Source organism: Enterobacter sp. RIT418, assembly GCF_003057745.1.
Taxonomy (GTDB): Bacteria; Pseudomonadota; Gammaproteobacteria; order Enterobacterales; family Enterobacteriaceae; genus Enterobacter.
The window spans coordinates 115343-171985 of sequence record NZ_QBJD02000010.1 but is presented as its reverse complement, the minus strand read 5'-3'; the positions used below and the strand labels follow the sequence as shown (position 1 = coordinate 171985).

The 56643-nt window shown below is 56.4% G+C and carries 56 protein-coding genes, 1 pseudogene and 1 other annotated feature (2 of these 58 only partly in view); of the genes and pseudogenes, 28 read left to right on the top strand and 29 right to left on the bottom strand.

Going from position 1 to position 56643, the window contains the following annotated elements; genetic code table 11:
* From DBY73_RS13980 to pspA, 12 genes are all read right to left on the bottom strand, one after another.
* Positions 1-1529, bottom strand: partial view of a glycoside hydrolase family 65 protein gene (locus DBY73_RS13980; RefSeq protein WP_112011706.1) — the 5' portion only. It extends 751 nt beyond the left edge of the window; only the first 1529 of its 2280 coding nucleotides appear in the window; it begins with the start codon at positions 1527-1529; its stop codon lies beyond the left edge, outside the window.
* Positions 1523-2581, bottom strand: a complete 1059-nt coding sequence (locus DBY73_RS13975; protein WP_112011728.1) for a Gfo/Idh/MocA family oxidoreductase — start codon at positions 2579-2581, stop codon at positions 1523-1525. The genes DBY73_RS13980 and DBY73_RS13975 overlap by 7 nt, the downstream gene beginning before the upstream one ends.
* A gap of 11 nt (positions 2582-2592) precedes the next feature.
* Positions 2593-3381 carry a sugar phosphate isomerase/epimerase family protein gene (locus DBY73_RS13970; protein WP_112011705.1) on the bottom strand — a complete coding sequence of 263 codons (789 nt, stop codon included), beginning with the start codon at positions 3379-3381 and terminating at the stop codon, positions 2593-2595.
* Positions 3382-3398: 17 nt separating this feature from the next.
* A complete protein-coding gene (locus tag DBY73_RS13965; protein ID WP_112011704.1) occupies positions 3399-4451 on the bottom strand; it encodes a zinc-binding alcohol dehydrogenase in 1053 nt (350 codons plus the stop codon).
* A 27-nt stretch (positions 4452-4478) separates the two neighbouring features.
* Entirely contained in the window at positions 4479-5321 is an 843-nt protein-coding gene (locus tag DBY73_RS13960) for a carbohydrate ABC transporter permease (protein ID WP_112011703.1), read from the bottom strand.
* The gene (locus DBY73_RS13955; protein WP_112011702.1) at positions 5308-6189 is read right to left on the bottom strand and encodes a sugar ABC transporter permease; all 882 of its coding nucleotides are present in this window, start codon (positions 6187-6189) and stop codon (positions 5308-5310) included. The genes DBY73_RS13960 and DBY73_RS13955 overlap by 14 nt, the downstream gene beginning before the upstream one ends.
* Positions 6190-6211: 22 nt before the next feature.
* A complete protein-coding gene (locus DBY73_RS13950; protein ID WP_112011701.1) occupies positions 6212-7504 on the bottom strand; it encodes an ABC transporter substrate-binding protein in 1293 nt (430 codons plus the stop codon).
* A 14-nt stretch (positions 7505-7518) separates the two neighbouring features.
* The gene (locus DBY73_RS13945; protein WP_112011700.1) at positions 7519-9216 is read right to left on the bottom strand and encodes a sugar phosphorylase; all 1698 of its coding nucleotides are present in this window, start codon (positions 9214-9216) and stop codon (positions 7519-7521) included.
* A gap of 199 nt (positions 9217-9415) precedes the next feature.
* Positions 9416-9637, bottom strand: a complete 222-nt coding sequence (pspD, locus tag DBY73_RS13940; RefSeq protein ID WP_112011699.1) for a phage shock protein PspD — start codon at positions 9635-9637, stop codon at positions 9416-9418.
* A 12-nt stretch (positions 9638-9649) separates the two neighbouring features.
* Positions 9650-10009, bottom strand: a complete 360-nt coding sequence (gene pspC, locus DBY73_RS13935; RefSeq protein WP_112011698.1) for an envelope stress response membrane protein PspC — start codon at positions 10007-10009, stop codon at positions 9650-9652.
* A complete protein-coding gene (gene pspB / locus DBY73_RS13930) occupies positions 10009-10233 on the bottom strand; it encodes an envelope stress response membrane protein PspB (protein WP_112011697.1) in 225 nt (74 codons plus the stop codon). The genes pspC and pspB overlap by 1 nt, the downstream gene beginning before the upstream one ends.
* Positions 10234-10281: 48 nt before the next feature.
* Positions 10282-10950 carry a phage shock protein PspA gene (gene pspA, locus DBY73_RS13925; protein ID WP_112011696.1) on the bottom strand — a complete coding sequence of 223 codons (669 nt, stop codon included), beginning with the start codon at positions 10948-10950 and terminating at the stop codon, positions 10282-10284.
* A gap of 152 nt (positions 10951-11102) precedes the next feature.
* Between pspA and pspF the strand changes: the two genes are divergently transcribed.
* The 10 genes from pspF to pdeR all read left to right on the top strand — a co-directional run bounded on the left by pspF (position 11103) and on the right by pdeR (position 23856).
* Complete coding sequence (pspF, locus tag DBY73_RS13920; RefSeq protein ID WP_181573238.1) at positions 11103-12095, top strand: phage shock protein operon transcriptional activator; 993 nt, start codon at positions 11103-11105, stop codon at positions 12093-12095.
* Positions 12096-12183: 88 nt separating this feature from the next.
* Complete coding sequence (gene sapA / locus DBY73_RS13915) at positions 12184-13824, top strand: ABC transporter substrate-binding protein SapA (protein WP_112011694.1); 1641 nt, start codon at positions 12184-12186, stop codon at positions 13822-13824.
* Complete coding sequence (sapB, locus tag DBY73_RS13910; RefSeq protein WP_112011693.1) at positions 13821-14786, top strand: putrescine export ABC transporter permease SapB; 966 nt, start codon at positions 13821-13823, stop codon at positions 14784-14786. The genes sapA and sapB overlap by 4 nt, the downstream gene beginning before the upstream one ends.
* Positions 14773-15663, top strand: a complete 891-nt coding sequence (gene sapC / locus DBY73_RS13905; protein WP_112011692.1) for a putrescine export ABC transporter permease SapC — start codon at positions 14773-14775, stop codon at positions 15661-15663. The genes sapB and sapC overlap by 14 nt, the downstream gene beginning before the upstream one ends.
* A complete protein-coding gene (sapD, locus tag DBY73_RS13900) occupies positions 15663-16655 on the top strand; it encodes a peptide ABC transporter ATP-binding protein SapD (protein ID WP_112011691.1) in 993 nt (330 codons plus the stop codon). Before sapC ends, sapD begins: the two co-directional genes overlap by 1 nt.
* 1 nt (position 16656) lies before the next feature.
* Entirely contained in the window at positions 16657-17463 is an 807-nt protein-coding gene (gene sapF / locus DBY73_RS13895) for a putrescine export ABC transporter ATP-binding protein SapF (protein ID WP_112011690.1), read from the top strand.
* 124 nt (positions 17464-17587) lie between these two features.
* On the top strand, positions 17588-18376 hold the full coding sequence (gene fabI, locus DBY73_RS13890; RefSeq protein ID WP_112011689.1) for an enoyl-ACP reductase FabI: 789 nt from the start codon (positions 17588-17590) through the stop codon (positions 18374-18376).
* Positions 18377-18531: 155 nt separating this feature from the next.
* Positions 18532-19518 (top strand): CMD domain-containing protein, encoded by a 987-nt coding sequence (locus DBY73_RS13885; protein WP_112011688.1) that lies wholly within the window; start codon positions 18532-18534, stop codon positions 19516-19518.
* 88 nt (positions 19519-19606) lie between these two features.
* Positions 19607-21541, top strand: a complete 1935-nt coding sequence (locus DBY73_RS13880) for an exoribonuclease II (protein ID WP_112011687.1) — start codon at positions 19607-19609, stop codon at positions 21539-21541.
* 323 nt (positions 21542-21864) lie between these two features.
* Entirely contained in the window at positions 21865-23856 is a 1992-nt protein-coding gene (pdeR, locus tag DBY73_RS13875) for a cyclic di-GMP phosphodiesterase (RefSeq protein ID WP_112011727.1), read from the top strand.
* Here pdeR and DBY73_RS13870 read toward each other — a convergent pair.
* Positions 23853-24722: a crotonase/enoyl-CoA hydratase family protein gene (locus DBY73_RS13870; RefSeq protein WP_112011686.1), complete on the bottom strand. Its 870-nt coding sequence runs from the start codon at positions 24720-24722 to the stop codon at positions 23853-23855. The genes pdeR and DBY73_RS13870 overlap by 4 nt on opposite strands.
* A gap of 194 nt (positions 24723-24916) precedes the next feature.
* Between DBY73_RS13870 and DBY73_RS13865 the strand changes: the two genes are divergently transcribed.
* The 3 genes from DBY73_RS13865 to osmB all read left to right on the top strand — a co-directional run bounded on the left by DBY73_RS13865 (position 24917) and on the right by osmB (position 26366).
* Positions 24917-25099 (top strand): hypothetical protein, encoded by a 183-nt coding sequence (locus DBY73_RS13865; protein ID WP_112011685.1) that lies wholly within the window; start codon positions 24917-24919, stop codon positions 25097-25099.
* Between the two features lie 37 nt (positions 25100-25136).
* Positions 25137-25889 carry a DNA-binding transcriptional regulator YciT gene (locus DBY73_RS13860; protein ID WP_112011684.1) on the top strand — a complete coding sequence of 251 codons (753 nt, stop codon included), beginning with the start codon at positions 25137-25139 and terminating at the stop codon, positions 25887-25889.
* A gap of 258 nt (positions 25890-26147) precedes the next feature.
* A complete protein-coding gene (gene osmB / locus DBY73_RS13855; RefSeq protein WP_112011683.1) occupies positions 26148-26366 on the top strand; it encodes an osmotically-inducible lipoprotein OsmB in 219 nt (72 codons plus the stop codon).
* 104 nt (positions 26367-26470) lie between these two features.
* On the opposite strand, the gene yciH is transcribed toward osmB, so the two are convergent.
* The 5 genes from yciH to pgpB form a co-directional block, all read right to left on the bottom strand.
* Complete coding sequence (yciH, locus tag DBY73_RS13850) at positions 26471-26797, bottom strand: stress response translation initiation inhibitor YciH (protein ID WP_112011682.1); 327 nt, start codon at positions 26795-26797, stop codon at positions 26471-26473.
* Positions 26797-27534 carry an orotidine-5'-phosphate decarboxylase gene (gene pyrF, locus DBY73_RS13845; protein WP_112011726.1) on the bottom strand — a complete coding sequence of 246 codons (738 nt, stop codon included), beginning with the start codon at positions 27532-27534 and terminating at the stop codon, positions 26797-26799. The genes yciH and pyrF overlap by 1 nt, the downstream gene beginning before the upstream one ends.
* Before the next feature lie 184 nt (positions 27535-27718).
* Positions 27719-28888 (bottom strand): lipopolysaccharide assembly protein LapB, encoded by a 1170-nt coding sequence (gene lapB, locus DBY73_RS13840; RefSeq protein WP_112011681.1) that lies wholly within the window; start codon positions 28886-28888, stop codon positions 27719-27721.
* A gap of 6 nt (positions 28889-28894) precedes the next feature.
* On the bottom strand, positions 28895-29203 hold the full coding sequence (locus tag DBY73_RS13835; protein ID WP_112011680.1) for a LapA family protein: 309 nt from the start codon (positions 29201-29203) through the stop codon (positions 28895-28897).
* Positions 29204-29351: 148 nt separating this feature from the next.
* Complete coding sequence (gene pgpB / locus DBY73_RS13830; protein WP_112011725.1) at positions 29352-30119, bottom strand: phosphatidylglycerophosphatase B; 768 nt, start codon at positions 30117-30119, stop codon at positions 29352-29354.
* A 197-nt stretch (positions 30120-30316) separates the two neighbouring features.
* Between pgpB and ribA the strand changes: the two genes are divergently transcribed.
* The gene (gene ribA / locus DBY73_RS13825) at positions 30317-30907 is read left to right on the top strand and encodes a GTP cyclohydrolase II (protein WP_112011679.1); all 591 of its coding nucleotides are present in this window, start codon (positions 30317-30319) and stop codon (positions 30905-30907) included.
* Between the two features lie 112 nt (positions 30908-31019).
* Here the strand turns inward: ribA and acnA are convergent, their stop codons facing one another.
* From acnA to topA, 5 genes are all read right to left on the bottom strand, one after another.
* Entirely contained in the window at positions 31020-33695 is a 2676-nt protein-coding gene (gene acnA, locus DBY73_RS13820; RefSeq protein WP_112011678.1) for an aconitate hydratase AcnA, read from the bottom strand.
* 163 nt (positions 33696-33858) lie between these two features.
* On the bottom strand, positions 33859-33957 hold the full coding sequence (gene ymiC, locus DBY73_RS22335) for a small membrane protein YmiC (RefSeq protein WP_349254576.1): 99 nt from the start codon (positions 33955-33957) through the stop codon (positions 33859-33861).
* Positions 33958-34273: 316 nt separating this feature from the next.
* Positions 34274-34414 carry a YmiA family putative membrane protein gene (locus DBY73_RS13815; protein ID WP_220092928.1) on the bottom strand — a complete coding sequence of 47 codons (141 nt, stop codon included), beginning with the start codon at positions 34412-34414 and terminating at the stop codon, positions 34274-34276.
* 337 nt (positions 34415-34751) lie between these two features.
* Entirely contained in the window at positions 34752-35726 is a 975-nt protein-coding gene (gene cysB / locus DBY73_RS13810) for an HTH-type transcriptional regulator CysB (RefSeq protein WP_010431770.1), read from the bottom strand.
* A 184-nt stretch (positions 35727-35910) separates the two neighbouring features.
* A complete protein-coding gene (topA, locus tag DBY73_RS13805) occupies positions 35911-38508 on the bottom strand; it encodes a type I DNA topoisomerase (protein ID WP_112011676.1) in 2598 nt (865 codons plus the stop codon).
* 398 nt (positions 38509-38906) lie between these two features.
* Here topA and DBY73_RS13800 point away from each other — a divergent pair, with 398 nt between their 5' ends.
* The gene (locus DBY73_RS13800; protein ID WP_112011675.1) at positions 38907-39158 is read left to right on the top strand and encodes a YciN family protein; all 252 of its coding nucleotides are present in this window, start codon (positions 38907-38909) and stop codon (positions 39156-39158) included.
* A gap of 34 nt (positions 39159-39192) precedes the next feature.
* On the opposite strand, the gene sohB is transcribed toward DBY73_RS13800, so the two are convergent.
* Positions 39193-40239: a protease SohB gene (gene sohB, locus DBY73_RS13795; RefSeq protein ID WP_112011674.1), complete on the bottom strand. Its 1047-nt coding sequence runs from the start codon at positions 40237-40239 to the stop codon at positions 39193-39195.
* A gap of 263 nt (positions 40240-40502) precedes the next feature.
* On the opposite strand from sohB, the gene DBY73_RS13790 reads away from it, so the two are divergent.
* Together DBY73_RS13790 and cobO are read left to right on the top strand one after the other, a co-directional pair.
* A complete protein-coding gene (locus DBY73_RS13790; RefSeq protein WP_112011673.1) occupies positions 40503-41264 on the top strand; it encodes a YciK family oxidoreductase in 762 nt (253 codons plus the stop codon).
* The gene (gene cobO, locus DBY73_RS13785) at positions 41261-41851 is read left to right on the top strand and encodes a cob(I)yrinic acid a,c-diamide adenosyltransferase (protein ID WP_112011672.1); all 591 of its coding nucleotides are present in this window, start codon (positions 41261-41263) and stop codon (positions 41849-41851) included. The genes DBY73_RS13790 and cobO overlap by 4 nt, the downstream gene beginning before the upstream one ends.
* A gap of 35 nt (positions 41852-41886) precedes the next feature.
* Here the strand turns inward: cobO and rluB are convergent, their stop codons facing one another.
* The 3 genes from rluB to rnm form a co-directional block, all read right to left on the bottom strand.
* Positions 41887-42762, bottom strand: a complete 876-nt coding sequence (gene rluB / locus DBY73_RS13780; protein ID WP_112011671.1) for a 23S rRNA pseudouridine(2605) synthase RluB — start codon at positions 42760-42762, stop codon at positions 41887-41889.
* A 96-nt stretch (positions 42763-42858) separates the two neighbouring features.
* Positions 42859-43479 (bottom strand): L-threonylcarbamoyladenylate synthase, encoded by a 621-nt coding sequence (locus tag DBY73_RS13775; RefSeq protein WP_112011670.1) that lies wholly within the window; start codon positions 43477-43479, stop codon positions 42859-42861.
* Complete coding sequence (rnm, locus tag DBY73_RS13770) at positions 43476-44357, bottom strand: RNase AM (RefSeq protein ID WP_112011669.1); 882 nt, start codon at positions 44355-44357, stop codon at positions 43476-43478. Before rnm ends, DBY73_RS13775 begins: the two co-directional genes overlap by 4 nt.
* Before the next feature lie 160 nt (positions 44358-44517).
* Positions 44518-44612, top strand: a sequence feature (Trp leader region).
* Positions 44613-44635: 23 nt separating this feature from the next.
* On the opposite strand from rnm, the gene DBY73_RS13765 reads away from it, so the two are divergent.
* From DBY73_RS13765 to yedF, 7 genes are all read left to right on the top strand, one after another.
* Positions 44636-46198, top strand: a complete 1563-nt coding sequence (locus DBY73_RS13765; protein WP_112011668.1) for an anthranilate synthase component 1 — start codon at positions 44636-44638, stop codon at positions 46196-46198.
* Entirely contained in the window at positions 46198-47793 is a 1596-nt protein-coding gene (gene trpD, locus DBY73_RS13760; RefSeq protein ID WP_112011667.1) for a bifunctional anthranilate synthase glutamate amidotransferase component TrpG/anthranilate phosphoribosyltransferase TrpD, read from the top strand. The genes DBY73_RS13765 and trpD overlap by 1 nt, the downstream gene beginning before the upstream one ends.
* Positions 47794-47796: 3 nt before the next feature.
* Positions 47797-49155, top strand: a complete 1359-nt coding sequence (gene trpCF / locus DBY73_RS13755) for a bifunctional indole-3-glycerol-phosphate synthase TrpC/phosphoribosylanthranilate isomerase TrpF (RefSeq protein ID WP_112011666.1) — start codon at positions 47797-47799, stop codon at positions 49153-49155.
* 10 nt (positions 49156-49165) lie between these two features.
* The gene (trpB, locus tag DBY73_RS13750) at positions 49166-50359 is read left to right on the top strand and encodes a tryptophan synthase subunit beta (RefSeq protein ID WP_112011665.1); all 1194 of its coding nucleotides are present in this window, start codon (positions 49166-49168) and stop codon (positions 50357-50359) included.
* On the top strand, positions 50359-51168 hold the full coding sequence (gene trpA, locus DBY73_RS13745; protein ID WP_112011664.1) for a tryptophan synthase subunit alpha: 810 nt from the start codon (positions 50359-50361) through the stop codon (positions 51166-51168). Before trpB ends, trpA begins: the two co-directional genes overlap by 1 nt.
* Positions 51169-51346: 178 nt before the next feature.
* A complete protein-coding gene (yedE, locus tag DBY73_RS13740) occupies positions 51347-52558 on the top strand; it encodes a selenium metabolism membrane protein YedE/FdhT (RefSeq protein WP_112011663.1) in 1212 nt (403 codons plus the stop codon).
* On the top strand, positions 52555-52788 hold the full coding sequence (gene yedF / locus DBY73_RS13735; protein ID WP_112011662.1) for a sulfurtransferase-like selenium metabolism protein YedF: 234 nt from the start codon (positions 52555-52557) through the stop codon (positions 52786-52788). The genes yedE and yedF overlap by 4 nt, the downstream gene beginning before the upstream one ends.
* 44 nt (positions 52789-52832) lie before the next feature.
* Here yedF and DBY73_RS13730 read toward each other — a convergent pair whose 3' ends face one another.
* Positions 52833-53795, bottom strand: coding sequence for a Kdo(2)-lipid IV(A) acyltransferase (locus DBY73_RS13730; RefSeq protein ID WP_112011661.1), 963 nt, complete (start codon positions 53793-53795; stop codon positions 52833-52835).
* A 207-nt stretch (positions 53796-54002) separates the two neighbouring features.
* Positions 54003-54635, bottom strand: a complete 633-nt coding sequence (gene ompW, locus DBY73_RS13725) for an outer membrane protein OmpW (protein ID WP_112011660.1) — start codon at positions 54633-54635, stop codon at positions 54003-54005.
* Positions 54636-54876: 241 nt separating this feature from the next.
* Between ompW and DBY73_RS13720 the strand changes: the two are divergent.
* From DBY73_RS13720 to yciA, 4 genes and pseudogenes are all read left to right on the top strand, one after another.
* A pseudogene (locus tag DBY73_RS13720) lies at positions 54877-54966 on the top strand (YkgJ family cysteine cluster protein); the annotation flags it as partial.
* Positions 54967-54991: 25 nt separating this feature from the next.
* Positions 54992-55735, top strand: a complete 744-nt coding sequence (locus DBY73_RS13715) for a YciC family protein (protein ID WP_112011659.1) — start codon at positions 54992-54994, stop codon at positions 55733-55735.
* A 57-nt stretch (positions 55736-55792) separates the two neighbouring features.
* Entirely contained in the window at positions 55793-56332 is a 540-nt protein-coding gene (locus DBY73_RS13710; protein ID WP_112011658.1) for a septation protein A, read from the top strand.
* Between the two features lie 102 nt (positions 56333-56434).
* Positions 56435-56643: the 5' portion of an acyl-CoA thioester hydrolase YciA gene (gene yciA / locus DBY73_RS13705; protein WP_112011657.1), read on the top strand. It continues 187 nt past the right edge of the window; only the first 209 of its 396 coding nucleotides appear in the window; its start codon is at positions 56435-56437; its stop codon lies off the right edge, out of view.

Genomic DNA, 56643 nt, shown 5'->3' with positions numbered 1-56643 from the left:
GGGTCTTCACGCCCAAATCGCGCCATAAACGCCACCGCGCTCGCCACGTTATGCCAGGCAAGGTAGTTGGTGTAGGCGTTGTTATTGACGTGCTCCGTGTATTCGTCCGGTCCAATCACGTCATGGATTTCCAGCCGACCGTTAGCCTCCGTCGCGCGTCCCATCCAGAATGTGGCCGTTTCGATAAGCAGCGTCAGCCCTTCATTGCGCATAAAGGCGTCATCCTGCGTCGCCTGCCAGTAGGCCACTACGGCCCACGCGATATCCGCAACAATGTGGTGTTCCGCCAGCGCGGAAGCGACCTTTTGCCGCATGCCGGTGCGGATATTGATGGCCGCAAACTCCGGCGTCTCTTCCTGACCGCTGGCGGCGCTTTCCCACGGGAACAGTGCGCCAGGCCAGCCGTTGCGCCGCGCCTTTTCGCGCGCGCCAGAAAGATTGAGCCAGCGATATCGCAGCAGGCCGCGCGCGACGTCTGGCCGGGAAAAAAGATGGAAAGGCAGAAGGAAAATCTCGGTGTCCCAGAAGACGTGCCCTTTATACCCTTCTCCGGTCAGCCCTTTTGCCGCAATACTGCAGCGTTCGTCATGCGCGGGCGTCATGGCCGTCAGATGCCAGACGGCATAATCCATCGCTATTTGATCCTCAGGCGCCGAGGACGTCACCGTCAGGCGGCAATCGCGCCAGACGCGGTCCCACGCTCTTGCCGAACGTTCCAGTAGAGAGGTGTAGCCTGTGGTTGCGCAGGCGGTGAGTTCGGCCAGCGCGTTACGGGCAAAAGTGGCCTGCGAAAGCGCCCTGTCGCGGCGATGCGTGACCCAAATCACCTTCTCAAGCGTTACGGTGTCACCTGTTGCGACATTAAGCGCATGGTGGTTAAGGATCTGGCGGTTTTTCGCCGTAAAGCAGCTCTCGCTAAGCATCGACAGGCGGCAGCTTGCGGTTATGACCACCTCTGACGTGCGGTCCTGCGTTTCATACACGCCCTGCATGACGTGTTCGTCAAACACCCGCACGGAGGCTTCATCAAGGTGTTGCCTGCCGCTGTTGGTTTGGGTTGCATCAATGCCGGTTTTCAGTAAGATGTGCCCTGCCTCATCCAGAGGCGTGATTGAGAGCTGAAGCGCGGCAAGCGGCAGCTGATCTAACGATGCAAAACGTCGGCTCTCCAGGCGGTAGCGTTTCCCTGCGGGGGTACGCCAGACCACGCTTCGGGTCAGCTCGCCGTTGGCAAAAGCCAGCTCTCGCTGCCAGCTCAGGCATTCTCCAGACATCAGCGAAAACGGATTGCCGTCCAGTTCGATATCAATGCCCATCACGTCCGGCAGGTTGACCAGCTCGCTGGTCTCATTGCGCCCGGCGCGATGATAAAGCCCGGCGAGATACATACCCCGCGTTTGCTGGGTGTAATCCTCTTCGTGCGCGGCGCGGATACCCATGTAGCCATTACCGCAGGCCATTACGGAGGCGAACTTGTTCAGGCTGTGCGGGCAAAAAGCCGGATCGGTTAATACAGACAGGTTCAGCATAACGTTACGCTTTCTCCTTTTTCCGCCGCCTCATACAGCGCAGCCACCAACTGCTGGATAACCAGCCCCTGCTCCGCATCGGCGATCATTACGGGCTCGCCCATCACGTGACGTACGAACGCATCCATGCTGCGCAAATGCCGCTGGTCATCAGCTTCTTCGCGCGCTAAAAGCGTCTGCAACTCGCCGCCTTCGTCAGTGTAAATCTGCGCTGGAAACAGCGTTGCCCCCGCTTTTTCTCCGCAAAACGACACGTTCATGATCGACTGCTCGCGAATGTTGAGGGCAAAGGAGGTGTCCATACGGAGAATGCCGCCGTTGCAGAACTCAATCGTGCCAAACAGCGCATCCTCAACGGTAAACTGAGCCGGGTCCCACTCGCCAAACTGGCCGCTGCTTTTACGATTTCCCAGCCGCTGGAAGCTATGCGCCGTCACCCGCTTAACGGCCGGAAAGCCGAGTACGTACATTGCTGCATCCAGCATGTGGATCCCGATATCAATCAGCGGCCCGCCGCCCTGGAGGGATTTATTGGTGAAAACGCCCCAGCCGGGAACGCCACAGCGGCGCAGCGCCTGCGCCGTTGTGAAGTAAATCTCACCGAAGGTCCCGTTCATGACGGCATCGCGCAGCAGCTGCGTATCCAGCGCAAAGCGGTGGTGGAAATCATACGCCAGCACCTTTCCCGCCTTGCGGGCGGCCATGCGCATGAGATCCGCTTCCTGCGGCGTCATGGCAGGCGGCTTCTCGCACATAACGTGACACCCTGCCTCAAGCGCCGCCAGCGCGTGTTCAAAGTGAAAACGGTTTGGCGAACATACGCTCACGATATCGGGTTTCACCGCATGCAACATTTCGCGAACGTCCTGCCATGCAGACGCAATAGCATGACGTTCAGCAAACGCCTGAGCCTGCTCAAGGCGGCTGTCCATGACGGCCACCATTTGAACATCACTGCGCGTGGCGTAATACGTGGCATGCACTTTGTCTGCTACCTGCCCGGCACCAATGATGGCGACGCGCAAAGGAGAAGAGGTTGAAGCACTCATCACGCTTGTCATCCTTAGCATTCACGCAGGTACGTCAGAGAGTCCTGATAGGCCTGCGCCGGATCCTCTGCGCGAACGCGGCACTCGTAGACCACATATCCCTGATAGTTATCCGCACGAAGCTGGTCAAACAGCGCTGAAAAGTCCAGGCATCCGCTTCCCGGCTGGTAGCGGTGATTATCGGCAATATGAACGTGACCGAGCAGGTCGCGGTTGTGATGCAGCGCGTCCGTCAGCGAGTCTTCTTCAATGTTCATATGGTAGAAATCGCCGATGATCTGCACGTGCTTTAGCGCATTCTCTTCAATATAACGACGCGCGTCCGCCAGGGTGTTAATCATGTGATCCTGATAGCGGTTCAGCGGCTCGAGGTACACGGTCGTTCCCGTACGCGCAGCCACTTCATCAAGCCAGCGCAAGGACGCGCTGACCGCTTTGCGATCCCCTTCCAGGCTGCGCGGCGACGTCATCGGCGGCAGGCGGAAGGTGAACATTCCCCACGCCGCAGGTACGATAATGCCCTTCCCACCGACTTCGGCGAGCGCTTCAAGGATGCGTTCAATCTGCTTCAGTCCGTTCAGGCGACGCTCTTCGATGAAGTCGCCAATCCATCCGTCGTAGCCGCCGCATGCGGTTGTTACCGGTAAGCCCGTTGCTTTGATGGCCGCTTTTACCTCGTCGAGGTTTTCGACCAGCAGCTTGCCGTCAATTTCGTAGCCATCAAATCCCATTGATTTGATGTACTCAAATTTTTCCAGAATGGTGGTCGGAAAAAAGGCCTGGTTTTGCGTTGCGATTTTCATTATTTGCTCTCCTTAGCTTAAAACGTGACGCCCATTTTGATGCTCAGCTCAGGGTGCTGATCCACGTACTGCATATAGCTTTCCGCACTGGTCTGGAAAGTAACGACCGGATCGATCAGATCCTCACAGTTGAGGTAACCGTTCATCAGCAGCTCCCAGCAGGTTTCTTCGATGCGCTTGCGGCTCCAGCGCGGATAGTCCGGGTTCGGTTCACTGCACGCGCGGGAGAAAACAATCTTTGCGTTGTTGAAGTGGGCTTCACGCCCCAGGTTGAAGCCTTCAGCAAACGGCTTGGCGAAGGCAACGTAGGAGATGGTGCCGCCATACGCCAGGCCGCGCAGCGCAGACTGGAGCGCGTCGGCGAAGCCGCTGGTTTCGATAATCACGTCCGCGCCCTGTTTGCCGGTCAGCTTTTTGATTTCCAGACCGACGTCGGTGCCAATCGGGTTCAAACAGTGGTCTGCGCCATGGCGACGCGCAATGTCACAGCGGTGCGCGATAGGATCAACGCCGATAACGACAGAAGCACCGGCTTTTTTCGCCAGCTGAACCGCGATCTGGCCAATCGCCCCCAGGCCCACGACGACGACAAAATCCCCTACCCGCACGTTGGCATCGCGCACGCCGCTCATGGCGAACTGCGCCGGGTCATAGCACACCGCGTTTTTCCATGACGCGCCCTGCGGCATTTTGCGCAGCTTATAGTTATTGACGGCATTCACGATCACCGTTTCCTGCAGCGGTCCGTAGCTGCAGACGGTATCGCCTAGCTGATAGTCGGTGACGTCAGCACCGCATTCGATCACTTCACCGACGATCATATTTCCCAGCTGAAACTTGCCGAATTCGATACCGCGAGCCGCCCCCGCCTCTCGCGGCGTAAACATCTGCCAGTCGGCGTTAAACTCTTCATCGATAAACGGGCTGGCCGCGCGGAAATCCACAACCTCCGTGCCGTGCTTCGGCGCGCCGAACTGGACGCGGACTTTAACTTCATGTGCCGCAACGGGGCGGTCTTCATACTCTACCAGCGCCGCTACGCGAGGGGCTGTCGCAACTAACTTTTTCATCGTAACTCCTTGTTAAAATTGGCCGCCTTAGCCTTTTACGCCACCGGCGGTCAAACCACTTTTAATAAAACGTTCGGAAAGCGCGTACATGATGACAACCGGAAGCGCGGTCACCAGCGATGCCGCCATCATGCGGCCCCAGATATAATCCGGCGTGCTAAAGAGCGTGTTCAGCCCGACCGGCAGGGTAAAGTTGCTGGCGCTGGACAGGAAAATAGAGGCGAAGAGGTAGTCATTCCACGCCACCATAAAGCAGTAGACAAAGACCGACACCAGGCCGGATATCGCCAGCGGCACCGTAATGCGGAAGATGATCTGCAGGCGGTTCAGGCCATCCATCATCGCCGCCTCTTCGATCTCATCCGGGATGGTGTCGAAGTAGCTTCGCAGCATGAATACAGAGGTTGGCAGCGTCTGGGTCACCATGGTGACGATCAGTGCCAGCTCCGTGTCGTACAGCCCCAGTGCCGTGATGATTTTGAACAGCGGCACGACCAGCAAAATCCCGGAAAACATATAGACGGTATAGAAACTGGCGTTGATGGTGGTGCGGCCCTTAAAGCGCAGCTTGGATAAGGCATATGCCCCCAGCGTGCCGAGGAACACCGCAATCACCGACGAGGTCAGCGAAACCACCATGCTGTTTCTGAAATAGTCCACAAACGGGAAGATCAGCGGATTAAAGATGTCGACGTAATGCTGCAGCGTCCACGCCTGCGGCAGAATCGTTGGGTGCAGCGAAATCGCCTCCTTCGCGCTCTTGAACGACGTCATCAACATCACGAAAAACGGGAACAGCGTGATAATCAGGAACACGGCCAGCCCGAGATAAAAACCAATACGGCTCAGAACGCGTTTATTTGTTGCCATTGAGGTTTACCCTTTTTCTGGTCAGCAGAATGACGGCGAAAATAATCACAAACAGAACGACGGATATAGCGGCCGCTTTCCCCAGGTCATTGAACGCAAAGGCGGTTTTATAGAGATAAACGCCCAAAATATCGACCTTGGTGGTCAGCAGGTAGACGTCTGCAAACATGTAGAACATCCAGATCGTCCTGAGCGTCACGACCGTTGCCAGCACCGGCATAATGGCGGGCAGCGTGACGATACGAAAACGCTGCCAGGCGTTCGCGCCATCCATTTCAGCGGCCTCATACAGCGATTTATCCACCGTTTGCAGAATCGCCAAAAAGGAGATAAAGGCGTAGGGGAAGTAGCGCCAGATGGCGAACAGCACCACCAGAACAAAACTGCTGCCCGGGTTGTCGAACCACAGCGGCGCCTGGTCATACAGGTGCAGGAGATCGACGCCCAGATAGTTCACAATCCCGTAGCCGTTGTTGAACATGTATTTCCATGCAAACACCAGCGAAATCGAGGGCGTAACGTAGGACAAAATCACCAGCGAACGCGCGGTTTTGCGCAGTCGAAACTCGCGGTTAAAGAAGATGGCGACAGCCAGCCCCAGCCCCGTGCTGCCCAATACCACCAGCGCGGTGTACCAGAACGTCATCCACAGGGAGTGCCAGAATGCCGCATCCCCCAGAATGCGTAGGTAGTTATCCAGCCCCACAAACACCGCATCAATGCGCGGGTTCAGCGGCAGGCGTAAGAAACTAATTTCAATGTTGGAAATCATCGGCCAGGCCACCAGGCCCCCCAGCAAAATCAGGCTGGGGGCCAACAGCAGCATGGCGAAAGGCATATCTGAACGACCAGAAAACAACGTCTTCATAATTCCCTTTCGCAGAGCGCTCCTAGTGTTGTGAAATGAGATCGCTCAGACGCTTCTGGCTACTGCTTAAGGTTGCGCTGAGATCTTGTTTACCGACCGTGACGTTATGCACCATTGAACTGATAATGCCGGAGCCCGTTACGTCACCCATGCGCGTGAAGTTTTTGTCACCTACGGCACCGAACACCTGCAGGTTCGGGAACTGTGCGATCAGCTCATAGGGAAGCTGGCCAAATGCCTGAATGACGTCATTTGATTTCCAGGTGTCGGTCCCGACGACCAGCTTATTGACCGGCAGCGCGGCACCGGGCGACATCATCACCCAGTCAGTGGCGTTTTGCGCTTTCTCCATCCAGACGACAAACTTCTTCGCCGCGAGGGACTCCTCCTCCGTTTGACCCGAGGTAAGGGTAAGAGACGTCACCATGCCATAGACCGCGGAGGACCGTTCGGTCGGTACAACAAAGCCCAGGTTGGCGGGATTTCCTTCGCTAAAAACGGCCGGCAAAATGTAGGTGGAGTAAACCGCCATCGGCGCAGAACCGTTCATAAAGGCGTCTTTAATTTCCATGACGTCGTTTGAGCCCGGCATCGTGGTAGCCGCCAGGTTTTTATAAAAGGCCAGCGCTTTTGCCATGGCTGGCGTGTCAATCTGCACGTTGCCGTTTTCATCAAAGACGTTCGCTCCACCCGACAGCGCGAACTGTGAAAACGCCTGTTCCGTCATCACGCTTTCCGCCGTGGGCAGCGCGATACCGTAATGTTTTCTCGCGGGATCGTTGAGCGCCTGGCTGGCTTTAAGCAACTGCTCCCAGTTGTGCGGCTCCTCAATGCCGGCCGCGGCGAGCGCGTCTTTGTGGTACCAGACGCCTGAAAGCCAGGCGCTTATCGGCACGCCCGTCCACGCCGAGCCATCCTCGGTACGTACGACGCGTAAGATGCCGTCATAAAAGGTCTCTTCCCCGACGGCCTTAACGGCTTCGCCGATGGCGTCCCGGTCGAGCAAATGCTCTTTGTCCATGACCTTCGCGTAGTCATGGCTGATTTCGATAATCTCCGGCAGCGCGCCGGTACGGGCCAGCGTAATGACCTTGGTGTTATAGGCGTCTTCTTCTACCGGAACCTGTTTTACGGTAATGCCGGGGTTTTCTTGCTCGAATTTTTCAATAAGTTTCGTAATGACCGCCTGACGCTCCTGCTCCACCGACGAGTGCATAAATTCGATGGTCACCGCTGACGATTTATCGTCTTTGCAGCCCGATAACAGGGCGCAAGAAACCAGTGCTGATAACAGCACAATCTTAGGTATCTTCATTTTTAGGTCCTTTTTTAGTTTTCTTTAATCCACATAACCTGCCATGGATTCAGGGTAAGTGCCGTGCCTTTAATAATATGTTGCGTCAATAATTCCCGGCCATAGTGCGTATTTGAAAGCAGGGTTTGTTCGGTATTACTGAAATTGAACAACCCTGTAATGCGTTCGCCATCGCCTGCAGTGCGCGTAATTTTCAGAATACATTTATTCACCACATCAAACTCTGCCCTGCTCGCAGGATGAAATGCTTTCTCTTTACGACGAATGACAATAAGCTCACTTAAGCTCTTATAAATTTTATGGCGTAGCGTTTCACTATTTTCCAACTGAGCATCCACTTCGCCTGCTTTAAATTTCTTACGATTGATGGCGCGGTTATATCCCAACCGCTCAACGCCGTCATAATCATTACGCGAACCGAGAATGCTTTGAATATAAACTGCCGGCACGCCTGGGAAACTCAGGAGCACGGCATGCGCCAATATAAATCGGGCAATGCGCTGTTCATCTTCACCGTCGCGAGGGCTTAACGCGTCCAGATAGGTCACATTAATTTCATAAGGGCTTCGCGTACCGTCAGGGTTATTTTTCCAGTTAACCAGCGCTCCTTCCTGCTGGAGCTGTTCTACCAGCGCCAGAATGTCAGGCTCGGGCAAAATGCCGCGCAGCGGGTTCAGGCCAATGCCATCGTGCGAAGCGAGGAAGTTAAACCACGTAGTGTTCGCTGAAGGCAGCGACAGCGACGATGCCCAGCGCACCAGAGCCTGCACATCCTGACGGTGAACCGCATGCAGCACCAGCGGCGGCAGTGAAAACTGATACACCATTTGCGCTTCGTTTTCGCCGTCGCCAAAGTAGGAAACGTTGTCTTTATGCGGGACATTGGTCTCGGTGATAATGACCGTACCCGGGGCTACCGTGTCGGTGATGGCGCGGAAAAGCTGGATCAGGCGGTGCGTCTGTTCAAGATGGATGCAGTTCGTACCGGGGATTTTCCACATAAAGCCAACGGCATCGAGACGAATGTAACGCGCCCCTTCCAAAAGGTAGTGCAGCAGGACGTCTACCATCGCAATCAGCACGCCGGGAGAGGCGAAGTTCAGGTCAATCTGGTCTTCGCTGAAGGTCGTCCAAAGATGTTTGATGCTGCCATCATGCAGCGTAAAGGGTGTCAGAAGCGGTAAAGCGCGCGGACGCGTGACCGCTGATAAGTCAGTCCTGGGATCAACGGCAATAAAGAAATCTTCATAGCCAGGCTTTTGTTGGAGATAATGGCTAAACCATTCGCTTTTCGCTGACATGTGATTACAAACAAAATCAAACATCAGGCTTGCAGAGCATTTTAATTCGGCAACATCTTGCCAGCACCCGGTTTCTGGAGCGACCTGGTGATAATCAATAACCGAAAACCCGTCGTCAGATGACCAGGGATAAAAGGGCAATAGGTGAACATGTGAGAAAGAACCTGAAAGCCATTTATTATAAAAGCGCGTAAAAACAGGTAATGCCTTCTCCCCTTCCTGCGAAAATTGATCCGCATAGGTTATCAGGACAACGTCTTTTTCATCCCAGCCTGTTTTACGATTTTCACTAATTGCGTGACAGGTTTTATCTATTTTCTCAAAAAGCACGCTTCGATGCGTTTCAGAAAACGTTTCACCATAAACAAGATCTAACAAACCATTAATTTTATCGTTCACAATGTTTTCCATGGTAGCGGTCCCACGGAGTGGCAATCTACTCCCAGGATAAATATCTGTCAACGGACCAGGGGTAAGAAAACGGCTATTGCAAAGCAGTGCAAATCATTAATGTGAGCTGCCGCAAAGAAAGGGATCGTCGGGGCGAAAAAAAGCGGGGGCGACAGGCGCTTGCCGGGGGCAATAAGAACGCCTGTCGGATAAAGAGGGTTTAGGACATATAGCGGCGGGAAACGCGTTTTGCCAGCTTTTGCAGCATCGGCTCCAGCGCAACGGCCAGCAGCATTCTGACCGGCTTACGGGCAACAGATTTTATCGCCCAGCCCGCTACGCCGGCAGGGCCATAGCGCAATGCCGTCAGCAGGACCAGTTTACCTGCGATTTTCAGGCCGGGCTTTACCTTCTGACCGGCCTGTTGCCAGTGTTTATTCATTTGCATTCTCTCTTAAAGCTGACGAAAACGGCTTCTCAGCGTAAAGGTGTCGGACGTGACGTAGCGTTCCATTTCACGCAGGCGGGTCTCCCCTGCGGCCAGCTCCGCGTCTACGGCATTCAGCAGATCGCTGCTGGTCGGCTTCCCTTCGGCATCCAGCTCGCCTTCCGGCATCGGATCGAGCACAAAGGATAAGACCACGTAAGCCACCAGCGTGATAAACGCCAGCCCGAAGAAAATGGACAATACCGTCACCACGCGCACCAGCTTTACCGGCACGTCCAGATAGTGAGCAAGCCCGGCGCATACGCCGCGAACCATGCCCTGCTGCGGTATCCGCCACAGCTTTTTATTCAGATTGAGACCAGCCATTAACGATCCCTCCAGTTCGGGTGTTCCGCATCCAGGATGGCTTCCAGCGCCTGAATGCGCTCGCGCATTTTTTTTGCTTCATCGGACAGCTGCACCAGACGCTGCTGTTCACTTTGCGAAAGATCGCCGCGTGCGGACCGGTTGCTATAGTGCAGCCATAACCAGATCGGCAAAACGAACAGCACGAAAATGGTCAGGGGAATAGCCAGAAAAAGCGCGCTCATGTGTACTCCTTGTCTTGCGTGGCGGCACCTGCGGTGCCGCTTAAATTATTATTGGTTGTCTTGCTTCATTTTGGCTTTCAGCGCGGCCAGCTGTTCGCTGATTTCATCATCCGCTTTCAGGTCAGCAAACTGCTGATCCAGCGTTTTTTGTTTGCCGATGCCGTGGCTTTCGGCTTCCGCTTCCATCTGATCGATGCGGCGCTCGAAGGATTCAAAGCGTGCCATCGCTTCGTCCAGCTTGCCGCTGTCGAGCTGGCGACGCACGTCGCGAGAAGAGCTAGCAGCCTGATGGCGCAGCGTAAGCGCCTGCTGTCGGGCGCGGGTTTCGCTAAGCTTGTTTTCCAGCTCGCCGATCTCTTTCTTCATGCGGGTCAGCGTATCATCGACCAGCGTGACCTCATGCTCCAGCGCGGCGACCATATCCACCAGCTTCTGTTTTTCAATCAGCGCAGCGCGCGCCAGATCTTCTTTATCCTTACGCAGCGCCAGTTCGGCCTTTTCCTGCCATTCCTCACGCTGGGCAGTGGCCTGCTCAATGCGGCGCGACAGCTGTTTTTTCTCAGCCAGCGCGCGGGCAGACGTTGAACGCACTTCAACCAGCGTGTCTTCCATTTCCTGAATCATCAGGCGCACCAGCTTCTGTGGGTCTTCCGCTTTCTCCAGCAGCGAGTTGATGTTGGCGTTCACGATGTCGGCAAAACGAGAAAAAATACCCATAATCTAATCCTCTTCATTTCTGTTATCGGGCGATGCCCTGCTGAACAGGTAATACAATCTCCGTGCCAAGTTTTTATCTTATTGATTTATATAATAGTGATTGATTTATCACCGCCGACGCTCTACATTCACCTGGTGAATATCACTACGGAGTGGTTAATTTCATCATGGCAGAATACAAAGATAACCTCCTGGGCGAAGCCAACAGCTTTCTCGAAGTGCTGGAGCAGGTTTCCCGCCTTGCCCCGCTGAATAAGCCCGTGCTGATTATCGGCGAGCGCGGCACCGGTAAAGAGCTGATTGCCAACCGGCTTCACTTTTTATCCGGGCGCTGGGACGGCCCTTTTATCTCGCTCAACTGCGCCGCGCTGAACGAAAACCTGCTTGATACCGAACTCTTCGGCCATGAGGCCGGCGCCTTTACCGGCGCGCAAAAGCGCCATCCGGGCCGCTTTGAGCGCGCCGACGGCGGCACGCTGTTCCTCGACGAGCTGGCGACCGCCCCGATGCTGGTGCAGGAAAAGCTGCTGCGCGTCATTGAATACGGCGAGCTGGAGCGCGTGGGCGGCAGCCAGCCTTTGCAGGTCAACGTGCGCCTGGTCTGCGCCACCAACGCCAATTTGCCGGAGATGGTGGCGGAAAATACGTTCCGTGCGGATCTCCTCGATCGCCTCGCGTTTGACGTTGTGCAGCTTCCTCCCCTGCGCGAGCGCCGCAGCGACATCATGCTGCTTGCCGAACAGTTCGCCATACAGATGTGCCGCGAGCTCGGCCTGCCGCTTTTTCCCGGCTTCAGCGAGCGTGCGACCGAAACGCTTCTCGAATACCGCTGGCCGGGCAATATTCGCGAGCTGAAAAACGTGGTTGAACGCTCTGTCTATCGCCACGCCAGCAGCGAAACGGAGCTGGATGACATTATTATCGATCCCTTCAGGCGCGAGCCGCAGCCCGTGCAGAAAATCGCGGCAGCATCGAATGCCCCTTCGCTTCCGCTGAATTTGCGTGAGTTTCAGCACCAGCAGGAGCAGCAGCTTCTGGAGCAGAGCCTTAAGGCGGCAAAATATAACCAGAAGCGGGCGGCTGAACTGCTGGGCCTGACCTACCATCAATTAAGGGCATTGCTCAAAAAACATCAAATGCGCTGACATAATCAGCACTTACCCCCAGACATTTTTACGAATCAGGCGTAAGTGCGATACACTTTGCAGATCGAACCTAAAAACCTTAATAAATATGCGCCTGGTTTTATCGTCCCTTTTTGCATTCGGTCTGTTCAGTAACCTGGCTTTTGCTGCGCCAGAGCCTGTTTCGCTGCCTGATATTCGCGACAGCGGCTTCGTCTACTGCGTCAGCGGGCAGGTTGATACTTTTAACCCGCAAAAAGCGGGCAGCGGCCTGATTGTCGACACCCTCGCCGCGCAGCTCTACGATCGCCTGCTGGATGTTGACCCTTACACCTATCGCCTGGTCCCGGAGCTTGCCGAAAGCTGGGAGGTGCTGGACAACGGCGCCACCTACCGTTTCCACCTGCGCAGCGACGTCGCCTTTCAGCACACGCCGTGGTTCACCCCCACCCGCAGGCTGAACGCGGACGACGTGGTGTTTACCTTCGAACGCATCTTTAACCGCAGCCACCCGTGGCATAACGTTAACGGCGGAAACTTCCCCTACTTCGACAGCCTGCAGTTTGCCGACACCGTGAAAAGCGTGCGCAAGCTGGACAATCACACGGTTGAATTCCGCCTGGCGCACCCGGACGCCTCGTTCCTGTGGCATCTTGCAACCCACTACGCCTCGGTGATGTCAGCTGAATATGCCGCGAAGCTCACGAAGATCGATCGTCAGGAGCTGCTCGATCGCCAGCCCGTCGGAACCGGGCCGTTTCAGGTCGCCGACTATCGCGCCGGTCAATACATTCGTCTGCAGCGCCACGAGCACTTCTGGCGAGGCAGCCCGCTGATGCCGCAGGTAGTCGTCGATTTAGGCTCTGGCGGCACGGGGCGTTTGTCCAAGCTGCTTACCGGGGAATGCGATGTGCTCGCATGGCCTGCTGCCAGCCAGCTCAGCATTCTGCGCGACGATCCGCGCCTGCGCCTGACGCTGCGCCCCGGCATGAACATTGCCTATCTGGCTTTCAATACCGATAAGCCGCCGTTGAACAACCCCGCGGTGCGCCACGCGCTGGCGCTGGCGATCAACAACCAGCGGCTGATGCAGTCGATCTATTACGGCACGGCAGAAACGGCCGCCTCTATTTTGCCGCGCGCGTCCTGGGCTTACGACGGTGAGGCTAAAATTACGGAGTACAACCCGGCAAAAGCGCGCGAGCAGCTTAAGGTGCTGGGGGCAGAAAACCTCACGCTGCAGCTGTGGGTGCCTACCAGCTCGCAGGCGTGGAACCCAAGCCCGCTAAAAACGGCTGAGCTGCTGCAGGCCGACATGGCGCAGGTAGGCGTTAGGGTGGTTATCGTTCCGGTTGAGGGTCGTTTCCAGGAGGCGCGTCTGATGGATATGAATCATGATTTAACCCTCACCGGCTGGGCGACCGACAGTAACGACCCGGACAGCTTCTTCCGTCCGCTGCTGAGCTGCGCGGCGATCAACTCCCAGACCAACTACGCCCACTGGTGCAACCGCGAGTTTGATTCGGTGCTGCAAAAAGCGCTTGCCACGCAGCAGCTTGCCGCGCGCATCGACGCCTACGACGAGGCGCAAAACATTTTGGCCCGCGAGCTTCCGGTGCTGCCGCTGGCCTCTTCCCTGCGTCTGCAGGCCTATCGCTATGATATTAAAGGCCTGGTGCTAAGCCCGTTCGGCAACGCCTCCTTCGCGGGCGTCTCGCGGGAAAAAGAACAAGAGGTGAAAAAGCCATGATCATTTTTACCTTGCGCCGCCTCCTGCTGCTGCTGGTCACGCTCTTTTTGCTGACGTTCGTCGGCTTTAGCCTGAGCTATTTTACGCCGCACGCGCCGCTGCAGGGCTCATCGCTTTGGGACGCCTGGCTTTTCTGGTTTACGGGCCTGCTGCACTGGGATTTTGGCGTGTCCAGCATCAACGGACAGCTGATTTCCGAACAGCTAAAAGAGGTTTTCCCGGCGACCATGGAGCTGTGCATCCTGGCGTTTGGTTTTGCCCTGATGGTCGGTATTCCGGTGGGCATGCTGGCGGGCATTTACCGCAATAAATGGCAGGACAAGTTCATCAGCGCCCTGGCGCTGCTTGGCTTTTCGATCCCCGTATTCTGGCTGGCGCTGCTGCTGACGCTTTTCTTCTCGCTGACGCTGGGCTGGCTGCCGGTGTCTGGCCGTTTTGACCTGCTTTACACGGTCAAAACGGTGACCGGGTTTTCGGTGATTGACGCCTGGCTTTCCGATTCTGTCTGGCGTCACGAAATGATCGTGAGCGCCTTGCGCCACCTGGTGCTGCCGGTGCTGACCCTCGCCGTCGCGCCGACGACCGAAGTCGTTCGCCTGATGCGCATCAGCACGATCGAGGTGTTCGACCAGAACTACGTGAAGGCGGCCGCCACGCGCGGACTCTCGCGCCTGACGATTTTGCGACGCCACGTCCTGCACAACGCCCTGCCGCCGGTGATCCCGCGCCTGGGGCTACAATTTTCAACCATGCTGACGCTGGCCATGATCACCGAAATGGTCTTCAGCTGGCCGGGGCTTGGGCGCTGGATGATTAACGCGATTCGCCAGCAGGACTACGCTGCCATCTCCGCAGGCGTGATGGTGATTGGCTCGCTGGTGATAATTGTGAACGTGATTTCCGATATTTTGGGTGCCATGGCAAACCCGCTGAAGCATAAGGAATGGTATGCCCTACGATAGCGTATACAGTGAAAAGCGCACGCCCGGCGCGCTGCGCACCGTGTGGCGTAAATTCTATGGTGATACGACGGCGATGATCGGCCTGTACGGCTGCGCCGGTCTGGCTCTGCTGTGCGTCTTTGGCTCGTGGTTTGCGCCCTACGGCATTGACCAGCAGTTCCTCGGCTATCAGCTGTTGCCGCCGTCGTGGTCGCGCTACGGCGAGGTGTCGTTTTTCCTCGGTACGGACGATCTCGGGCGCGACGTGCTGAGCCGCCTGCTGAGCGGCGCAGCGCCAACGGTCGGCGGGGCGTTTATCGTTACGCTGGCGGCGACGGCGTGTGGCCTGGCGCTGGGCATTTTCGCGGGCTCAACCCACGGCCTGCGCTCGGCGGTGCTTAACCATATTTTGGACACCCTGCTCTCTATTCCGTCCCTGCTGCTGGCGATCATCGTCGTAGCGTTTGCGGGGCCGCATTTGTCCCACGCGATGTTTGCGGTCTGGCTGGCTATCCTGCCCCGCCTGGTGCGCTCGGTATACAGCCTGGTGCATGACGAGCTGGAGAAAGAGTACGTTGTCGCCGCGCGCCTGGACGGCGCGACCACGTTCAACATTCTGTGGTTTGCGGTGCTGCCCAATATCGCTGCGGGGCTGGTCACGGAGATCACGCGCGCGCTGTCAATGGCGATCCTGGACATCGCCGCGCTCGGGTTCCTCGACCTGGGCGCGCAGCTGCCCTCACCTGAGTGGGGCGCAATGCTCGGCGACGCGCTGGAGCTGATTTACGTCGCGCCGTGGACGGTCATGCTGCCCGGCGCCGCGATTATGATCAGCGTCCTTCTCGTCAATCTGCTGGGCGACGGTATCCGCCGCGCAATCAATGCGGGGGTGGAATAATGCCGTTACTGGATATCCGCAATCTCACGATCGAGTTTAAAACCGGCGAAGGCTGGGTAAAAGCCGTAGACCGCATCAGCATTACTCTGGCTGAGGGCGAGATTCGCGGCCTCGTGGGGGAATCAGGCTCCGGCAAGAGCCTGATCGCCAAGGCCATTTGCGGCGTGGCGAAAGATAACTGGCGCGTCACGGCTGACCGCATGCGCTTCGATGATATCGACCTGCTGCGCCTCTCCCCCCGCGAGCGGCGCAAGCTGGTGGGCCACAACGTTTCGATGATTTTCCAGGAGCCGCAGTCCTGTCTTGACCCGTCGGAGCGCGTTGGCAAACAGCTGATGCAAAACATTCCCGGATGGACCTATAAAGGCCGCTGGTGGCAGCGCCTTGGATGGCGCAAGCGTCGCGCCATTGAGCTGCTGCACCGCGTCGGGATAAAAGATCATAAAGACGCGATGCGCAGTTTTCCCTACGAGCTGACCGACGGCGAATGTCAGAAGGTAATGATTGCCATCGCACTGGCGAATCAGCCGCGTCTGCTGATTGCGGATGAGCCGACCAACGCGATGGAGCCCACTACGCAGGCGCAGATTTTCCGCCTGCTGACGCGGCTTAACCAGAACAACAACACCACCATTTTGCTGATCAGCCATGACCTGCAGATGCTGAGCAAATGGGCGGATAAAATCGACGTTATGTACTGTGGTCAAACGGTAGAAACGGCGGGCAGTGAAGATCTGGTGACCATCCCCCATCACCCGTATACCCAGGCGCTGATCCGCGCGATACCCGATTTTGGCAGCGCGATGCCGCATAAAAGCCGCCTGAACACGCTGCCGGGGGCCATTCCTCTGCTGGAATCGCTGCCGATCGGCTGCCGTCTGGGGCCGCGCTGCCCGTATGCTCAGCGTAAATGCATAGAGACTCCGCGCCTGACGGGCGCGAAAAACCATCTTTACGCCTGTCATTTCCCGCTGAACATGGAGAGAGAGTGAAATGGTCGAAACGTTACTGGAAGTGCGCAACCTGAGTAAGACCTTTCGCTACCGCACCGGCCTGTTTCACCGCCAGACAGTGGAGGCCGTTAAGCCGCTGAGCTTTATGCTGCGCGAGAAACAGACGCTGGCGATCATCGGCGAGAACGGTTCGGGAAAATCTACGCTCGCGAAAATGCTCGCCGGCATGGTGGAGCCGACCGGCGGCGAAGTGCTGATCGACGATCGTCCGCTGACCTTCGGCGACTACTCGTTCCGCAGCCAGCGTATCCGCATGATCTTCCAGGACCCGTCAACGTCGCTCAACCCGCGCCAGCGCATCTCGCAGATCCTGGATTTCCCGCTGCGGCTGAATACAGACCTGGAACCGGAGGCGCGCCGCAAGCGCATCGTCGAGACGCTGCGCCTGGTGGGGCTGCTGCCGGATCACGTCAGCTATTATCCCCACATGCTGGCCCCGGGGCAGAAACAGCGCCTGGGCCTGGCGCGCGCGCTGATCCTGCGCCCGAAGGTGATTATTGCCGACGAGGCCCTTGCCTCCCTGGATATGTCGATGCGTTCGCAGTTAATTAACCTGATGCTGGAGCTGCAGGAAAAACAGGGTATCTCTTATATCTACGTGACCCAGCATCTCGGCATGATGAAGCACATCAGCGACCAGGTGCTCGTAATGCACCAGGGTGAAGTGGTGGAGCGCGGAAGCACCGCGGATGTCCTCGCCTCTCCGCTGCACGACCTGACCAAACGGCTTATTGCCGGACATTTTGGTGAAGCATTGACCGCCGATGCGTGGCGAAAAGATCGATAAGCGCGCGTCAGCAGAGTGGTCGGATTAACTAAGCGCGCGACACGTGATATTATCGCCGCGTTTTAACGACGATTGTCCCCATATGATGACGGTCGCCACAACAATGAATATAAGGATTAAAGCTATGGGTTTTCTTTCCGGTAAGCGCATTCTGGTGACCGGTGTTGCCAGCAAACTGTCCATCGCATACGGCATCGCACAGGCTATGCACCGCGAAGGCGCCGAGCTGGCATTCACCTACCAGAACGACAAGCTGAAAGGCCGTGTTGAAGAGTTTGCCGCACAGCTGGGTTCCAGCATCATTTTGGAATGTGACGTTGCACAAGACGAAAGCATTGATGCGATGTTCGCAGAGCTGGGCAAAACCTGGGAGAAATTCGACGGTTTCGTTCACTCCATCGGCTTCGCGCCTGGCGACCAGCTGGACGGCGACTACGTGAACGCGGTAACCCGTGATGGCTTCAAAATCGCGCACGACATCAGCTCCTACAGCTTCGTGGCGATGGCAAAAGCTTGCCGCTCCATGCTGAACCCGGGCTCAGCGCTGCTGACCCTGTCCTACCTGGGCGCAGAGCGTGCTATCCCTAACTATAACGTTATGGGCCTGGCAAAAGCGTCTCTGGAAGCCAACGTGCGCTATATGGCGAACGCAATGGGTCCAGAAGGCGTGCGTGTTAACGCCATCTCCGCGGGTCCAATCCGTACCCTGGCGGCGTCCGGTATCAAAGATTTCCGTAAAATGCTGGCGCATTGCGAAGCGGTTACGCCGATTCGTCGTACCGTTACCATCGAAGACGTCGGTAACTCTGCTGCATTCCTGTGCTCCGACCTTTCCGCGGGTATCTCCGGCGAAGTGGTTCACGTTGACGGCGGCTTCAACATCGCTGCAATGAACGAGCTGGAAATTAAATAAGCATGACGGCTCTCTTCCCGCCCGGGAAGAGAGTTTTCCCTCCCCCGTCTTTCTCCGTTATTCCGTTCTGCTATTTGTTATCACCTAACAATATTTTTCCCCTTAGCCCCCATGCGCCAGGATATTGATCGCCAATTTGAGATCAAGGAACGCCCATGGAACAGCGCCGCTTTTCCGGCAAAGGCCACTGGTATCATGAAACGCAGTCAAATCACGCGCAGGCGGACGTCCTGCCTCTGGTGCCCGAAGCCGCTAACGTCGAAGACCGTTTTTTGCTCGATTTAGCGTTACCCGAAAAGATTTTGGCGCAGTGTGGCGGATGGCTGACGCCTGCCAGAAGCCTGTGCCATCAGCTCTTTCCCCTGACGACACCCGTAACACGGCTGCACACCCTCAGCGCGTACGATCGGCTCAGCAGCGCGCTGACGGTTGCCCAAGCCTGCGGCGTTCAGCGGCTGTGTAATCACTACGCCGCCCTGCTTGCCCCGCTTCCCGGCCCTGACTCCTCCCGTGAAAGCAATCGACGCCTCGCGCAAATCACCCAGTATGCCCGCCAGCTTGCCTGTACGCCGGACGTTATCGATCAAAAAGCCCTGCAGCAGCTTGATGAGGTGGGCCTTACCCTCTACGACGCGGTGCTCATTAACCAAATCATCGGCTTTATCGGCTTCCAGGCGCGCACGGTAGCCGTGTTTCAGGCCCTGCTGGGCTATTCCGTACGCTGGTTACCCGGCCACCATATCCAGCCGCATACTCTTCCGAACGGCAACGTCAGCGGGCAACCGATGCTGCCGGCGGTTGAAATACGCTTTGCCAGCGCGCACCAGCTGGAGTCTTTGGCTCGCTGGCAGGCGGCACCTGCGCTGCAAAGGATAGCGCCAGTGCTTTGCCATCAGCCCGCGCTTCTGGACCTGACGGGCGCGCTTTTGAGCCAGCTTGAAGATGAAACGCCGCCAAACCTCCCGACGCTGGCCGCCGCCGTTGAGCTGCTGACCCGCTCTCCGGACAGGTTTAGCGCCGCGCAGTTTACGCCCTTAACGGAGGCCGGGCTGACGGCAGCCAGCGCGATCAATTTACTCGTCAAAAGCGCGTTTGACGGCTGGCTTGACCGCCTGAGCGTCGCAATCTGCAACGCAGAATAACCGTACTATTTACCCAAAGAGCGCTTGCTGTAGCAGTGAGATTCGCGTAAAACTGTCAGCCGCTCAATGGCTACGAAAATAGAACATTATGTTTCAGGACAACCCGCTGCTAGCGCAGCTTAAACAGCAACTGCATTCCCAGACGCCGCGTGCAGAAGGGGTCGTAAAAGCCACGGAAAAGGGCTTTGGCTTCCTGGAAGTTGACGGGCAGAAAAGTTACTTCATCCCGCCTCCGCAGATGAAGAAAGTGATGCACGGCGATCGCATCACGGCCGTGATTCACACCGAGAAGGAACGCGAGTCCGCCGAGCCGGAAGCGTTAATCGAGCCGTTCCTGACGCGCTTTGTCGGCAAGGTCACGCGCAAAGACGATCGTCTTTCTATCGTGCCGGATCATCCCCTGCTGAAAGACGCTATTCAGTGCCGCGCGGCGCGCGGCGTTGAGCATGATTTTAAGGATGGTGACTGGGCCGTTGCTGAAATGCGCCGTCATCCTCTGAAGGGCGATCGCGGTTTTTATGCCGAATTAACCCAGTTCATCACCTTCGGCGATGACCACTTCGTGCCGTGGTGGGTCACCCTCGCCAGTCACAACCTCGAGAAAGAAGCGCCAAACGGCGTAGCGACCGAGATGCAGGACGAAGGGCTGACGCGTGAAGATCTCACCGCGCTGGATTTTGTCACCATCGACAGCGCCAGCACCGAAGACATGGACGACGCGCTGTACGCGCAAGAGCTTGCCGACGGCAAGCTGCAGCTGACCGTCGCGATTGCCGATCCGACCGCGTGGATCGCCGAGGGCAGCAAGCTGGACGAAATGGCCAAAGTGCGTTCGTTCACCAACTACCTTCCCGGCTTTAATATTCCGATGCTGCCGCGCGAGCTGTCTGACGACCTTTGCTCCCTGCGCCCTAACGAAGTCCGCCCGGCGCTGGCGTGCCGCATGACCGTAGCCGCCGACGGCACGATTGAAGACGATATTCACTTCTTCGCCGCCACCATCGAATCGAAAGCCAAACTGGTTTACGACGAGGTTTCTGACTGGCTGGAAAACACCGGTAGCTGGCAGCCAGAATCTGACGCCATTGCCGCGCAAATTCGCCTGCTGCACCGCATCTGCCTGAACCGCAGCGAGTGGCGCAAAACCCACGCCCTGGTCTTTAAAGATCGCCCTGATTATCGCTTCGTGCTGGGCGAGAAAGGTGAAGTTCTGAATATCGTCGCTGAACCGCGCCGCATCGCGAACCGCATCGTTGAAGAAGCCATGATTTCTGCCAATATTTGCGCTGCACGCGTGCTGCGCGACAAATTAGGCTTCGGCATTTACAACGTGCATACCGGTTTTGACCCGGCGAACACCGAGGCGCTGGCCGCCCTGCTGAAAACCCACGACGTGCACGTCGATCCGGAAGAAGTGCTAACGCTAGAGGGCTTCTGCAAGCTGCGCCGAGAGCTGGATGCTCAGCCATCGGGCTTCCTCGACAGCCGCATTCGTCGTTTCCAGTCCTTTGCGGAAATCAGTACCGAGCCAGGCCCGCACTTTGGCCTCGGCCTCGAAGCGTACGCGACCTGGACCTCCCCTATCCGCAAGTATGGCGATATGGTTAACCACCGCCTGCTGAAGGCGATCGTCAAGGGCGAGACGGCTTCGCGTCCGCAGGATGACACGACCGTGCAAATGGCAGAGCGCCGCCGCCTGAACCGCATGGCTGAACGCGATGTGGGTGACTGGCTGTATGCGCGCTTCCTGAACGACAAAGCAGGGAGCGATGCCCGCTTCCCGGCTGAAATCATTGATATCAGCCGCGGCGGCATGCGCGTACGCCTGGTGGATAACGGTGCCGTTGCCTTTATTCCTGCCCCGTTCCTGCATGCCGTGCGCGACGAGATGGTCTGTAGCCAGGAAAACGGTACGGTACAAATCAAAGGCGAAACGGTTTACAAAGTTACCGACGTGATTGACGTAAACATCGCAGAAGTCCGCATGGAAACCCGCAGCATTATCGCACGCCCCGCCGCCTGACGGGTGTTTACGCCGCAGGTCATTTCTGCATGAAATGGCCTGCGCATCCTCCTTTTAATACCCTCAGCTTAAACATCCTTTTTCTTACTATTTTCCCGCTTTCCTCACCCAATTTCGCCAGAATTATCTACAGTAAAAGAGTCGTGCTGTATTCGCTTATGTGAATTTTTATACACAATATATTCTTTGCGATCAGATACGCTTTTATTCCATAACCTCGTCAAATCCAAGACGTTTACATCGGAACCGACGACGTTTTGCTGCGGAAAAGCCGATTATAAATGAATAATTTTTTGCGCTAATGAGTAGGTATGGGTGAAAAGATGATGGACGAGTTGGAACAAAATTTGCTGTTTCGATACATGGGAACGCACAGCCCATGGTGGCGGCTTACCGCTGACAGTAACGCTCTCCATTTGGCCGCCAGCGAGCGGGCCGATGCGATTCAGGTGGTTGCGCTGGATGACGAGCAGGCTGACCAGATCCGCCAGCTCACCGTCATTACCTCCAGCATTACCCTGACGCTGTCCCTGTACGGCGCCGACGTCCCGATTCATCTCGTCGGCCGCAAAATCAACAAAAAGGAATGGGCCGGTACGGCATCGGCCTGGAACGATACCCCTTCCGTTGCGCGCGACCTGGTGCAAGGCCTCTCCTTTGCCGAACAGGTGGTTTCTGAGGCCAACTCCGTCATTGTCATCCTCGATCAGCACGGGAATATCCAGCGCTTTAACCGCCTGAGCGAAGAGTATACGGGCCTGAAAGAGCAGGAAGTGATCGGCCAAAACGTCTTCAAACTGTTTATGAGCCGCAGCGAAGCCACGGCGTCAAAACGCAATATCGCCGGTTTTTTTCGCAACGGCAGCTCTTACGAAGTTGAACGCTGGGTGAAAACGCGCAAGGGACAGCGGCTTTTCCTTTTCAGAAATAAGTTCGTTCACAGCGGCAGCGGAAAGAATGAAATTTTTCTGATCTGTTCCGGGACGGATATTACCGAAGAACGCCGCGCCCAGGAGCGCCTGCGGGTGCTCGCCAACACCGACACCATTACCGGCTTACCCAACCGCAACGCCATCCACGAGCTAATTTCCGATGCCATCGCCGCCCGCGGTGATACGCAGCTTGGCGTGGTGTATCTCGATCTGGACAACTTCAAAAAGGTTAACGATGCCTACGGGCATATGTTCGGCGATCAGCTCCTGCAGGCGGTTGCGCTTGCCATTCTGAGCTGTCTTGATCAGGGGCAAACGCTGGCGCGCCTCGGCGGCGACGAATTTATCGTGATGGCCACGGATACGTCGCAAGGCTCGCTGGAAGCCATGGCCTCACGTATCCTGACCCGCCTGCGTCAGCCCTTCCGCATCGGTCTTATCGAAATTTATACGGGATGCTCGTTAGGGATTGCCCTTGCCCCTCAGCACGGTAACGATCGCGAAAGCGTCATTCGCAACGCCGACACGGCAATGTACACGGCCAAAGAGAACGGCAGAGGGAAATTTTGCGTCTTCTCCCCCGAGATGAACCAGCGCGTATTTGAATATCTCTGGCTGGATACCAACCTGCGCAAGGCGCTGGATAACGATCAGCTGCTGATTCACTACCAGCCCAAAATGACCTGGCGCGGCGAGGTCAGAAGCCTGGAAGCCCTGGTGCGGTGGCAGTCTCCCGAGCGCGGCCTGATCCCGCCGCTGGAGTTTATTTCGTATGCCGAGGAGTCTGGCCTGATCGTTCCCCTGGGGCGCTGGGTCATGCTCGACGTTGTCCGCCAGGTCGCGAAATGGCGCGATAAGGGTATCAATCTGCGCGTGGCGGTGAACGTTTCTGCCCGCCAGCTGGCCGACCAGACCATATTCAGCGATCTCAAGCAGGCGCTGAAGGATTTGCGCTTTGAATACTGCCCGATCGACGTTGAGCTCACCGAAAGCTGCCTTATTGAAAACGAAGAGCTGGCGCTTTCCGTGATCCAGCAGTTTAGCCAGCTGGGGGCGCAAATTCACCTCGATGATTTTGGCACGGGATATTCTTCCCTGTCACAGCTGGCGCGCTTCCCTATTGACGCCATTAAGCTCGATCAGTCGTTTGTGCGGGAGATTCATAAGCAGCCCATTTCGCAGTCGCTGGTACGCGCCATTGTTGCGGTCGCGCAGGCGTTAAACCTGCAGGTCATTGCAGAGGGCGTGGAGAGCGCAAAAGAAGACGCCTTTCTGACGAAGAATGGCGTCAACGAACGGCAGGGATTTCTGTTTGCTAAGCCGATGCCCGCTGCCGCATTCGAGCGATGGCTTAAGCGGTATCAGTCAAGAAAGATGCGCTAGCTGGCTTTGCGCAGTCCCGACGCGCGGTGGCGGTTTTGCAGCATCACCAGACGCTCCATATAGGCTATGTCTTTGGGTTCAAGATAAAAGGCCGCGTCAACCCAATCTTCCGTAATGTCCATCAGCTCGCTGCGGGGCAATTGTAAAACGCGCGTCCGGGCGCGCAGCATGGCTCTTACGCCGTTCATCTTTGGGATCAGCGTGTCGATGAACGTGCGCACGGCCACGGAGCTTTGACCGGGTTCAAACAGAACGTCGACTAACCCATGCTGTTCGTACCATTCCGCGGTATGTGATTCCCCTTTATAGATAAGCTCCTCCGCCAGCTTCATGCCGGAACGGCGCGCAACCAGCGAATATCCCCCCATGCCGGGAAACAGGTTAAAGGCAATTTCAGGAAACCCTAAGCGAGCATCGCGCTGCGCCAGTACGAAATGGTGCGCCAGCGCGGCCTCAAATCCGCCGCCCAGCGCGCTGCCTTCGACCATGGCCAGCGAAATAGCCCCGGTGTCGAAACCGCGCGACGCCGCGTGTACGCAATCCACGCAGGCGCGCGCGTAGGCCCGCAGCGCCTCGCGGCGTTTGTTTTGAATGCACTCTACGAAAAACTGTAAGTCCCCTCCCGTATTGTAGATATCCGGCACCAGCGATCCGGTAACCCAAAAGTCGACAATAAAACTTGACTGGCGCACCAGCCAGGAGAGATTCATGATCTCTTCAATAAGCGCGTGGTTGAAGCAGGGGCGCGGCTGCGCGCGAAGCATCATCCAGACGGTATGACGCTCCTCTTCATAATACCCCGCCAGCTGGGTAAAACGTTCAGTATCGGTAAACAGTGTACAGGTTGCTTGGTTGATTACGGTCATGGTCTAATTCCTCATATAAAAAAGCGCGTTGCGCGCTTTTTTAGACTAATCCACGGGTTAAGACCGCATCGCGGGAGTGGCTAGATTTATCACTTTCATTTATGTCATTTGGTTATTGCATTTTTTCCCTTCTCTTTTGAACCTATTTTCTGCATCATTGAAAATATTCACTTTTCGCTCCCGGGGGGACGATTATGCCTAACATTGACTCATCTGCTGTGGCACAACGTATTGATACCGTGCTGGATATTCTTGTCGCGGGTGATTACCAGTCTGCAATTCGCAATCTTGAAATTTTGAAATCTGAGTTACTTGCGCAGCATGACAGCAGCGCCCCTTCAGAAAATGCACAGCCAAAAGCCCCGTGGGAAGTGTAACCACCCTGTTTTCGACCTCTCGTTTTAAATGGATGCTATGAATTCCAGACAACAAATCATTTTGCAGATGGTCATCGATCAGGGACGCGTCAGCGTCGTTGACCTGGCCAAAACTACCGGCGTTTCAGAAGTCACAATCCGTCAGGATCTCAACCTGCTTGAAAAACAGAGCTATCTGCGCCGCGCCCACGGCTACGCCGTTCCGCTGGACAGCGAAGATGTTGAGACGCGCATGATGAATAACTACGCCCTCAAGCGGGAGCTGGCAGAGTTTGCCGCGTCCCTCGTGAATAACGGCGAGACGGTGTTTATTGAAAACGGCAGCAGCAATGCCCTTCTGGCGCGCACGCTGGCCGAGCAGAAAGATGTGACGATTGTTACGGTCAGCAGCTATATTGCCCATCTGCTGAAACAGACGCGCTGTGAAGTGATCCTGTTAGGCGGTATTTACCAGAAAAAAAGCGAGAGCATGGTTGGCCCGCTGACGCGCCAGTACGTGCAGCAGGTCCACTTCAGCAAGGCTTTTATCGGCATTGACGGCTGGCAGGCGGACACTGGCTTTACCGGCCGGGACATGATGCGTTCAGACGTGGTTAACGCGGTGCTTGAAAAAGAGTGTGAAGCAATCGTCCTTACCGACAGCTCGAAGTTCGGTGCAGTCCATCCCTACACGATGGGCCCTCTTTCACGCTTTCGCCGCGTGATCACTGACGACCGTCTGAGCGATGAATACCGCGAGCAGCTCATGAAAGAGGGTCTTATGGTCGATATTGTTAAAAAAACCGCATGATTCCCTACAGCGCCCATAGACGGGCGCTTTTCTGTCTTCTGAGAGAAATCCGACCCTTCGTTTAAGAGTTTTTACCTGTATAACTTCGCGCAAAGACGTAGAATTAATGTTAGCGATATAACAGGAAGTGACTATCACCTGCGTGATTACGTAACGCCTGCGCAACCAGCCTTCACGGAAAATAGAATTTAGGTATTTAAATTAGCTATACTTAAAGAGCACTTCTTTCCGTGAATCGATAATTCAGGAGAAAGTATTATGTCTTTAACCAGCAAAAAATTAGCCGCTGCTGTTCTGGCAATCACTGTAGCAATGTCTCTGAGCGCATGTTCAAACTGGTCTAAACGCGATCGCAACACCGCCATCGGCGCGGGTGCAGGTGCCTTGGGCGGTGCAGTGTTAACGGATGGTAGTACGCTGGGTACATTAGGTGGTGCTGCCGTTGGCGGTATTATCGGACACCAGGTGGGTAAATAATCTACAAAACGGCACTCACCTGTATAAAGATATATTCAGTACGCTTCAGGTCTTGGCCTACGCACGTAAATAAGAGCCACGGTATTCGCCGTGGCTCCTTTATTTTATCCGCCCACCAGTTTGACTTTCATTCCTTTCGCTTCGAGTAGGCTTTTAATGACATCACGCTTGTCGCCCTGAATTTCAATAATGCCGTCTTTTACCGCACCGCCGCAGCCACATTTCTTTTTCAGCTCAGCCGCGAGCGCTGCCAGCGCAGCGTCATCAAGGTCAATGCCGGTAATCAGGCAAACGCCTTTTCCTTTACGGCCGCTCGTCTGACGCTGAATGCGAACAATGCCGTCGCCTTTTGGGCGCTCTGCTTTTGCCTTCGGCTCGTCGATGCGTCCGGTATCGGTTGAATAGACCAGACGGCTGTTTGAATCACTCATTATGCCCCCTTTCTCAACGACGCGTTGATGGCTTTCAGCGTTTGGGCCGGGTTTGCCGACTGCGTAACGGGACGGCCAATCACCATATAGTCTACGCCAGCCTCCAGCGCTTGTTCAGGCGTCATGATGCGTCGCTGATCGCCAGCCTCGCTGCCTGCCGGGCGAATCCCTGGCGTTACTAGCCTGAAGTCCTGGCCCAGTTCAGCCTTGAAGCGCATGGCTTCCTGGGCGGAGCACACTACGCCATCCAGACCGCATGCCTTCGTGAGGCGCGCCAGGCGCTCTGCGTGCTGGGCAGGTGACAACGTCACGCCAAGGTCGCGCAGATCGTTTTCGTCCATACTGGTCAACACGGTGACGGCGATCAGCAGCGGCGCATCGCTACCGAATGGCAGTAACGCTTCACGCGCTGCGGTCATCATGCGCGCCCCGCCCGATGCGTGCACGTTCACCATCCACACGCCAAGCTCTGCGGCTGCGGCGACCGCATGCGCAGTGGTATTCGGGATATCGTGGAATTTCAGGTCGAGAAAAATATCAAAGCCGCGCTGTTGCAGATCGCGGACGATTTGTGGACCAAATAACGTGAACATTTCTTTGCCGACCTTCAGCCGGCAGTCGCGCGGATCGATGCCGTCGACGAAGGCCAGCGCAGCGTCACGGTTATTATAATCGAGAGCCACGACAACAGGAGAATCGGTAACAATGCGGGAAATAGAAGATGTAGCAGACGTCATGACCAGCCCTTTTCGTCTATGGGCGCGCAGCGGCGCGTAACAGATAAACGGCGAGCATTCTACCTGCCAGCGGCCAAAAAGGACAGAATCCATTTTTCCTGCCTGACCGAAGACCGCACCGTGCGGCGTGGTTTGTAAAGCTTAAACAGTATGTTGTAACTAAAATAGCGTGTTTTAAAAAAGACTACTGTCCATCCAGCCCTCGAATCGGCTTGATGGTGGACCAGGCGCGGCAGGAAGGACAGTGCCAGTAAAGCGTATAGGCGGTGAAACCGCACTTCTGGCAGCGGTAGCGCGGCTTGCTGCGCACCTGCTCGCCAACCATATCACGCAGCACCATCAGGCTCTCTTTCGCGCGCCCTTCTTCTGCGTCATTCAGGTGATAATCCATCAGCTTGTGGAACACGCGCATCGTCGGATGACGTTGAAGCTGTCGGGTAATATAGACCTGCGCCGTGTCGCTGCCTTCATGCTGTTCAACGACGTCTGAAAGCATCAGTTCCGCCGTCGCCCCGGTGTTCGCTTCTACACAGCGGCGCAGGAAGGCAACCCACTCATCCTGTTTATCAAGCTGTTGATAGCAGGTTTGCAGCATCTCCAGCGTTTCGCTGACGAGCTCTTTATCCTGATCGATAACGCGCAGCAGGCTTTCTACCGCTTTCGCGTACTCGCCGTTCGCCATGAAGACGCGGCCCATCATGATGGAAATGCGCGCGCTGTTGCGGTCTGCCGCGGCCCCTTTTTTCAGCAGGGACATGGCTTTATCCATGTCTTCATTGCCCATCTGCTGAAGCGCAAGTTCACAGTAGAAATGGGCAATCTCAACGCGCTGCTTGTCTTTCCCAAGCTTGACCAGGCGCTCTGCCGTGTCGATGGCTTTCTGCCAGTCGCTTGTCGCCTGATAGATCTGCAGCAGCTGCTGGAGCGCGCTGATGCGGAAGTCCGTTTCGTCAACCAGCTGCATGAACATATCTTCAGCGCGGTCGTACAGCCCGGCGGCCATGTAGTCGCGACCAAGCTGCTGAACGGCCAGCAGGCGCTGATCGTACGTCAGCGAGGCGCTTTCCATGAGGGTCTGGTGAATGCGGATTGCGCGGTCGACCTCGCCGCGCGAGCGGAAGAGGTTTCCGAGCGTAAGGTGGGCTTCAACGGTACCGGTGTCCTCTTTAAGCATGTCGAGGAACAGGTCTACCGCTTTATCCTGTTGATTGCTCAGGAGGAAGTTTACCCCCGCAACGTAGTCGCGGGAGAGCCGGTTGGCTTCATCCTGCTTTGTTTGTTGCGCACTTCTGCGGCCCATATACCAGCCATAGGCTGCGGCTACAGGCAAAAGCAGAAACAACAACTCCAGCATATTCGATTATTCCTTGGCTACCGGCACACCAGAGCTTTCCGGAACGTCGGACGCGGGCGCAATTTGATGTTCAAGTCGTTTGATTTTACGTTCAGCGCGAACAAGTGAAACACGGACCTTCAACCAGAACAGGCCACACACCAGCCAGCCGATAAAGAAGCCAGCCGCAAAGAGGACGGCCAACAGGCTCGATACACGGTACTCGCCCTGCGCCAGCAGATAGTTAAACGTTACCTGCTGATCGTTTTGTGCGCCTAATGTGACTGAAATGACAAAAATCGCCAACACCAGTAAGAAAATGAGTAAATATTTCACATGACTTCCCGTTATGTGGTTTAAGCGAATAAAGTGTGTTCAACTTACCGCAATCAGCCTTATAAACTACCATTTTAGTGACGGACGCGAAACGGAAAAAGTCGCGCGCCAGTCATGGATTTATGGGCAAAATGCGCAATATCAACCTTCAGGCGCCGCTTTGGTCCCTTTCGGCGATTTCTTCTTTCTCTTGCGGCGGCGGCGTCAGTGGCCCACAAGCCCGTTCAGCAAGCCAGGTTGCCAACGTCACCAGTAGCCATGAGATAAGCGTCGCAACCACCAGATCCCGCGGCCAATGCATGCCTAACAGCAGCCGGCTTCCCATGACGCCCGTTGCCCACACCAGCAGCACTGCAATAGTCACCGTACGGCGTCGCGGCCAAAGCAGGCCCACGCCCAGCAGCGCCCAGCTGGCGGCGAACATGGTGTGCCCGGAAGGAAAGGCAAAACCGGTCTCTTTTTGCCAGTGCTTGCGTAGAAACGCTGGAACATCCTGCTGTTCCGAAAGCTGTTCTTTTACCAGCGCACCGCGATCTTTACGCTTTAAAGTGTAGAACTCATCTACCGGAATATGGTGCGTTTTTTCCAGCCACACCACGAACGGACGCGGTTCCTGCACCCGGTCTTTGACAAAGGACTTCACCCCCTGCCCGACGAGAATGGCACCGCCAAGAATCGCAAAAAGCACCAGTGCAGCCTTAAGCCGAAATCTCAGACACCAGAGAAACCAGGCACAGAGCAGCACGTGGGTGATGATTCCCCACGGTTGCGTCACCGTTTCGGTTATCCAGTAGAGCGTTTTGAGCCATGCGGCGTTATGCCCAGGCTGCCACGTCCAGCCTGACATCCACACGGCAAGAGGCATTATCAGTAATACGGCCGCACCGGCTGCCGTTCGTCTGGCGATAGAAAGCATGTTTTCTCCTTTTTCGCTAAGCCCCCCAATCATAACTGAATTTCTGGATTGCGTTGGATATGTCGGATCGTGCGTTTAACGTTCGTATAGCTCGGCGGCCATTAGGCGAACGCGCTGAGCTTGTGGCAAAATGAGAAGATACAGAAAGCCAAACAGGCTTAAGGCACGAAACGTGTCAGCATACTCTGGAGAATCACATGCAGCTTAAACGTGTGGCAGAAGCCAAACTGCCAACCCCATGGGGCGATTTCCTGATGGTGGGATTTGAAGAACTGGCAACCGGGCAGGATCACGTTGCCTTAGTGTTTGGCGACATTTCAGGGCAGACGCCGGTCCTGGCGCGCGTGCATTCGGAATGCCTGACGGGCGATGCCCTGTTCAGCCTGCGCTGTGACTGTGGTTTTCAGCTGGAAGCTGCCCTTTCCCATATTGCTGAGGAAGGCCGCGGCATTCTGCTTTATCATCGCCAGGAAGGCCGTAATATCGGTCTGCTGAATAAAATCCGCGCCTATGCATTGCAGGATCAGGGCTACGATACCGTAGAAGCTAACCACCAGCTCGGCTTTGCCGCGGACGAGCGCGACTTTACCCTCTGTGCGGATATGTTCAAGCTGCTGAACGTTGATGAAGTTCGCCTGCTCACCAATAATCCCAAAAAGGTGGAAATCCTCACCGAAGCGGGGATCAATATTGTCGAACGTGTGCCGCTGATCGTGGGCCGTAACTCAAAAAATGCCCACTATCTTGACACTAAGGCCGCAAAGATGGGCCATCTGCTGAAAGAGTAAAATTAAAAAGCCCGACGGCATTTCGCCTGCGCGGGCCTGTAATAAGTTGCACTCTCTTTTTGTAGCTCGTTGTATGCCGGGCATGCGCAGCGCCGCCCGGCAAAACAAGCCGCTACCCCAGCATCTTACGAATCACATAGTGTAAAATACCGTCGTTCTGGTAGTACGTCAGCTCCGTAGCCGTGTCGATACGACACCGACACTCCAGCACCTCCGTTTTTCCATCTTTGCGCGTCAGCTTAACCGGCACCGTTTTGCCCGGCTTAAGCGCCTGCAGTCCGCTAATATCAATCAGCTCTTCGCCTGTAAGCCCAAGCGTTTTGCGGGTCACGCCCTGCGGAAACTCCAGAGGCAGAATGCCCATGCCGATCAGGTTTGACCGGTGAATACGCTCGAAGGATTCCGCGATGACCACGCGCACGCCCAGAAGCCTTGGGCCTTTCGCTGCCCAGTCTCGGCTGGACCCAGAGCCATACTCTTTCCCGGCGATAACCGCCAGCGGCGTACCTTCCTGCTGATACTTAACGGCTGCGTCATAGATAGAGACAACGTCCGCACCCGGAAGATGACGCGTCATCCCACCTTCCACGCCCGGGACCAATTCATTGCGAATGCGAATGTTGGCAAAGGTACCGCGCATCATCACTTCATGGTTACCGCGACGCGAGCCGTAGGAGTTGAAGTCACGGCGCTCAACGCCGCGTGCCTGGAGATAGCGGCCCGCCGGGCTGTCGGCTTTAATATTCCCCGCAGGGGAAATATGGTCCGTAGTGACCGAGTCTCCGAGCATCGCCAGAATGCGCGCGCCGTGAATATCCCTGAGCGGCTCAGGCTGCGCCTGCATCTCATCGAAGAACGGCGACAGGCGGATATAGGTAGAATCATCCTGCCAGCCGTAGGTATCTGAACCCGCCACCTCGATCGCTTTCCACTCCGGCGTCCCTTCAAAGACTTCCGCATACTCTTTGCGGAACATCTCCGTCGAAACCTGCTCAACGGCGCGGGCGATTTCCTGCGAGGATGGCCAGATATCCTTCAGATACACAGGCTCATTTCTACGGTCGTGCCCAATAGGGTCGCTCGCCAGGTTAATGTTCATATTTCCGGCGAGGGCGTAAGCCACGACCAGCGGCGGCGAGGCCAGCCAGTTAGTTTTCACCAGCGGATGAATGCGCCCCTCAAAGTTTCGGTTACCGGAAAGCACGGCCCCGACGGTGAGATCGCCCTGTTTAATGGCGGTCTCAATGGGGTCCGGCAGCGGCCCGGAGTTGCCGATGCAGGTTGTACAGCCATACCCCACGAGGTTAAAGCCAAGCTCATCCAGATAAGGCGTAAGCTTCGCATGGGCCAGGTAGTCTGACACCACCTTAGAACCAGGTGCCAGAGAGGCTTTCACCCACGGCTGGGTTTTAAGGCCAAGCTCCACCGCTTTTTTAGCCAGCAGGCCAGCAGCCATCAGCACGCTCGGGTTTGAGGTGTTAGTGCATGAGGTGATGGCGGCGATAACCACCGCGCCGTCAGGGAGCTGATACTGATGTCCGTTCATGACATAGTCGATCGGGCGATGATCTTTTTGCGCGGCGTTAACTTCCAGCTCGTTGCTGGCCGCAAACGCCTGCGGCACGTTGTGCAGCGCAACGCGGTCCTGTGGGCGCTTCGGCCCTGCCAAGCTGGCCTCGACCGTGCCCATGTCCAGCTCAAGCGTGCTGGTAAAGACCGGCTCGTCGCCGGGGTTACGCCACATTCCCTGCGCTTTGGTGTACGCCTCGACCAGCGCGACCTGCTCCTCGCTGCGGCCGCTGAGGCGCATGTATTCCAGCGTTACGCCGTCAATCGGGAAAAAGCCGCAGGTTGCGCCGTATTCCGGCGCCATGTTGGCAATGGTGGCGCGATCGGCGAGAGGAAGTGAATCCAGGCCATCGCCGTAAAATTCCACAAATTTACCGACGACGCCGTGCTTGCGCAGCATTTGCGTAACGGTCAACACCAGGTCGGTGGCCGTAATGCCTTCCGAAAGCTTTCCGGTTAGCTTAAAGCCCACCACGTCCGGGATCAGCATCGACACGGGCTGGCCGAGCATCGCCGCCTCGGCTTCAATACCGCCGACGCCCCAGCCCAGCACGCCGAGGCCGTTAATCATGGTGGTGTGGGAATCGGTCCCCACCAGCGTATCCGGATAAGCGACCCACTCCTTGTCCTGAAGCTCGCTCCAGACCGCTTTGCCCAGGTACTCAAGGTTAACCTGGTGGCAAATCCCCGTTCCCGGTGGAACCACGCTGAAGCGGCTAAACGCCTGTTTTCCCCATTTCAGAAAGACGTAGCGCTCATGGTTGCGTTCCATCTCAAGGCGGACGTTCTCGCCGAAGGCATCGTCATCACCGAAGTGGTCGACGGTGACGGAGTGGTCAATGACAAGATCGACCGGAGAGAGCGGGTTAACTTTTGCCGTATCGCCGCCAAGCCGCTTAACGGCTTCACGCATGGCGGCTAAGTCCACCACGGCAGGCACGCCGGTGAAATCTTGCATCAACACCCTGGCCGGACGATAGGCGATTTCCCTGTCGGCATGGGCGCTTTTAAGCCATCCCGCGAGCGCATGGATGTCTTCAGCAGTAACGGAGTCCTCGTCCTGCCAGCGCAAGAGGTTTTCCAGCAAAACTTTTAGCGACTTAGGTAACCGCGAAATGTCCCCAAGTGTTTTGGCTGCCAGCGGCAGGCTGTAGTAGTGCCAGGTTTTGTTTTCTGCCTGTAGCGTGTCCTTACTGGCTTCGCGTAGGGTTAACGACATAAGCTCCTCCTTAATCACAGAGATACCCTGATAATCATCAGGGCCGTAATTAAAGATAACACAAAGATGTCGTAACGTTTTGATAACAACCCAAATTGATAAATTTCCGACGAGTCCTGGCCCCTCTAAAACAAAAAACCCCGCCGCGGCGAGGTTTTGGGATTTAGACGAAGGCCAGCCAGATAAGCTGGCACCAGAACAGGGTCGACACGGAAAAAACGCCGAGCCATGACCAGTATTTAAGCGTTGTCATGTTATTCACCATCCGTACACCAGGCTTTATTAATTAAACATTCCGAGGCTGGCCTCAGGTCTATATTGCTGATGTGTATTTATCAAAGAGTACAAAGGAACAAAGAGAGTGTTAAGGAATCGGGCCGGATTTAATAGCGCGATAAAAGCAAATTATTGTTTTTTCGGTTCGTCTTCTGCGAACAGATCAATAAAGGCTTGCTGCTGTGGAGTCAGTTTCCATGACGCTGGCACACTGGTTGCCGGCGCCTTTGCAACCTTATGACCACCGTCACGAGGCTGACACATTTGCTTTAGCGTTTCTACACGTGCCGTAAGAGCCATAGTTAACCCCAAAATTTCCAGGCCAGGAGAGCAACCGCCACCCAAAACAGGGCGGAGACGAGAAAGACCGCCAGCCAGGCTTTACGCTTTAGTGCAGGATCCCTTTGCGGTTCTTCACTTCCTGTTGGCATTGCTAACCTCATATAATCGACTTCGCTTATCATTTCGAGACCAACAATTGGTACAAGTAATCATCTGATGAGATAAATCCTAAAGAAACTTTAGCCGAAAAGCCAGTGAATTTACGCGTCCTGGGGCGGGAATTATTCATTCTTTTGACCAGAAATAAATAATTGAAAAGAATTATTTGCGAAGCTGTAAAATACTTTCTACTTTTGTCGCAATTCAACGACACATTAACCACACTGTTAAAATGGTTTACGCGATTATATTGGTTAAGCCGCAGATGATGATAATTCTAATTTAGCTTTGAGGGGGATATTTCGGTATCTTCCCTTAAAGGAAAGATACCGGAAGTGATTATTTAGCGGGAAGCTTAATATCTTTAAACATCTCCTCGATATCTTCGTTTGAACGCAATGCCACTGCGGTGTCTACCACGTCGCGGGTTAAATGTGGCGCAAATCTCTGAATAAAATCATACATATAGCTGCGCAGGAAGGTGCTACGGCGGAAGCCTATTTTTGTCGTGCTGTGGCTGAAAACGTCATGGGCGTCAAGACGCACCAGGTCCGGGTCGGAGACGGGATCAACCGCCATGCTGGCGATGACGCCAACCCCAAGCCCCAGACGCACGTACGTTTTGATGACGTCGGCATCCGTCGCGGTAAACACGATCCGCGGCGTTAATCCCGCGCGATTAAAGGCGGTGTCGAGCTCTGAACGGCCCGTAAATCCGAAGGTGTAGGTCACCAGCGGATACTGCGCCAGCTCTTCAATGGTCACGGAGCCCTTCCCGGCCAGCGGGTGATCCGGGGTAACAACGATCGAGCGGTTCCAATGATAGCAAGGCAGCATAACCAGATCGTCGTACAGGTGCAGCGCTTCGGTAGCGATGGCAAAGTCCGCGTTGCCCTTGGAAACCGCTTCCGCGATTTGCGTTGGCGACCCCTGGTGCATATGCAGCGACACGCGCGGGTAACGCTCGATAAAGCCCTTAATAACTCCAGGCAGCGCATAGCGCGCCTGCGTATGCGTCGTGGCGATATAAAGCGATCCTTTATCCGGCCAGGTATGTTCCCCCGCAACCGACTTTATCGCATCAACTTTAGAGAGCACCTCGCGGGCGATACGAATGATCTCCTGCCCTGCTGGCGTGACCTGCGTCAGGTGTTTACCGCTGCGGGCAAAGATTTGAATACCAAGCTCATCCTCCAGCATTCTGACCTGCTTGCTGATGCCGGGCTGGGAGGTATAAAGGCCCTCGGCCGTAGAAGAGACGTTAAGGTTGTGGTTTACCACTTCAACGATATAGCGAAGCTGCTGTAGTTTCATGCCGGACCATCCGATTAGCGCACGGGTCAATCGCTTAATACGATTTAATAATAAGAAAAGGGTTAACTATAACCACTATATCATTTATAGCCCGAGTGTATAGTCCGTAACAAAAAATAATAACAGGTAATAAAAAAGGGCCGGAAGCCCGGCCCTTTAACAGGTAATTTACGGATAATGCAGGTTATTTTTTACCTTCAACCCATTTACCGTCCACGAAGAACGCTGACCACCCCGTTGCTTTACCCTCTTTCTCCGCGGCGACGTACTGCTGCTTCGTTTTACGGCTAAAGCGTACCACGGTCTTGTTACCTTCAGGGTCCTGCTGAGGCGCATCGGCCAGATAGCGCAGTTTTTCCGGCAGGCGATCGCGGAAGCGGTACAGCTCTTCAACCAACGGCGCACGCGTTTCGCGCGATTTCGGGAAGGTGTTAGCGGCGAGGAAGACCCCGGCAGCACCGTCGCGCAGCACGAAGTACGCGTCGGATTTTTCACACGGCAGCTCTGGCAGCGGAACCGGATCTTCCTTCGGCGGCGCGACTTCACCGTTACGCAGGATTTTACGCGTGTTCTTGCACTCGTCGTTAGTACAGGCCATGTACTTACCGAAACGCCCCATTTTCAGGTGCATCTCAGAACCACATTTCTCACACTCAACGATTGGGCCATCGTAGCCCTTAATGCGGAACTCACCTTCTTCAATCTCGTAACCATCGCACGTCGGGTTATTACCACACACGTGCAGTTTACGTTTTGGATCGATCAGATAGCTATCCATCGCCGTGCCGCACTTCTGGCAGCGGCGCTTGGCGCGCAGCGCGTTGGTTTCCGCATCGTCACCTTCCAGCACGTTAAGCACTTCGTTCTCTGGTACCAGGTTAATGGTGGTTTTGCAGCGCTCTTTCGGCGAAAACGCATAGCCAGAACAGCCCAGGAAGACGCCCGTTGTCGCCGTGCGGATGCCCATTTTGCGACCGCAGGTTGGGCAGTCGATGCTGGTGAGCACCATTTCGTTAGGCAGCATGCCGCCCTCTTCAGGGGCTTTCTCGGCTTTTTCCAGCTGGTTGGTAAAGTCGCTAAAGAAGCTGTCGAGGACTTTCTTCCACTCCGCCTGGTGGCTGGCAACCTGGTCAAGGCTGTCTTCCATCTGCGCGGTGAAATCGTAGTTCATCAGCTCGCGGAAGTTAGCTTCCAGACGATCGGTGACGATCTCGCCCATTTTTTCGGCGTAAAAGCGGCGGCTTTCCACGCGAACGTAACCGCGGTCCTGAATGGTCGAAATGATCGACGCATAGGTCGACGGACGGCCAATTCCGCGTTTTTCCAGTTCTTTAACCAGCGAGGCTTCGCTGAAGCGCGCCGGCGGCTTGGTAAAGTGCTGAGCAGGAACCAGGTCGACCAGGGACAGCTCATCGCCCTTGTTTACCGCAGGCAGCGTTCTGTCTTCATCGCCTTTACGCAGCGCAGGCATCACCTTCGTCCAGCCGTCAAAGCGCAAAATACGGCCGCGCGCTTTAAGGCGGAAGTCCCCTGCGCCAACGGTCAGCGTGGTGGAGTCATATTTCGCCGGCGTCATCTGACACGCCACGAACTGACGCCAGATCAGCTGGTATAGCTTCTGCGCGTCGGCCTCCATATCCTTGAGCGATTCGGCCAGCACGGAAACGTCAGAAGGACGAATCGCTTCGTGCGCTTCCTGGGAATTTTCCTTGCTGGCGTACTGGTTTGCCGCCTCCGGCAGGTATTTTTTGCCGAAGTTGTCGCTGATGTAGTCACGCACCATGCTCACGGCATCCTGGCTCAGGTTGGTAGAGTCAGTACGCATATAGGTGATATAGCCCGCTTCGTACAGGCGCTGCGCCATCATCATGGTTTTCTTCACGCCGTAGCCGAGACGCGTGCTTGCAGCCTGTTGCAGGGTGGACGTAATAAACGGCGCGCCCGGCTTGCTGCTGGTCGGCTTGTCTTCACGCTCCAGTACCTGGTAACGCGCTTTCTCGAGCAGCGCCACCGCGGCCATGGTCTGTTCGCGGTTCTCTGGACGGAACGGTTTATCGTGATGATGGCTTACCTGCAGCGGCAGCGCATCACCGCCCGGCGTGGTGACGTTTGCATCCACCTCCCAGAACTCTTCTGGAACGAATGCCTTGATCTCACGCTCGCGCTCTACGACCAGACGCACGGCAACGGACTGCACGCGACCGGCAGACAGGCCGCGGGCAATTTTTTTCCACAGCAGTGGAGAAACCATGTAGCCCACAACGCGGTCCATAAAGCGACGCGCCTGCTGGGCATTTACGCGGTCAATGTTCAGTTCGCCCGGCTTTTCAAACGCCTGACGAATCGCATTCTTTGTAATTTCGTTAAACACTACGCGACTGTAGCGTTTGTCATCACCCCCGATCACTTCCCGCAGGTGCCATGCAATGGCCTCCCCTTCGCGGTCAAGGTCGGTTGCGAGATAGATGTGGTCAGCTTTTTCTGCAAGCTGCTTCAGCTCGTTAACGACTTTTTCTTTACCTGGCAGCACTTCGTACTGTGCATCCCAGTTGTGCCATGGGTTAACCCCCATGCGGTTGACAAGCGCGCTACGTTCATCCTTTTTAGGCTTTTTAGCCCCTTTGGTGGAGGTAGAGTCTGCGCTCTTTTTGCTGGCTGAGCCACTGGTCGGCAAATCGCGGATATGACCGACGCTGGACTTAACCACGTAGTCATTACCCAGATACTTATTGATCGTTTTGGCTTTTGCCGGGGACTCAACGATAACGAGAGCTTTACCCATATTCACCTTTACCTAATTTAATTCTTCCAGGAATACGCCGCACGTTGATTTCCCTTCCGCTGACGACGAGCCATAGATATTGCGACTTCGCCAGGGGATATCAACCCCTCTGTCTTACCGAACGCCAGATACATGACATCCAGGTCATTGAGTTATCGGGAATTTTTTCACTACGGTGCTAATTCGTGACGAATTTCCGGTCGAATGTCAAGCAATTCTGTTGCCAGAATGACGAAAGCGCACACTGTACCTGATAAAATTCGTTACGCAACTTTATTAGCATGCAAAAGCAAATACCGCCACTTGCTGACACAGCCCTTACCCCCTCAACTTACAGGGAAAATTTGCCCCTACAAGGCCGTCGGCGTAGACTAACGTGTCTGTTTAAGGAGTAGATTATGCAGAAAACAACCCAACCCATCGATCGAGCAACTCTGCTTATCGAAGCGAACAAACTGATTCGCAACCACGAAGACACCCTGTCTGGCATTGAGGCGACCGGCGTGGAGCAACGCAACGGCGTGCTGGTCTTCAGCGGCGAGTATTTCCTTGACGAGCAGGGGCTGCCCACCCCGAAAAGTACTGCCGTATTTAACATGTTTAAATACCTGGCGCACACGCTGTCAGAGAAATATCACCTGGTCGATTAATGCAAAACGCGAGGCAGATGCCTCGCGTTTTTGTTTATAGCAGCGGCTTTTGGCTGCGCTGCAGCCAGCGCAGCAGCAGGCGGTCCGCGCTTTCCGCTGCGCTGTTGGTAAAGCGATCGAGCAGACGCTTGCGCTGGGCAAAGCGTACGCCAATCAGCTCACGGCCCTCCATCAAATTCAGGAGCAAATCGTCGCTGGTGCCAACCTCGTCAACCAGCCCTTTTTCCTGAGCCTGCACGCCGTACCAGTGTTCGCCCGTCGCGACCTGCTCAATGTCGAGCGTCGGACGCATGCGGTGTACAAAATCTTTAAAAAGATGATGCGTTTCGTTCAGATCCTCACGAAACTTCTGACGCCCCTCTTCGGTATTCTCGCCCAGCAGCGTCAGGGTGCGCTTGTACTGACCGGCCGTATGCAGTTCGATATCGATCTCTTTGTTTTTCAGGAAGCGGTTGAAGTTAGGGATTTGCGCCACTACGCCGATGGAGCCAATGATGGAAAACGGAGCCGCGACAATTTTATCCGCAACGCACGCCATCATATAGCCACCGCTTGCCGCCACTTTATCCACGGCAACGGTCAGCGGGATCTGTTTTTCGCGCAGGCGCTGCAGCTGTGAAGCGGCCAGACCGTAGCCGTGGACCACGCCACCGGGGCTTTCGAGACGGACAACCACCTGATCCTGCGGTTTCGCTACCGCCATCACCGCCGTCACCTCTTCGCGTAACGAAGTGACTTCGTGGGCATCCATGCTGCCTTTGAAATCGAGAACATACACGCGCGGCTTTGCTTCATCCTGCGGCGCATTCAGTTTCGCTTTGGCTTTGGCGGCCTTAGCCTCCTGCTTATGCTTTTTCTTCTGCGCTTTCAGCCACAGCTTCTGCTGATGGCTATCCAGCAGGGACAGCGACATCTCTTCCTGCATGTCGGCATACTGTTCGCTCAGGCGGGTTATGCGTAGCTCGCCGCGCTGACGCTTGCGCTGCGTCAGGTTCACAACCAGGACCGCAATCACCGCGATGGCCACCACCACCGTCACGATTTTGGCCAAAAACAACCCATATTGAGAAAGTAATTCCACGCGTTCCACCTTGATTTAACCACGATTCTTTCACGCCAGTGTACAACAGCCCTGTGCAGGCGTCTTGCCCAAGACATTACCCTTGCGAGCCCCCTTCAGGAATCACTACATTCTGGTTTAAATCTTTGCAAATTGTTAATTTCACAGCGATCCCTCCTGTAGACTGATTGAAATCTTAGCCTGTTTCGGGCATAAACCCGAAAAGTCATAAAGTCATATATAAAGAAGGCGCAGTTCACGGCCCGTGCGCCTGAGGAGCCACCGTGCATTATCAACCGCAAAAAAATCTGCTGCAGGACCGCATTATCTTAGTGACGGGAGCCAGCGATGGAATCGGGCGCGAAGCCGCCCTGACCTATGCCGAATACGGCGCGAGCGTCATCCTTTTAGGGCGCAACGAAGAGAAACTCAAAAAAGTGGCCCAGGAGGTTGAACGCGTCGGCGGCAACGTAACCCCGTGGTACACGCTCGATTTATTGACCTGCACGCCTGAAGCCTGTCAGGCGCTGGCACAGCGCATTAGCGCCCATTTTCCGCGTCTTGACGGCGTGCTGCACAATGCTGGCCTGCTGGGCGAAGTACGCCCCATGGACGAACAAAATCCCGAGATCTGGCAGCAGGTCATGCAGGTCAACATCAATGGCACGTTTTTCCTGACCCAGGCGCTGCTTCCTTTATTACTCAAGTCGGAATCCGGATCGCTGGTCTTCACCTCTTCCAGCGTTGGCCGTCAGGGACGCGCCAACTGGGGCGCCTACGCCGTCTCTAAATTTGCCACCGAAGGGATGATGCAGGTGCTGGCCGAGGAGTATCAGAGCCGCCATCTGCGCGTAAACTGCATTAACCCGGGCGGCACGCGCACCAAAATGCGCGCCAGCGCCTTCCCGACCGAAGATCCGCAGAAGCTCAAGACCCCAGCCGACATTATGCCGCTCTACCTCTGGCTGATGGGTGACGACAGCCGCCGTAAAACCGGCATGACCTTTGATGCCCAGCCGGGGCGCAAACCGGGGATTTCTCAATGAGTGAAGAACGCCACCAGCAGCGCCAGCAGCGTCTGAAGGAACAGGTTGATGCCCGCGTGGCCGCAGCCCAGGACGAGCGCGGGATTGTTATCGTCTTTACCGGAAACGGCAAAGGAAAAACCACCGCCGCGTTTGGCACCGCCGCGCGGGCCGTGGGTCACGGCCAGAAGGTCGGCGTGATTCAGTTTATTAAAGGGGAATGGCCCAACGGCGAGCGTAACCTGCTTGAACCGCACGGCGTCGAGTTTCAGGTGATGGCGACCGGATTTACGTGGGATACGCAGAATCGGGACACCGACACGGCCGCGTGCCTGGCCGTCTGGTCGCACGCCAGGCGCATGCTGGCCGATCCTTCGCTAAACATGGTGCTATTGGACGAAATCACCTACATGGTGGCCTATGACTATCTGCCGCTGCACGAGGTGCTGGACGCGCTGAAAAATCGCCCTGCTCACCAGACGGTGATTGTGACGGGACGAGGGTGTCATCGGGATATTCTGGACATGGCCGATACCGTCAGCGAGCTGCGTCCGGTCAAACATGCGTTTGATGCAGGCATCAAAGCGCAAATTGGCATTGATTATTAGAGAAAAAAGCCCGGTGTTTTCACCGGGCTTTTAGATTAACCGTTGTTGTTTCGGCTGCCGGAGCGACGGCCGCCGCTGACCTGGCTGTGGCGCTTAACCGCGCGTCGGATCTGGTTCGCCTTCATACGACGACGATCTTTTTCTACCGCCACTTTAGAGGTGGTTTCCGGCGTCAGGCCCACCAGCTCGCGCAGGTAGTTCGTTTGCGTCAGATCCAGCTCGGTGTAACCTCCGCGCGGAAGGCCTTTTGGCAGCAGGATATCGCCATAGCGAACGCGAATCAGGCGGCTAACCTGCACGCCTACCGCTTCCCACAGGCGACGCACTTCGCGATTGCGCCCTTCGGTCAGGGTGACGTTGTACCACTGGTTAATGCCTTCACCACCGGTAAATTTGATGGTTTTGAACGCCGCGGGGCCATCCTCAAGCTGAACGCCACGCGAGAGATCGCGCAGCTTGTTCTCGTCAACCTGGCCGAACACGCGCACGGCATATTCACGCTCAACTTCACGGCTTGGGTGCATCAGGCGGTTTGCCAGTTCACCGTCAGTGGTGAACAGCAGCAGGCCGCAAGTGTTCACGTCCAGACGGCCAACGGCAATCCAGCGCGCGCCGCGCAGCTTAGGCAGACGGTCAAATACCGTCGGGCGACCTTCCGGGTCGTTGCGGGTACACAGCTCGCCTTCGGGCTTGTAGTAGGCCAGCACGCGGCAAATCTGCTCCGCTGACTCTTTGACGGAGATCAGATGGCCGTCGATACGGATCTTTAGCCCCGGCACGATTTCTACGCGGTCGCCCAGCGTAGCGATTTTACCGTCCACGCTCACGCGGCCGGCTTCAATAATAGCTTCGATTTCACGGCGTGAACCGTGGCCGGCGCGCGCCAGCACTTTCTGTAACTTCTCGCTCATTGAGCTTCCTCAGGTGTCGCCTTCACAGGCGTCGAATCAGGTCAAAACGGGGCCTCGCCCCAATTTGATGGCCGCGTAGTATAGCTGCTTACACCCTTACAAGAAAGGCTTAACATCACCCACGCCTTCGCGGATCACTTCAGGCGCATCTTCGGTCAAATCCACCACCGTCGTCGGCTGCTGACCAAGATAGCCGCCGTGGATAATCAGCTCCACGTGCTTCTCAAGCCGATCTTTGATCTCTTCCGGATCGGACTCGGTAAACTCGCTGCCCGGCAGCATCAGGGAGGTGGAGAGCATCGGCTCGCCCAGCGTTTCCAGCAGCGCCTGCGCAATCGGGTTTGACGGCACGCGCATCCCGATGGTTTTGCGTTTTTCCTGCAGCAGGCGGCGCGGCACCTCTTTCGTCCCTTTCAGGATGAAGGTGTAGTTGCCGGGCGTGTTGTTTTTGATCATGCGAAACGCCACGTTATCGACATACGCGTAGGTGGAGAGCTCGGAAAGATCGCGGCACATCAGGGTGAAATTATGCCCGTCCGGCAGCTGGCGAATGCGGCAGATGCGCTCCATCGCCCCTTTATCTTCGATTTTGCAGCCCAGCGCGTAGCCGGAATCAGTTGGGTAAACGATCACGCCGCCCTTACGCACGATCTCCACCGCCTGGTTGATCAAACGCGGCTGCGGGTTATCCGGATGGATATAGAAAAACTGACTCATACTTCCCTCTCTTCAATTTGCTGCGGCTGTTCCCAGAGCTGCCAGACGGGTTCCACGCCCGCGGGAAGCCAAAGCTTGCGCCCCAGCTCAATCCACGCGCAGGGCTGATGAAAATCAGAGCCCTGTGACGCCAGTAAACCAAACTGGCGCGCATAGGTGGCAAGCTGCGTTCGCTCATGGGGAGCCTGCTGGCACTGGGAGACTTCCATCGCCTCGCCGCCGCATTCGGCAAAGTGTGCCAGCAGTCTTTTCAGCCATTTAGCAGAAAGATTATACCGCCCCGGGTGGGCCAGCACGGCCTTACCGCCAGAATGATGAATCACATCAATAGCTTGTTTTATTGTACACCACTGCGGCGGAACGTAACCGGTTTTCCCGCGCGCCAGATATTTTTTAAAGACGTCCGCCATGGTGTTCGCCTTGCCTTCTGCAACCAGAAAGCGGGCAAAATGGCCGCGCGTCACCGCTCCGCCGTTCGCCAGCTTTTGCGCTCCCGCCAGCGCGCCCGGGATGTGCGCTTTTTCGAGGCGCTCGCCGATCATCTCCGCGCGCTGGTTTCGGCGCGCTTTTTGTTCTTGCAAAAACGCACGCATTGCCGGATGTTCGATATCAATATTCAGCCCAACAATATGAATTTCATGGTTTTCCCAGAGGGTAGAAATTTCAACGCCGGAAATCAGATTCAGCGCGATGCCGCTGCGGGCTATTTCCGCGCGCGCCGCGGGGATGGCGTCTGTCGTATCGTGATCGGTTATCGCCAGCGTGCCGACGCGCATTTCCACAGCCCGGTGCACCAGCGCTTCGGGCGTAAGAAGGCCGTCAGAAGCCTGAGTATGGCTGTGTAAATCATAAATCACGGCATAAGTGTTATCGCTCAAAGCACGTCCTATAGCAGGTTGGAGATATCCAAAAACCCTATAGTAACGACTTAAGGCGAAATTCTGAAATCAAGGGTTGACAACACGCCATCGAACTAGTTAACTAGTACACAAGTTCACACGAGAGAGGTATCTGCAAATGACGGCATATCGCACCCTGCACGGTTGGTGGCGCACTTCCTGATTATCGGGCAGTGTCACGCGTCTGCGAACAGCAAACAGATACCCAGCCCGCTACCAAGCGGGCTTTTTTTTGAACAGAAAACGAGAACAACATAATGCAAACAGCCAAACCTCACCTCGAACTGCTGACCTGCGAGGCGGTCTATCGCCACAACCCAACCGCGCTGTTTCATCAGGTCTGCGGCGCGCGTCCGGCAACACTGCTGCTGGAATCGGCAGATATCGACAGCAAAGACGATCTTAAAAGCCTGCTGCTGGTCGACAGCGCGCTGCGCATCACCGCGTTAGGTGACACCGTCACTATTAAGGCCCTGTCCGAGAACGGTGCCGCCCTGCTGCCGCTGCTGGACGCTGCCCTCCCTGCGGGTATCGAAAATGAACGCCATCCGGAAATGCGGACCCTGCATTTCCCGCCGGTCAGCCAGCTTTTAGACGAAGACGCGCGCCTCTGCTCTCTGTCCGTGTTCGACGCCTTCCGCCTGCTGCAAAACCTGGTCAACGTGCCGGAAAACGAGCGTGAAGCGATGTTCTTCGGCGGGCTGTTTGCCTATGACCTGGTCGCGGGCTTCGAAGCACTACCGGAAACAGAGCAAGACAACCGCTGCCCGGACTACTGTTTCTACCTCGCGGAAACCCTGCTGGTGATCGACCATCAGAAAAAATATACCCGCATCCAGGCCAGCCTGTTTACCCCAAGCGGTGCCGAAAAGCAGCGTCTTGAGCACCGCATTGCCCAGCTTCAGCAGCAGATGACCGAGGCGCCGCCCGCGCTGCCGGTTCAGCGCGTCGAGCACATGCAGTGCGACGTGAACCAGAGCGACGATCGCTTTGGTGCCGTCGTGCGCCAGATGCAAAAGGCCATTCGCGCCGGGGAAATTTTTCAGGTGGTGCCGTCCCGCCGCTTCTCTCTGCCCTGCCCGTCGCCGCTGGCGGCCTATGACGTACTGAAAAAGAGCAACCCGAGCCCGTACATGTTTTTCATGCAGGACAACGACTTCACGCTGTTCGGCGCGTCGCCGGAAAGCTCGCTGAAATACGATGCCGCCAGCCGTCAGATTGAGATCTACCCCATTGCCGGAACGCGCCCGCGCGGCCGCCGCGCCGACGGCACGCTCGATCGCGATCTCGACAGCCGCATCGAGCTGGAAATGCGCACCGACCACAAGGAGCTGTCCGAGCACCTGATGCTCGTCGATCTGGCCCGTAACGATCTGGCGCGCATTTGCACCCCCGGCAGCCGCTACGTGGCCGACTTAACCAAAGTCGACCGTTATTCCTTCGTGATGCACCTGGTCTCCCGCGTGGTCGGCGAGCTGCGCAGCGACCTCGACGTGCTGCACGCCTACCGCGCCTGTATGAATATGGGCACCCTGAGCGGCGCGCCGAAGGTTCGCGCAATGCAGCTGATTGCTGAAGCCGAAGGCCGCCGACGCGGCAGCTACGGCGGCGCCGTGGGGTACTTTACCGCGCATGGCGATCTGGACACCTGCATTGTGATCCGCTCCGCCTACGTGGAGGACGGCATTGCCACCGTTCAGGCGGGGGCCGGCGTGGTTCTGGATTCTGTTCCGCAGTCTGAAGCTGACGAAACTCGCAGTAAGGCCCGCGCGGTTCTGCGCGCCATTGCTACCGCCCATCACGCACAGGAGATTTTCTGATGGCTGACATTCTGCTGCTCGATAATATCGACTCCTTTACCTATAACCTGGCAGATCAGCTGCGTGCGAATGGCCACAACGTCGTTATCTATCGTAACCATGTTCCGGCGCAAACGCTGATCGAGCGTCTCGGCACCATGCAAAACCCGGTGCTGATGCTCTCTCCTGGCCCAGGCGCGCCGAGCGAAGCGGGCTGCATGCCGGAACTGCTGACCCGCATGCGCGGCAAGCTGCCGATTATCGGCATCTGCCTCGGCCACCAGGCGATCGTTGAAGCCTACGGCGGCTACGTCGGCCAGGCGGGCGAGATCCTGCACGGGAAAGCGTCAAGCATTGAACATGACGGCCAGGCGATGTTTGCCGGGCTGCCGAACCCGCTGCCGGTCGCGCGCTACCACTCGCTGGTTGGCAGCAATATCCCGGCGGGCTTGACCGTTAACGCCTCGTTCGAAGGCATGGTGATGGCGGTGCGTCACGACGCGGATCGCGTCTGCGGCATGCAGTTCCATCCGGAGTCGATTCTGACCTCCAACGGCGCTCGCCTGCTGGAGCAAACGCTCGACTGGGCGCTGCAGAAGCTCGAGCAAACCAACACCCTGCAGCCGATTCTGGAAAAACTGTATCAGGCGCAGACCCTGAGCCAGCAGGAAAGCCACCAGCTCTTCTCCGCCGTGGTGCGCGGCGAGCTGAAGCCTGAGCAGCTCGCCGCAGCGCTGGTGAGCATGAAGGTGCGCGGCGAAAGCCCGCAGGAGATCGCCGGCGCCGCTACGGCCCTGCTGGAAAACGCCGCGCCGTTCCCGCGCCCGGACTATCAGTTTGCCGACATCGTCGGCACCGGCGGCGACGGCAGCAACAGCATCAATATCTCCACCGCCAGCGCGTTCGTCGCGGCGGCGTGCGGTATGAAAGTGGCCAAGCACGGCAACCGCAGCGTCTCCAGCCGTTCGGGCTCATCGGATCTGCTGGCCGCGTTTGGCATCAACCTCGACATGCAGGCTGAACGCTCGCGTGAAGCGCTGGACGATCTGGGCGTCTGCTTCCTGTTCGCGCCGAAGTATCACACCGGTTTTCGCCACGCGATGCCGGTTCGCCAGCAGCTTAAAACCCGCACGCTGTTTAACGTACTCGGCCCGCTGATTAACCCGGCGCATCCGCCGCTGGCGCTGATCGGCGTTTACAGCCCCGAGCTGGTGCTGCCGATCGCCGAAACCCTGCGCGTGCTGGGCTACCAGCGCGCGGCGGTGGTGCACAGCGGCGGCATGGACGAAGTGTCCCTGCACGCGCCTACCGTGGTGGCCGAACTGCGCGACGGTGAAATTCTTAACTATCAGCTTGAGGCAGCCGACTTCGGCCTGACGCCGTATCGTCAGGAGGCGCTGGCGGGCGGCACGCCGGAAGAAAACCGTGACATTCTGACGCGCTTATTACAAGGTAAAGGAGAGGCCGCCCACGAGGCCGCCGTGGCGGCCAACGTCGCCATGCTGATGCGTTTACACGGTGAGGAAGATCTGAAGATCAACGCTCGAAAAGTTCTGGACGTGCTGCGCTCGGGTGCAGCTTACGACCGCGTTACCGCACTTGCGGCAAGAGGGTAAAACATGCAGACCGTTTTAGCGAAAATCGTTGCCGATAAGGCCATCTGGGTGGAAGCCCGCAAGGCGCAGCAGCCGCTGGCTGGCTTTCAGAACGACGTCGTGCCGAGCAGCCGACGCTTCTATGATGCCCTGCAGGGCGCGCGTACCGCGTTTATTCTGGAGTGCAAAAAAGCCTCTCCGTCTAAAGGCGTCATCCGCGACGATTTCGACCCGGCGCGCATAGCCGGTATCTATAAGCATCATGCGTCGGCCATTTCCGTGCTGACGGATGAGAAATACTTTCAGGGCAGCTTCGACTTTCTGCCTATCGTCAGCGGCATCGCGCCGCAGCCGATCCTGTGCAAAGACTTTATTATCGACCCTTATCAGATTTGGCTGGCGCGCTTTTACCAGGCCGACGCCTGCCTGCTGATGCTTTCGGTGCTCGACGATGAACAGTATCGCCAGCTTGCTGCGGTCGCGCACAGCCTTAACATGGGCGTGCTGACCGAGGTGAGCAACGAAGAGGAGCTGGAGCGCGCGATTGCGCTGGAGGCCAAAGTGGTTGGCATCAACAACCGCGATCTGCGCGACCTGTCCATCGACCTCAATCGCACCCGCCAGCTGGCGCCGCGCCTGGGTCCCGGCGTGACGGTGATCAGCGAGTCGGGGATTAACAGCTACGCTCAGGTGCGCGAGCTGAGCCACTTTGCGAACGGCTTCCTGATCGGCTCCGCGATGATGGAGCATGACGATCTCAACGCCGCGGTGCGCCGCGTGCTGCTGGGTGAAAATAAAGTGTGCGGCTTAACCCGCGAGCAGGATGCGCTGGCCGCGTATGAAGCGGGCGCCATTTACGGCGGGCTGATTTTTGTTGAAAGCTCTCCGCGCGCCGTGACGGTAGAGCAGGCGCGTCAGGTCACTGCGGGCGCGCCGCTTCGCTACGTCGGCGTCTTCCGCAATGCGGATGTTGCAGACGTGGCCGCAAAAGCCGACTCGTTATCCCTGAGCGCGGTACAGCTTCACGGCAGCGAAGACCAGGCCTATATCGACGCCCTGCGCGCCGTTCTGGCGCCTCAGGTACAGATCTGGAAGGCGCAGAGCGTAGGCAGTGCCCTGCCCCCGCGTAACCTGAACCACGTCGACAAATACGTGCTCGATAACGGCCAGGGCGGCACCGGACAGCGTTTTGACTGGTCGCTGCTGAGCGGCGAAACGCTCGACAACGTTTTACTCGCGGGCGGCTTGAGCCCGGATAACTGCGTAGAAGCGGCAAAAGCCGGCTGCGCGGGCCTCGATTTCAATTCAGGCGTAGAGTCCCAGCCCGGCATAAAAGATGCCAGCAAGCTGGCCTCGGTCTTTAAAACTCTGCGTGCATATTAAGGAAGAGAAGATGACGACATTACTAAACCCGTATTTTGGCGAGTTCGGCGGGATGTACGTTCCGCAAATCCTGATGCCCGCGCTGCGCCAGCTGGAAGAAGCGTTTGTGAGCGCGCAGAAAGATCCGGCGTTTCAGGCTGAATTTACCGACCTGCTGAAAAACTACGCGGGCCGCCCGACGGCGCTGACCAAATGCCGCAACCTGACCGAAGGCACGAAAACCACGCTGTACCTCAAGCGTGAAGACCTGCTGCACGGCGGCGCGCACAAAACGAACCAGGTGCTGGGCCAGGCGCTTCTGGCGAAGCGCATGGGGAAAACCGAAATCATCGCCGAAACCGGTGCGGGCCAGCACGGCGTGGCGTCGGCGCTGGCGAGCGCCCTGCTCGGCCTGAAGTGCCGCATCTACATGGGCGCGAAGGACGTGGAGCGCCAGTCGCCGAACGTCTTCCGCATGCGCCTGATGGGTGCGGAAGTGATCCCGGTTCATAGCGGTTCCGCCACGCTGAAGGATGCCTGCAACGAGGCGCTCCGCGACTGGTCCGGCAGCTATGACACCGCGCACTATATGCTCGGCACCGCGGCGGGCCCGCACCCGTTCCCGACCATCGTGCGTGAGTTCCAGCGCATGATTGGCGAAGAGACAAAAGTGCAAATTGTCGAAAAAGAAGGTCGTCTTCCTGACGCGGTCATCGCCTGCGTCGGCGGCGGTTCTAACGCCATCGGCATGTTCGCTGACTTCATCGACGACGATCGCGTGGGGCTGATCGGCGTTGAGCCTGCCGGGCACGGTATTGACTCCGGCGAGCACGGCGCGCCGCTGAAGCACGGTCGCGTTGGGATTTACTTCGGCATGAAGTCGCCGATGATGCAGACGGACGAAGGCCAGATCGAGGAGTCCTACTCCATTTCCGCCGGACTGGACTTCCCGTCCGTGGGGCCGCAGCACGCGCACCTGAACAGCATTGGCCGCGCGGAGTATGTTTCGATAACCGATGACGAGGCGCTGGAAGCCTTTAAAGCGCTTTCACGGCATGAAGGGATCATCCCGGCGCTGGAGTCCTCGCACGCGCTGGCACACGCCCTGAAAATGATGAAAGAAAACCCGGAAAAAGAGCAGCTGCTGGTGGTGAACCTTTCCGGTCGCGGTGACAAAGATATCTTCACCGTTCACGATATTTTGAAAGCACGAGGGGAAATCTGATGGAACGCTACGATAACGTATTTGCAGAGCTGAAGGCCCGCCGGGAGGGCGCGTTCGTCCCCTTCGTTACGCTGGGCGATCCGGGCCCGGAGCAGTCGCTGAAAATTATCGACGCCCTGATTGAAGCCGGAGCCGATGCGCTGGAGCTGGGCATTCCGTTCTCCGATCCGCTGGCGGACGGCCCGACCATTCAGAATGCCACCCTGCGCGCGTTCGCCGCGGGCGTGACGCCGACCCAGTGTTTTGAAATGCTGGCGGCGATCCGCCAGAAGCACCCGACGATCCCCATCGGCCTGCTGATGTACGCCAACCTGGTGTTCAACCGCGGCATTGACGAATTTTACGCCGAGTGCGCGCGCGTGGGCGTTGACTCCGTGCTGGTGGCCGACGTGCCGGTCGAAGAGTCTGCCCCGTTCCGCCAGGCGGCAATGCGCCACGGCGTAGCGCCCATTTTCATCTGCCCGCCAAACGCCGATGACGAGCTGCTGCGCCAGATCGCCTCACACGGACGCGGATATACCTACCTGCTTTCTCGTGCCGGGGTCACCGGGGCAGAAAACAAGGCCGCGCTGCCGCTGCATCACCTGGTTGAAAAGCTGGCGGAATACCACGCGGCCCCGCCGCTGCAGGGCTTTGGTATCTCTTCACCTGAACAGGTCACCGCAGCGATTGACGCTAACGCGGCCGGTGCTATTTCCGGCTCCGCGATTGTGAAAATCATCGAAAAGAACCTCGATAAGCCGGAGCAAATGCTGGCTGAACTGAAAGCATTCGTCAGCGCAATGAAAGCCGCAACGCATACAGCGTAATCTGGTTACCGTCTGGCGCCGCAGCCAGACGGTTCCCCCTCTTCTTTCGCCTGCCCTAAAGGGTTAGCGCAAAATTGATCCCGTCGATATTTTCGGTGTGAATGACTTTTCAAACCTTTCTGTCAGCGTATGATCCGGTTTTCTTTCGGTAACCCCTTCTGAGTTCAGAGGTTTACACATGTCATGGCACCACTTTAAACAGACTTACCTCGTTAAGTTCTGGTCCCCGGTTCCGGCCGTTATCGCCGCCGGTATTCTCTCCACCTATTATTTCGGCATCACCGGCACCTTCTGGGCCGTCACCGGCGAATTTACCCGCTGGGGAGGCCAGCTGCTGCAGCTTGCAGGCGTTCCCGCCGAAGAGTGGGGATACTACAAGCTTATTCATCTGGACGGCACGCCGCTGACCCGCATCGACGGGATGATGATTATCGGCATGTTCGGCGGCTGTTTCGCCGCCGCGCTGTGGGCGAACAACGTCAAAATCCGCATGCCGAAAAGCCGCATTCGCATCATGCAGGCCATTATCGGCGGCATAATTGCCGGGTTCGGCGCGCGTCTGGCGATGGGCTGTAATCTCGCCGCCTTCTTTACCGGAATTCCTCAGTTTTCCCTGCACGCCTGGTTCTTTGCCGTGGCAACGGCCATTGGCTCGTACTTCGGCGCGAAATTTACGCTGCTGCCGCTGTTTCGCATTCCGGTAAAAATGACCAAAGTGAGCGCCGCCTCTCCGCTCACGCAGAAGCCTGCTCAGGCGCGCCGTCGCTTCCGCCTCGGCATGCTGATCTTTTTCGCCATGGTGGCCTGGGCGCTATGCACCGCGCTAAACCAGCCGAAGCTCGGCCTGGCGATGCTCTTCGGCATAGGCTTTGGCCTGCTGATTGAGCGGGCGCAAATCTGCTTTACCTCCGCGTTTCGCGATATGTGGATCACCGGGCGCACGATGATGGCAAAAGCGATCATTGCCGGGATGGCGGTGAGCGCCATTGGCATATTCAGCTACGTACAGCTCGGCGTTGAGCCTAAAATCATGTGGGCGGGCCCCAACGCGGTCATCGGCGGCCTGCTGTTTGGCTTTGGCATTGTGCTGGCCGGTGGTTGCGAAACGGGCTGGATGTACCGCGCCGTAGAAGGCCAGGTGCACTACTGGTGGGTGGGCCTTGGCAACGTGATCGGCTCAACGCTGCTGGCCTACTACTGGGATGATGTGTCACCCGCGCTGGCGACAAGCTGGGACAAGGTCAATCTGCTGAACACCTTTGGCACGCTCGGCGGCCTGATTGTTACCTATGCCCTGCTGCTGGCGGCATTTTTACTCGTTGTTGCGCAGGAAAAACGCTTCTTCCGCCGCTCAACCCCTCGCGCTGAAGCGCAGGAGACTATCGTATGAAAGAGATCGTACCGGACTATCGGCTCGACATGGTCGGCGAGCCTTGTCCTTATCCGGCAGTAGCGACGCTTGAAGCGCTGCCGCAGCTGAAGGAAGGCGAAATTCTGGAGGTGGTAAGCGACTGCCCGCAGTCCATCAATAACATCCCTCTGGACGCCAAAAACCACGGCTACACGGTGCTGGATATTCAGCAGGACGGGCCAACCATTCGCTATCTTATCCAGAAATAAAAAAAACGGGTCGTAATGACCCGTTTATCTTTGCGCATAGGCGCTTAATAGACCTCTTCCGTCGAGTGGCTAACGCTTCGTTTATCATAAACTGAAGGTTTACCGTCAGGGCGCGTTTTAAACCGGCGGTGAAGCCACATATATTGCTCCGGCGCGAGGCGGATCGCCGCCTCAATCGCCTGATTCATACGGTGCGCCACCGTTTCTTTATTTTCGTCATACAGCTGCGGGCCGATATCCTCCATGATAATCAGCTCATATCCCTTTCCGTCCGCGCGACGGCGAGGTACAAACGGTATTACCGCCGGGCGTGCGCTTCTTACCAGCATATAGCTGCCTGCGGTTGTCGCCGTTTCGGGCATATTAAAGAAAGGAACGAAGACGCTATTTTTAGGGCCGTAATCATGGTCAGGTGCGTACCAGACAATTTCATCCTGCTTGAGGGCGCGGATCATTCCCTTCAGGTCGTAGCGGTCGAGCATTGTTTTATTCGAGCGCAGGCGTCCGCGGGTTTGCAGCCAGTCGAATAACGCGTTGTTGTTGGGCCGATAAACCCCGATGCCCGGATTGAGCATGCCGAAGATGCGCGCCCCGAGCTCCAGGGTCAGGAAATGCATGCCGATTAGCAGAACGCCGTTTTGCGCGGCTCGCGCCTTCGCCATGTGTTCATAGCCCGTCACCGTAAACCATTTTCTGACGCGTCGGTCAGGCCAGTACCAGGCGATGCCGGTTTCAATAACGCCCATTCCCACGGACTCAAAATTTTTCTCTAGCAGCGCCTCGCGCTGCTCTGCTGAAAGTTCGCGGAAGCAAAGTTCAATGTTGCGCCTGGCAATAGCAACGCGGCGCGGCAACAGCCTCATGGCTAATTTTCCGAGCGATGAACCCAGCCACACTAATACGGGATAAGGGAGCAAAACCACGCAACGCAGCAAAAATACGCCCAGCCACAGTGGCCAGTAGCGCGGGTGCAGAAATGAGAGTGAGAACGTTGGCAGCCTCGTCATTGAGTTAATTCCCTCCGGTATTATGGGTTGATGGCACGCTCGCTTAAAAAGGGTTATCGCGCAGACAACGATCAATATCGTAATTACTTTATAAGAAACTTCCGTATTGGGTTTGTCTTTTTTTGCCGGATTGGCGGAGGGGAGTTTACTGCAAAAAAAAGCTGGTTACCCGATAACCAGCTTTATATTGACGTGCGGTTTAACCTGTCAGAAACGGTAGCCCGCAGAGAACATAAATACCCACGGATCAAGACGCGTGCTAATACTTTGCTGTTCGCCGCCGGCCTTGAAGCGTACGTCGGTATCGATATCCATATACCAGACGGACATATTCAGCAGCCAGTCGCGGTTAATCAGATAATCCATACCAACCTGACCCGCCACGCCCCAGGAATCTTTAAGACTCAAATCTGAAAGCCCCGCCGCTTTGCCCGTGTCGTTAAATTTCTCGTCAAAGAAGGTGGTGTAGTTCACCCCTGCGCCCACGTAAGGACGCACTTTGCTGTTGGCGTCGCCAAAGTACCATTGCGCCATCAGCGTAGGCGGCAGATGGTGAACCGTGGCGATATCCCCGGTCGGGCCAGTACCGACACGGTGGCGGAACGGCGTTGCGGCCAGAAGCTCAACGCCGATGTTGTCCGTCGCCATATAGGTGAACGTTAATCCCAGCTGCGTGTTGTTGCTGACGTTAAAGCCCCCTAACCCCAGCACGTTATCTGAACCTTCCGTTGGACGCACCGTTGCTGAACCCGCACGGATGAAGAATTCACCCGCTTCGTGCGCGTACGCACCGCCAGAGAGACTGCTAAGAACAAGGGCTGCCACCGCTAATTTTTTCATATCCCGCTCCATCGTTGTGGTTTTATTCGCGGGGTGAATATACTCACAATTAAGTAATAAGTGATCCTACACAGATCACATTAAAACCAGTAACTTAACATTCATTGATCTGAGTTAATTTTTGGTGACTCATTCGAAGCGCAAAAGTTGTCTCTATATCAATTTTTGCAACTCAGTCACCATCAAAATGGGCATAACGAGATGACGAAAACGTGGTGGCGAATGTTTTTCGAGCAGCCCATTACCGGCGCTTTACAAAGATATGCTTTTCCATACAAGCCTTGATGCTGCCACCGGCGCGATATCCGGTGTACAATTGCCGGCTAATTAACACCTGCAATACTCAAGGAGAGTGCATGTCTATCACGGCGCAGTCTGTCTACCGTGACACGGGAAACTTTTTCCGCAATCAGTTCGTTACGTTTTTACTGATCGCATTGTTATGCGCCTTTATCACGGTGGTGCTGGGTCACGCCTTCTCGCCGAGCGACGAACAGATTGCCAGCCTCAGCCAGGGCGATCACCTGACGGGTAGCGCCGGGCTGTTCGAGCTGGTGCAGAATATGACGCCGGAACAGCAGCAGATCCTGCTGCGGGCCTCGGCCGCATCCACCTTTTCAGGCTTGATTGGAAACGCTATTCTGGCCGGCGGCGTGCTGCTGATGATCCAGCTCGTTTCCGCCGGGCACCGCGTGAGCGCCCTGCGGGCGATTGGTGCCAGCGCGCCCGTTCTGCCTAAACTGTTTATCCTCATTTTCTTAACCACGCTGCTGGTACAGATGGGGATCATGCTGGTCGTTATTCCGGGCGTGCTGCTCGCCGTCGTCCTCTCGTTTGCGCCGGTGATGGTTGTCCAGGAAAAAATGGGCATTTTTACCGCCATGCGTACCAGCATTAAGCTGGCGTGGGCGAATATGCGTCTGGTGGCACCTGCCGTGATCGGCTGGCTGTTGGCTAAAACGCTCCTGCTGCTGTTTGCCCCAAATTTTGCCGTGCTGACGCCAAACGTTGGAGCTGTGGTCGCAAATACGCTGAGCAACCTGATTTCAGCTGTACTGCTGGTCTACTTGTTCCGCCTGTATATGTTACTTCGTCAGTAATCCTGATGGCCGGATGCGCTTCTGCCTCTGGCCCCACTCAGAAGATGGAATCGTAGAATGAAGCAGTTTCTTGATTTTTTGCCCCTCGTAGTCTTCTTTGCGTTTTACAAGCTGTACGACATTTATGCCGCGACAACGGCCCTGATCGTCGCCACGGCAATCGTGTTGATTTACAGCTGGGTGCGTTACCGTAAAGTCGAAAAGATGGCGCTGATTACCTTTATCATCGTCGCCGTCTTCGGCGGGCTGACGCTCTTTTTCCATAACGATGAGTTTATCAAATGGAAAGTGACCGTGATTTACGGCCTGTTCGCAATGGCTTTGCTGATCAGCCAGTGGGTAATGAAAAAGCCGCTGATCCAGCGCATGCTGGGTAAAGAGCTTACTCTGCCGCAGGAAGTGTGGTCCCGGCTGAATATCGCCTGGGCGGTATTCTTTATTCTCTGCGGCCTCGCCAATATCTATATTGCGTTCTGGCTGCCGCAGAATATCTGGGTTAACTTTAAGGTCTTCGGCCTGACGGCCCTGACGCTGATCTTTACGCTTCTGAGCGGCGTCTACATCTACCGACACATGCCGCAGGACGATAAGCACTGATAATATTCACCGCAGCGTGCTCCCAGTGCGCTGCGGTCTATTCTCTCCGGTTGAAAATCATAGTAGCATCCCGCCTGAAGTCTTTCTTTACGAGTTAAATCAATGACAATAAATAACGCCCCTCAGGGCGAACTGGTTTTACGCACGCTGGCAATGCCCGCTGATACTAATGCCAACGGCGATATTTTTGGCGGCTGGCTGATGTCGCAAATGGATATGGGCGGCGCGATCCTGGCAAAAGAGATTGCCCACGGGCGCGTGGTTACCGTGAGGGTGGACGGCATGACGTTTCTGCGCCCCGTTGCCGTCGG

Bases quoted from the DNA above. Each gene is read 5' to 3' on its own strand.
- DBY73_RS13730 (WP_112011661.1), bottom strand. From the start codon at position 53,795: ATGACGAGGCTGCCAACGTTCTCACTCTCATTTCTGCACCCGCGCTAC.
- osmB (WP_112011683.1), top strand. From the start codon at position 26,148: ATGTCTTTAACCAGCAAAAAATTAGCCGCTGCTGTTCTGGCAATCACT.
- DBY73_RS13800 (WP_112011675.1), top strand. From the start codon at position 38,907: ATGCAGAAAACAACCCAACCCATCGATCGAGCAACTCTGCTTATCGAA.
- trpB (WP_112011665.1), top strand. From the start codon at position 49,166: ATGACGACATTACTAAACCCGTATTTTGGCGAGTTCGGCGGGATGTAC.
- yciH (WP_112011682.1), bottom strand. From the start codon at position 26,797: ATGAGTGATTCAAACAGCCGTCTGGTCTATTCAACCGATACCGGACGC.
- pspB (WP_112011697.1), bottom strand. From the start codon at position 10,233: ATGAGCGCGCTTTTTCTGGCTATTCCCCTGACCATTTTCGTGCTGTTC.
- DBY73_RS13815 (WP_220092928.1), bottom strand. From the start codon at position 34,414: ATGAGGTTAGCAATGCCAACAGGAAGTGAAGAACCGCAAAGGGATCCT.
- DBY73_RS13885 (WP_112011688.1), top strand. From the start codon at position 18,532: ATGGAACAGCGCCGCTTTTCCGGCAAAGGCCACTGGTATCATGAAACG.
- pyrF (WP_112011726.1), bottom strand. From the start codon at position 27,534: ATGACGTCTGCTACATCTTCTATTTCCCGCATTGTTACCGATTCTCCT.
- topA (WP_112011676.1), bottom strand. From the start codon at position 38,508: ATGGGTAAAGCTCTCGTTATCGTTGAGTCCCCGGCAAAAGCCAAAACG.
- lapB (WP_112011681.1), bottom strand. From the start codon at position 28,888: ATGCTGGAGTTGTTGTTTCTGCTTTTGCCTGTAGCCGCAGCCTATGGC.
- sapD (WP_112011691.1), top strand. From the start codon at position 15,663: ATGCCGTTACTGGATATCCGCAATCTCACGATCGAGTTTAAAACCGGC.
- pspC (WP_112011698.1), bottom strand. From the start codon at position 10,009: ATGGCTGGTCTCAATCTGAATAAAAAGCTGTGGCGGATACCGCAGCAG.
- DBY73_RS13860 (WP_112011684.1), top strand. From the start codon at position 25,137: ATGAATTCCAGACAACAAATCATTTTGCAGATGGTCATCGATCAGGGA.
- DBY73_RS13775 (WP_112011670.1), bottom strand. From the start codon at position 43,479: ATGAGTCAGTTTTTCTATATCCATCCGGATAACCCGCAGCCGCGTTTG.
- sapC (WP_112011692.1), top strand. From the start codon at position 14,773: ATGCCCTACGATAGCGTATACAGTGAAAAGCGCACGCCCGGCGCGCTG.
- rluB (WP_112011671.1), bottom strand. From the start codon at position 42,762: ATGAGCGAGAAGTTACAGAAAGTGCTGGCGCGCGCCGGCCACGGTTCA.
- DBY73_RS13870 (WP_112011686.1), bottom strand. From the start codon at position 24,722: ATGACCGTAATCAACCAAGCAACCTGTACACTGTTTACCGATACTGAA.
- DBY73_RS13715 (WP_112011659.1), top strand. From the start codon at position 54,992: ATGTCTATCACGGCGCAGTCTGTCTACCGTGACACGGGAAACTTTTTC.
- yedF (WP_112011662.1), top strand. From the start codon at position 52,555: ATGAAAGAGATCGTACCGGACTATCGGCTCGACATGGTCGGCGAGCCT.
- ompW (WP_112011660.1), bottom strand. From the start codon at position 54,635: ATGAAAAAATTAGCGGTGGCAGCCCTTGTTCTTAGCAGTCTCTCTGGC.
- DBY73_RS13950 (WP_112011701.1), bottom strand. From the start codon at position 7,504: ATGAAGATACCTAAGATTGTGCTGTTATCAGCACTGGTTTCTTGCGCC.
- ribA (WP_112011679.1), top strand. From the start codon at position 30,317: ATGCAGCTTAAACGTGTGGCAGAAGCCAAACTGCCAACCCCATGGGGC.
- pdeR (WP_112011727.1), top strand. From the start codon at position 21,865: ATGATGGACGAGTTGGAACAAAATTTGCTGTTTCGATACATGGGAACG.
- sapB (WP_112011693.1), top strand. From the start codon at position 13,821: ATGATCATTTTTACCTTGCGCCGCCTCCTGCTGCTGCTGGTCACGCTC.
- DBY73_RS13765 (WP_112011668.1), top strand. From the start codon at position 44,636: ATGCAAACAGCCAAACCTCACCTCGAACTGCTGACCTGCGAGGCGGTC.
- fabI (WP_112011689.1), top strand. From the start codon at position 17,588: ATGGGTTTTCTTTCCGGTAAGCGCATTCTGGTGACCGGTGTTGCCAGC.
- DBY73_RS13965 (WP_112011704.1), bottom strand. From the start codon at position 4,451: ATGAAAAAGTTAGTTGCGACAGCCCCTCGCGTAGCGGCGCTGGTAGAG.
- cysB (WP_010431770.1), bottom strand. From the start codon at position 35,726: ATGAAACTACAGCAGCTTCGCTATATCGTTGAAGTGGTAAACCACAAC.
- cobO (WP_112011672.1), top strand. From the start codon at position 41,261: ATGAGTGAAGAACGCCACCAGCAGCGCCAGCAGCGTCTGAAGGAACAG.
- trpCF (WP_112011666.1), top strand. From the start codon at position 47,797: ATGCAGACCGTTTTAGCGAAAATCGTTGCCGATAAGGCCATCTGGGTG.
- DBY73_RS13865 (WP_112011685.1), top strand. From the start codon at position 24,917: ATGCCTAACATTGACTCATCTGCTGTGGCACAACGTATTGATACCGTG.
- sapF (WP_112011690.1), top strand. From the start codon at position 16,657: ATGGTCGAAACGTTACTGGAAGTGCGCAACCTGAGTAAGACCTTTCGC.
- DBY73_RS13710 (WP_112011658.1), top strand. From the start codon at position 55,793: ATGAAGCAGTTTCTTGATTTTTTGCCCCTCGTAGTCTTCTTTGCGTTT.
- sapA (WP_112011694.1), top strand. From the start codon at position 12,184: ATGCGCCTGGTTTTATCGTCCCTTTTTGCATTCGGTCTGTTCAGTAAC.
- pspA (WP_112011696.1), bottom strand. From the start codon at position 10,950: ATGGGTATTTTTTCTCGTTTTGCCGACATCGTGAACGCCAACATCAAC.
- DBY73_RS13970 (WP_112011705.1), bottom strand. From the start codon at position 3,381: ATGAAAATCGCAACGCAAAACCAGGCCTTTTTTCCGACCACCATTCTG.
- trpA (WP_112011664.1), top strand. From the start codon at position 50,359: ATGGAACGCTACGATAACGTATTTGCAGAGCTGAAGGCCCGCCGGGAG.
- pgpB (WP_112011725.1), bottom strand. From the start codon at position 30,119: ATGCTTTCTATCGCCAGACGAACGGCAGCCGGTGCGGCCGTATTACTG.
- pspD (WP_112011699.1), bottom strand. From the start codon at position 9,637: ATGAATAAACACTGGCAACAGGCCGGTCAGAAGGTAAAGCCCGGCCTG.
- trpD (WP_112011667.1), top strand. From the start codon at position 46,198: ATGGCTGACATTCTGCTGCTCGATAATATCGACTCCTTTACCTATAAC.
- yedE (WP_112011663.1), top strand. From the start codon at position 51,347: ATGTCATGGCACCACTTTAAACAGACTTACCTCGTTAAGTTCTGGTCC.
- DBY73_RS13955 (WP_112011702.1), bottom strand. From the start codon at position 6,189: ATGAAGACGTTGTTTTCTGGTCGTTCAGATATGCCTTTCGCCATGCTG.
- DBY73_RS13880 (WP_112011687.1), top strand. From the start codon at position 19,607: ATGTTTCAGGACAACCCGCTGCTAGCGCAGCTTAAACAGCAACTGCAT.
- acnA (WP_112011678.1), bottom strand. From the start codon at position 33,695: ATGTCGTTAACCCTACGCGAAGCCAGTAAGGACACGCTACAGGCAGAA.
- DBY73_RS13945 (WP_112011700.1), bottom strand. From the start codon at position 9,216: ATGGAAAACATTGTGAACGATAAAATTAATGGTTTGTTAGATCTTGTT.
- DBY73_RS13960 (WP_112011703.1), bottom strand. From the start codon at position 5,321: ATGGCAACAAATAAACGCGTTCTGAGCCGTATTGGTTTTTATCTCGGG.